A 55629-nucleotide genomic window follows, 5' to 3' on the forward strand; every position below is an offset into this window, starting at 1 on the left:
GGTGCTCGGCGTCGAATTCGAGCGCCACGGTGAACGGGCCTCCCACGAGCGGTTCCTGACGTACCGCCAGGGCGGCCGCCTCCTTGGCCGCGGCCCGGATGTCGGCGGCGGTCCTGGCGGGCGTACGGCAGACCGCCGCGTACCGCGACACATGGTCCTTGACGGCGACCTTGAGTGCCTCGGGTGCGTAGCCGAGCGCGTCCTCGCAGGTCAGGTCGTCACCGGTGACGAGCACGACGGGTACCCCGAACTCGGCGACGACATGCGAGTTGAGCAGTCCCTCACTGGCGCGTACGTCGTTCACCCACACGCCGGTGATGGAGTTGGCGAGGTAGGTGTGCGCGAGGACGCCCTCCGTGCCGGCGCCCGTGTGGTAGCCGACGAAGGCGATCCCGTCGATGTCGCCGTGCTGCACGCCCTCCACCATGGACAGCGTCTTGTGCCGTCCGGTGAGCAGCTCGGCCCGCTCGTCGAGCCGCTCCAGCAGCAGGTTCCGCATGGACCAGTGGGCCTCGTTGATCACCACCTGGTCGGCGCCGCCGTCGAAGAAGCCGAGGACGGCGGCGTTGACGTCCGAGGTGAACATCGACCGGCAGCGTTCCCACTGCGGTGTCCCCGGCAACACGTCGGCGGGCCAGGTCACCCCGGTCGCGCCCTCCATGTCGGCGCTGATGAGGATCTTCACGACGCACCCTTCCGGCACAGGTCAGCGGCTGTCTCCATGTCGTGTCACGTTACGTGGCGACGCACGGCCGGGCCAGGAGGCCGTCCACGGACGTCACCACCCTGACCCGCCCTGCCCCGCCCCGACCGGCCCCGTCAGGTTTCCAGGCCCTCGAAGAAGGTGGTGATCTCGGCGCGGCCGCGAACGGTGATCCGCGGGGTGGCGTTCTCGTTCCAGAACCTCATGCGGCTCAGAGAACCAAGGCCTGTCCGGATCAGTCCTCGAAAACGGTCAGTACGACACCGTCGAGTTCGATGCGGCGCGGGGTACCGCCCTCGCCCCGGACGAGGGCGTCGAGGCAGCGCCGGAAGAGTTTCAGCTCCTCCTCGTCGAGGACGGCCGCCGCGAGGTCGAGAAGTTCACCGAGTGCGCTCTCGGTCAGTATGTCGGGCAGCTCACCGGAGAGGAGGACGACGGACTCGCCCGTACTGCCCCGGACCACGGCGGTGGTGGGTCCTCCGTGCACGAACAGCACATGTCCCCCTGGGTGACACAGGGGTCGTGCGGCTCACGTGCCCCGAGCAGAACGAGAGACTAGCTGCGGATCCTGGGGGTTTCGGCCGTTCTGGATTCTTTTACCGGGAACCCCCGGAAGCGGAACCGGAGCACTCGGACGGGCGTCTTCGCCGTACGGCCGTTGACCGGGGCCAAAGCCCATGGGGCGCCTTCGGCGAAGCGACCGTACGGACCGAACCGAGGTCAACGTCCCCTTGACGAGGCCATCCGACATCCGACGCACACCCACGGAACACCACCGCCGCCCCGGTCCACCCGGCCCTACGGCACCACTCCGTCCCCCATCACCCGAATGCGAGCCACCGCCGTAGACGCGGAGGCACACCAACGGACATCGGCCCACCCTCGTGGGCATGGGCGTCGCCACCCTCCACCGACGGCTCCTGCCGGCCGGTGCCGGGCAGGGCCCGCTGGGGCCCGCCCCCGGTGCCGCACCCCGGCAGCGGCTAGCCGCGTCGCGCGTCGCGGCCCAGCAGGGATTCGACCAGGGCGGCGACATGGCGGCGGTCGTCGGCCGAGAGTTGCTGGACGCTGGCGATGAGCAGGTCGACCTCGGGGTCGGCGGGTGCGCCGGGCTTGCCTCCGGCGGGCGGGGCGTCGGCCGCGTAGACATGGATCCCGCACGCCTCCGCGGCAGCCCTCCGCACGGTGTCCAACGACAGTCCAAGCCCCTTGGACAGTCCTTCGAGCGTGCTGGGCTGGGGCATGCGCACCACCCGCTCGGCCGTGGCCAGGTGGTGGACCGTGGAGCGCGGAATGCCGCCCCGACGTGCCACCTCGCCGTAGGACCAGCCTTCGCGGTCGAGGCGATCTCTGATGATCTGCTGCAGTGCGTTGGCCACCGATGGTCACTTCCTGCTCGCCGCCGGGCGGAACTCTTCCAAGCGGGATCGATTCTACGGGGGGCTTCGCTCCGGCCCCAGAAGTGTTTCCCCGAACGGCTTGCGCGGCGAGCTTCGGGGCGACTACTGTCCAATCTCGTTGGACAGCACGTCCGACCAGATTGGACAGAGTTTGGGGGGAACCAGCCTCTGTCCGATCGGAAATGCCCATCCCTGAGGGGGAATTGATCATGATGGACAACCGTGAACTCGACACCGAGACCGCCGAGCTGCTGCCGGGTCGCGAGGCCCTCGGTCGGCTGAAGTTCAGCTTCGGCAAGACCGTCAACGTGACCAAGCACGTCGCCAACATCGACGCCTCCAACCAGTCGGCCGCCCTGAACGACCACTCCAGCTGGTCGGACGCGTCCTCGGGCGCCTCGCAGGCCATCAACGTCCACCAGTAACCGGCACCGGAGGCTCGCCCGCCTCCGTATCACCGGATGCTCGCCCGCATCCGCCTCTGTGCCATCACCACACCCGCATCAACGAACCACGTCCCGAAAGGACATCCCATGAGCATGGACATGAACGAGCTGCAGTCCGAGTCCGCCGAGCTGCTGCCGGGCCGCGAGGCCCTGGGCCGCCTGAAGTTCAGCTTCGGCCGTACGACCAACGTGACCAAGCACGTCGCCAACATCAGCGCCCACAACGAGTCGGCCGCCCTGAACGACCACTCCAGCTGGTCGGTGGCCGAGTCCAGCGCCAACCAGGCGATCAACGTCACGCAGTAACACCCGCCGCGCACAACGGCAGTTCGGCGGACCGCGCCCGGGGGCGGGCGCGGTCCGCCCTTGGGGGGGGAAGGACCAGAAATGACGGCGCTGGGGGACGGGCCCACGTTGCTGTACGACACCGGGTCGCCGGTGCCGGGACCGGGAGGAATCCCGGTCACCTACGAGCAGTTCGCCACGGGAAGCCTGCCGGTCGTCGGCGTCGGCGTCGAGGCGCTGCCGGTGCCTCGGCTGAGCTCCGGGCTCAAACTGCACGGGGAGTACCAGGGTTCGGGTTTCACCGAGCCGAAGTACATCGCGCGCCGCGGAGACGGCCAGGTCGTGCAGCTCTCACGGCTGCTGTACCTGGTCGCCTCCGCGATCGACGGCGTGAACGACATCGAGACCATCTCGCACCGGGTCAGCGCCCGCTACGGCCGTGAGCTCAGCGCCGACAACGTGCGTTTCCTGGTCGAGGAGAAACTCGACCCGCTCGGCGTCACCGTGCCGGAGGGCAAGGAGGAGGACGAGGTCTCCGCGCCGCGCTCCGACCTGCTCCTCGCCCTCAAGGGGCACCGGATCATCTTCAACGAGCGCAGGGCCGGCCGGATCGCCCGCTCGCTGGCCTGGCTGCACCGCCCCACGGTGGTCGTGCTGATGCTGGCGGCGGCCGTGGCCATGGACGTCTGGCTGTTCGGCTTCTTCGGCGCGGTGGAACCCGTGCTCCAGGTCCTCGACCAGCCGCTCCTGATGCTCGTCGTGTTCGCGCTCACCGTGGCCTCGCTGGTCTTCCACGAGTTCGGCCACGCCTCGGCGTGCAGATACGGGGGCGCACGGCCGGGCTGCATCGGCTGCGGGCTCTTCCTCATCTGGCCGTCCATGTACACCGACGTGACGGACATCTACCGGATCGGCCGGGCCGGACGGCTCCGTACCGACCTGGGCGGGGTGTACTTCAACGTCGTGTTCATGCTCGGGATGGCGGGCGCGTACTTCGCCACCGGGCAGCAGTTCTTCCTGGCCGCGGTCTATCTCGGGCACTTCGAGATCCTGGAGCAGCTGATGCCGGCCGTCCGGCTGGACGGCTACTACATCCTGGGCGACCTGGCCGGCGTCCCGGATCTCTACGGCAAGATCAAACCGATTCTGCTCAGCACGGTGCCGGGCCGGCGCGGCAAGGCGGCGCGCGCCGAGGTCGTCGGGCTGAAGAAGTCGTCCCGGACCATCATCACCACCTGGGTCCTGACCATGGTCCCGCTGCTGATCGGCGAGCTCGGGTACGCGCTGTGGAACCTGCCGCGGATCGTCGCGACGATGGTCCGCTCGCTCACCGACCAGGTCGTGGGAACCGGGGACGCCTTCGCGGGCGGTCAGGTCGCCGCGGCCCTGATGGGCGTCATCGGCTGCTTCATGCTGCTGTGCCCGATGGTCGGCGTGATCTATCTGTCGCTCAAGCTGGGCGGCCGGGTCTTCCGCGCCGCGAAGCGGTCGACGGCGGACAAGCCCACGCTACGGGTGGGGCTGTGCGCGCTGGCACTGCTGGGCCTCGGCACGCTGAGCTACGCGTGGGTGTCCGGTGTGACACCGGAGCCGCTGCCGAAGCGTCCGCCGATCGCGCCGATCCTCCAGCCCGGCGTATCCACGGCCGAGCCGCCCGCCCGGCACGCCGGCGTGCCCCGGCCGCACACGTCCCCGTCCGACACCTCGGCGGCCCAGCCGTCCGGTGCCGCGTCCCCCGGCTCCACGGCCACCACCACGCCGAGCGTGTCGGCCTCGCCGAGCCCGGACGCCTCGGCCTCCACGTCACCCGGCGCCTCCCCGTCCAAGAAGCCGACCACACCGGCCGGCGGTACGGGCACGACGGGTTCCGCCTCGGCCGGTCCGCCCGTCGGTCCGTCCGATCCCCCCGACACGTCGCCGTCCGCCCCGTCGTCCCCACCGGCGCCCACGACGGATCCGCCGACGCCGACCGAATCCGTCAGCGCGACCGGCGCACCGAGCCCGGCCACCCCGTGACCGCCCTCGGCGATCACCGCCCGGTGGCCGTCGTCCCGACGAACCACGACCGCAGGAGACCCATGTGAGTACCCATCCGAACACGCACCGCAAGCCTCGCCCAGTCGGCCGGAGCCTCTCCCAACGAGCCATGCGCATAGGCCTGTTCGCGGCCGGCGCGGCCGGTATCGCCACGGCCGTCCCGGCCCAGGCCGCGACCGCGGCGGCGGGCGCCGTCGCCCGGCATGCCGTCGCGGAGGACCACACCTTCAGTCACGCCGACCGGGCGCATCCGACCCAGGTCAAGGACTCCTTCACCGTGCGGCAGCTCGGCACGGCGAAAGCCGTGGGCGTGCGCAACCAGGCCAACGCGGTCTCCGTCGGCTGCTCGGTCGACGCGCACTGCCGGTCGGTCGCGCTGTCCTTCCAGATCGTCACGCTGGCGGGCCAGAACACCCACCTGAACGCGGTGAACCTCAGCGACGCGGCCAACGAGCACTGCGACGGCTGCCAAACCCTCGCCGGTGCCTACCAGTTCGTGGTGTCCACCGCCCGTCCGTTCACCCTGGACGCCACCGCGCAGCGCAAGCTCACCGACATCCACCGCAGGCTGGACGACCTGACCCGGTCCAAGATCCCGGCCACCGACCTCAAGACGAAGGTCGATTCACTGGCCGCGGAGGTCACCGACGTCCTGCACGACGCGGTGGCAGGCGCGCCGAAGGCCCCGGACGCGCCCGCCGTCGCGGTCCACCGTCACCTGGACGGCTGGCCCGGCCACTGACCCAACGGCCACCATGAAGGGGTACGGCGTCACCGACCGGCAGGTGACGCCGTACCCGCGCGCCCTGCTCAGCCGGCCGTGCGCCCTGCCACCAGCCACTTCGACGGCAGCTCGATCCGCCTGCCGTCGGGCGTGAACTCGGTGGTCACCAGCGGTAGTTCACCGCTCGCGAGGACGGTCAGGCCCGCCGCGCGAAGGTAGTCGGGGACCGCGTCGTCGGACACCTCACCGGGCGCAATGCCGTGCCGGAAGACGGGGGCCAGCTTGGGCGGCGGTCCGTCCGAGCTCTGGGCCAGGCCCATCAGGACCGGCCGGGCGGCTTCGGAGAGTTCCACGAGAAAGGCCCGGCCGCGCTCCCCCACCAGGGTGGCGAGAGCGTCCACCAGCGGCTGGCGGTCGTCCGGCTCGCACTGGTGGAGCACACCCCGCATATAGACGTTGGCGTCACCCAGCTCCGCGTGCAGGGTCTGTGCCTCGGTCTTCTCGGCCGCGTCGAGCAGCCGGTACGTCGCCTGGCCCGCGGGGTCGGCGAGGCGGGCGTGCTCGAGCGCGGCGGGCGCGAGGTCGGCGCCGAGCACATGCCGGAAGCGGTCGGCCAGAAAGCGGGTCTGGGTGCCGTTGCCGCAGCCCAGGTCCACGACCGGCAGATCGTGAGCCGACAGGTACGGCTCGAAGAGGGCGAGATGGACGCCGGCGGTCAGTGCGGGGTCCGCGTCCCAGAAGACGGCTCCCTGCTCCTCGGGGGCCTCGCGCCAGAAGCCCTCCCAGGCCTCCCTGTACCGACGTGTCACGCTCATGCCCGCTCCCCAGGTCGCCACCGTGGCCCGCCGAGGGTGGCGGGCGAGATCGGTCTATCGCGCCCGGCGTGCGGCGACAAGCATGAGGCACATTCCCGCGCGGTTCATTTCGATCCGTGTACGCCGATACGCGCCCCGGGTCGGCGCCTCGGCAGGGTCAGTTCGAACCACACGGTCTTGCCTGCGCTGGTGCGGCTCGCGCCCCACTCGCGGGCCAGCGTGCTGACGACACGCAGACCGCGGCCGGACTCGTCGTCGGGGCCCGCGCTGAGCAGCGTCGGCAGGGTGTGGTCGTCGTCGGCGACCTCGCACATCAGGGTGTCGCCGCGCACGAGCCGCAGTTCGATGTGGCGGCTGTGCGCGTGCCGTACGGCGTTGGTCACCAGCTCGCTGACCATCGACTCGGCGGGGTCGGCCAGCCGGGCCAGGCCCCAGTCGTGGAGCTGTTCGCGGACCACGGCGCGGGCCCGGCCGGCCTCGACCGGGTCGAGTGAGAGCCGCCACTCGGCGACGTCCTCGGGTTCGATGCCGTTCAGCCGGGCCATCAGCAGCGCCACGTCGTCCTTGCGGCCGCCGCGGGTGTTGAGGGCGCGGATGATCGTGTCGCAGGCGTCGTCCATGGACGCGGCCGGGTGGGCGGCGGACTCGCAGAGCGTGGCGAGGCCGACGCCGATGTCCTCGCCGCGCACCTCGACCAGTCCGTCGGTGCACATCACGAGCCGGTCGCCCGGCGCCACCGGCACACGCACCGCCTCGAAGGGCACGCCGCCGACCCCGATGGGCGCGCCGGTCGGCAGGTCCAGCAGCTCGCTGTGGCCGTCCGCGGCACGGACCAGGACGGGCGGGATGTGGCCCGCGTTGGCGATCCGCAGCTCGCCGGCGATGGGGTCGTAGACCGCGTACAGACAGGTCGCGAGGTAGTGCTCGCCGAGCCGCTGGGCCAGATCGTCGAGGTTGCGCAGGAGTTGGGCGGGCGGCAGGTCGAGCGCCGCCATCGTCTGTACCGCCGTACGCAACTGGCCCATCATCGCGGCGGAGTTGAGGCCGTGGCCCATCACGTCGCCGACGACGAGGGCGGTGCGGGAGCCGGGCAGCTTCACCGAGTCGAACCAGTCGCCGCCGACGCGTCCCAGCAGGGTGCCGGGCAGATAGCGGGTGGCGATGTCACAGCCGGCCATGCGGGGCGCGATGTGCGGCAGCATGCTGTCCTGGAGGGTCTCGGCGACGCTCTCCTGGTAGGTGTACATGCGCGCGTTGTCGAGGACGAGGCCCGCACGGGCCGCGAGTTCGGCGCCGGTGACCCGGTCCATGTCGTTGAACTCGACGCGCTCCGGGTGGCGCAGCAGGATCATGAACCCGAGGACCACGTTACGGGCCTTCAGGGGCACGACCAGCATGGAGCGGTTGGTGATCAGCGGCCTGATGTCGCGCTTCTCGAACTGCGCGGCGATCATGTGCCCCATCTGCTCGCTGATACGCGGCACGAGGACGGGATCGCCGGTGGTCATGCACTGGAAGAACGGTGTGTGCGCGGGGAACGGCATGGCCTCGCCGACCGGCACGACGTCGTCCCAGCGGCCCGGCTCGTCGGTGTGCTCGACGGCGACGCGGTGCCACATGGTGGTCGTGTCGGGAGCACCGTCGGGGAAGCCCTCACCGGCGATGACCTGTTCGCGCAGATAGGTGCCCGCCACGTCCGTGAAGCGCGGCACCACGGCCCGGCTGACTTCGAGGATCGTCTGCGCGAGGTCGAGCGAGGTGCCTATCCGCCCGCTGACCTCGTTGAGGAACTCCAGGCGTTCGCGGACGGCGACGTACTCGAGGTCCTCGCCCTCCTCGTCCTGGAGCTCCTGCGGCAGGGGCTCGCCCATGGCCGTCGCGCGCGCCGCGCGCTCACGGCGTGCCTTGCGTTCGGCGCGCCGGGGCACACCCCAGTCGGGAGTCACCGGGACCCGGTCGTTCTGGCTGAACTCCAGGACGGGGTAACCCAGTTCGAGGACCTGGGAGACGATACGGGCGCCCTCGCCCACGCTCATGCTGGGCAGGATCTCGGGCAGTCTGCGGGCCAGTTCCTCGGCGCCGGGGAAGTCGGTGTGCAGCGCGAAGCCGGGCGCGATCCGCTCGATCGCCAGCTCTTCGTCCTCGTGGCGCAGCGCGTCCGCGTCGGCGGCGAGCACGAGCAGCCGCTCCGGTCCGGGGCCGATCAGCGGGTACGCCCACCACAGGACGTCCACGCGACCCCGCTCGGGCACGGTCAGCCGGGCGCGTCCGGCGGCCGGGTAGGAGAACCGTCCGTCGATGGAGGACTCCAGGCCGGGGCCGAGTCCGTCGTACGCCGCGTACGCCCCGTAGGGCGCGGTCTCGTCCTCGTCGGGGAGCGCACCGGCGACGGGGAGCAGGTCGACGGCGGGGCGGCCCACCGCGTCCTCCTTGGGCACGCCGAACTGCCGCCGGGCGCCCGTGCTCCAGTGGGACACCAGTCCGTCGCGGTCGACGACGACCACGGCCAGCGGGATGCGCCCGGCGTCGGTGTGCTCCACCACGCCGTTCCCAGCTCCGCGGCTGAGAGGTGCGCCCACTTCGGTGCCACTTTCGGTGCCGCTTGCTGTGCCGCTCTCCATGGCCGAGGCCCCTTCTCCCCACGGCTCCGCAAGATCTGTGCCGCCTTCACTACCGTACGGCTGCGGCCCGTCGCGATGTGTGGCAATACGGGAATTGACCTTTCCAGGGGGCGGCTCCGGCGCACGGCCGCCTCCGGGAGGGTTCCCGCGGTGGCCGTTCAGTCTTCGTGGCCGAGCTGCAGATCCCGCTCCGTGCGCCCCCCACCGGCCACTTGGAGCACGGTGGCCACCGGCGGGTAGCCCGCCGCGATGACGGTGTACTCGCCGGAGGAGAGGTCGACGAACCGGAACGTCCCGTCCGCACGGGTGGTGAGTGTGTCCACCACGTTGCCCGCGGCGTCCAGGAGCGTCACACGCGCGTCCTCGACGGGCCGGCCGCCGCCTGCCCGCACGGTGCCGCGCAGGACGGCGCCGCCCGCGAGTTCGACGTCCTGGCGGGTCTCGCGGGAGGCCTGCACGCTGACGGGCAGGGCGGCCGGGCGGAACGCGGGCGCACTGGCGGCGAGGGTGTACTCGCCCGCCACCAGCTCCGTGATGACATAGCCGCCTTCGCGTCCGCTGCGGGTGGTGGCCACGACTTCCCCGTGGACGTTGGTGAGCGTGACGGTGGCGTCGCGCACGGGGGTGCCGTCCGCGGTCAGCACGCTGCCGGCGAGGCGCCCGGCGCCGCCGAGGACGACGTCCAGTTCCACGGGGCGCTCGCCGATCGTCACCGAGACGGCCTGCGGCTGGTGGCCGCCGGCCGCGGCGATCAGGACGTACGACCCCGATCCGGGCGTGGACAGCGCGTACCGCCCGTCCTCGCCGCTGGCGCCCCGTCCGATCTGCTGTCCGGCGATGTCGATGAGGGTGAGCGCGGCGCGCGGCACGACGGTCCCGTCGGGGTGCTGCACGGTGCCGCAGACGGGGATCCCGGCGGCGTAGGACGAACGGGCCTGCGGGATCGGGGCGTTCACCGGTGCGGTGGCCGGGTCGGCGGTGGGGGCGTTGTGGGACACCAGCGGTTTCTCCTTGAGGAAGCAGGCGATCAGTAGGCCCAGGACGAGCACGGGGACGAGATAGAGGAAGATCCGCGGCATGGCGTCCGCGTAGGCACGGATGTAGTCGTCGCGCAGGGCCCCGGGCAGGGAGTGGACGAGTTGCGGGGTGATGGAATCGGGGTCCGGCAGTCCGGTGCCCGTGTGCGCGGGCAGGCGGTCGGCGAGCGCGTCCGAGAGCCGGTGGGCGAACAGCGTGCCGAAGATGGCGGCGCCGACGCTGCCGCCGATCTGCCGGAAGTAGTTGTTGGCACTGGTCGCGGTGCCGAGGTCGGCGGGGCGCACGGAGTTCTGCACGGCGAGGACCAGGACCGGCATCACCATGCCGATGCCCGCGCCGAGGATGGCCATCCAGATGCTGTACTGCAGGCGGGGCGTGTCGACTTCGAGCCGGGACAGCAGCCACATGCCGAGCGCCGACAGGGCGCTGCCGAGGACCGGATAGATCTTGTAGCGACCGGTGCGGCTGATGAGCTGTCCGCAGACGACGGAGGCGCCGACGATGCCGCCCATCATGGGGAGCATCAGGAGTCCGGACTCGGTGGCGCTGGCCCCGTCGACCATCTGCAGGAAGGTCGGCAGATAACTGGCCGCTCCGAAGAGGGCGACGCCGATGACGAGCCCCACCAGTGCGGTGATGTTGAAGACGCCGTCCTTGAACAGCCGTGGCGGGATGAGGGGTTCGGTGGCGAAGCGCTCGGCGACGAAGAAGAGGACGGTCGCGACGAGCGCGCCCGCGCCGAGCCCCATGATGACCCGTGAGCCCCAGGCGTACTCGGTGCCGCCCCAACTGGTCAGCAGGACGAGGCAGGTCGACGCGGCGGCCAGCAGCAGCACACCGAGTACGTCCACGCGTCCGCGCGCGGTAGGCCTGGGCAGCTTCAGCACGACGGTGACGACGGCCAGGGTGAGCAGGCCGAAGGGCACGTTGATGTAGAAGCACCAACGCCAGGAGATGTGGTCGGTGAAGTAGCCGCCCAGGAGGGGCCCGGCGACCGAGGCGAGGCCGAAGGCGGCACCGATCAGGCCCATGAAGCGGCCGCGCTCGCGGGGCGGCACGATGTCCGCGATGATCGCCTGTACGCCGATCATGAGGCCGCCCGCGCCGACGCCCTGGATCGCCCGGAAGGCGATCAGCTGGTCCATGCTCTGGGCGCGCCCCGAGCATGCCGAACCGGCCACGAAGACGACGATCGCGAACTGGAAGACGCCCTTGCGTCCGAAGAGGTCGCCGAGCTTGCCGTAGACGGGGAGTCCGACGGTGGAGGTGAGCAGATAGGCGGTGATCGCCCAGGACATTCTGTCCAGGCCGTGCAGCTCACCGACGATCTTCGGGAGCGCGGTGGCCACGATCATCTGGTCGAGGGCGGCGAGCAACAGCGCGGACATGAGTCCGACGAAGACCAGCCGCACCCGGCGCGGGCTCAGCCGTGCGGTCCCGGGGGCGGGTGGAGGGGAGTGCCGCGGGGGCGCGGCAGCCGGCTCGTCCTGCACCAGAGTGATCCCGCCCACGTACCGCTCCCCTCGTCGCGCCCACCGCACAATTCCCGCTTATCGCGACAACTGTGAGCAAGCACGACGAGTTACGGCGTATCGCCGCGTCGCCAGGAGATCCACCCGAAACGGTGAGGGTGACAACGCGCCCCGGAGAGTTGGCTCTTGGGCCGAGCGGCCACCAAAGAGGCGTGCGCCCGGGCTACTTCTGCGTCTCGGTGGCGAGCTTGTCGAGCACCAGGTCGTAGATCCTGCCGAGGCCCTTGGGCGCGAAGGTCTTCTCGAAGAAGCCGCCGATGCCGCCCGCGCCGTCCCAGACGGTGGTGACGACCACGCGGGACTTGCCCTCGCCGGCCGGGGTGACCCGCCAGGTGGTGACCATGGAGGAGTTGCGGTCCTTCTCGACGAGCTCGCCGTCGGTGGGCTCGGTGACCTCGAGCAGGCAGTCGCGCACGCGCTTGCTGGTTGCCTGGAGCTTCCAGTGGACGAGGGTGCCCTCGCCGTCGCCGCCCTCGCGCACCTCGTACTCGCTGAAGTGCTCGGGCAGCAGCTTCGCGCGCGTGCCGCTGTAGTCGGCCAGGGCGTCGAACACCGCCTCCGCGTCCGCCGCGATGACCCGCTCCGTCGTGGCCTCGACCTGCGCCATTGCACTTCCTCCAGCACTTGGTGACTCGGGGTGTGCGGCAAGCCAACCACCAGGCGGCCCGACCCCCCAAATCGGGGCCTCCATGGGGCGTCGAAAGGGGTCCCGCCGGGGCGCAGGAGGGGTGCTCCGACGTGCGCGGAAAACCGGGTCGCACGATCAAGGGAACATGTGTTCTATTCTGTGGTCAGTGCTACCGAGGAGGCGTCATGCGCTGGGACAACCTCACAGCGGACCCCGCCGGGGACCGCGCCCGGGACGCCGCGCTGTTCGGCGCGGACGCGGTGACCACCCGTACGTTCGACAGCCCGGAGTTCCGTGGTGTCACGTTCCACGAGATCCGGGCCCGCTCGATCGTGAACCGGGTACCAGGGGCCTCACGCATGCCCTTCGAGTGGACGGTGAACCCCTATCGGGGCTGCACACACGCGTGTGTGTACTGCTTCGCGCGCAAGACCCACAGCTATCTGGACCTCGACACCGGACTCGACTTCGACTCCCAGATCGTGGTGAAGGTCAACGCGCCGGAGCTGCTGCGCCGCCAGCTCGGCTCGCGCCGCTGGCAGGGCGAGCACATCGCGATGGGCACCAACGTCGACTGCTACCAGCGGGCCGAGGGCCGCTACCGGCTGATGCCCGGCATCATCGCGGCCCTGCGCGACCACGCGAACCCCTTCTCGATCCTGACGAAGGGCACCCTGATCCTGCGCGACCTCGACCTCCTGAAGCAGGCCTCCGAGGTCACCGACGTCGGGATCTCGGTCTCCGTGGGCTTCACCGACTCCCGGCTGTGGCGCACCGTCGAGCCGGGCACCCCGGCCCCGGAGCGCCGCCTGGACGCCGTGCGCACCCTCACGGACCACGGCATCGACTGCGGGGTCCTGATGGCCCCCGTCATCCCCTTCCTCGGCGACAGCCCGGCCCAACTGCGGGCCACCGTACGGGCGATAGCGGCCTCCGGGGCCACCTCGGTGACCCCGCTCGTGCTGCATCTGCGGCCCGGCGCCCGCGAGTGGTTCATGGCCTGGCTGGAGCACCACCACCCGTATCTCGTACGGCGTTACGAGCGGCTGTACGCGGAGGGCGCGTACGCCCCGAAGTGGTACCAGCGCCGGATCACCCGTCAGGTCCACGAGCTGGCACAGGAGTACGGCATCGGTCCCACGCGCGCGGGGATGCCCCGCAGGATCACCGCGCCCGCCGAGCCCGACGGGCCCATGGCGCCCGCCGTGCCGGAGCCGACCCAGCTCACCCTGCTCTGACCACGGCGAACGGCCGTCGCCCGGCCCGTTCCTGACGGCATCCGAGCGGATCACACGGCTCAATTGGGTCAAGACTTTCCAGAACGAGTTCTTCCGGGGCCCCTTTCCGGGACGATGCGGCGAAGGCCGTGGCGTGCACGGCTCAAAATCCTCCGTCCTCGGGAGGCTCTGTGAAGAAACGCGCAGCTGCTCTGTGCGGGGCGGCCGCCGTACTGGCCGGGATGATCACCTCGATCCCCGCCGACGCGAGCGCCGGTTCCGCGACCGCACCGCGCACCACCCTCACCACCGCGAAACCCACCTGGAAGAAGTGCGGGACCAGCAGCTATCCGACGCTCCAATGCGCGTCCCTGAAGGTGCCGCTGGACCACTCCAAGCCCCACGGCCGGCAGATCACCCTCGCCCTCTCACGCGTCCCGCACACCGCGAAGACGTACCAGGGGCCGCTGCTGGTGAACCCGGGCGGTCCCGGCGGCAGCGGGCTCTCACTGGCCGGTTTCGTCGCGTCCTCACTGCCGAAGGCGGTGGCGGCGCAGTACGACGTCATCGGCTTCGACCCGCGCGGTGTCGGCGCCAGCAAGCCCGCGCTGGACTGCAGGCCCGGGTACTTCAACCCGGTGCGTCCGGACTCCGTGCCCAGCACCCCCGCGATCGAGAAGGCCAACCTCGACCGCGCCAAGGCCTTCGCGAAGGCATGCGGCAAGAAGTACGCCGACCTGCTGCCGTACATCGACACGGTGAGCGCGGTCCGGGACATGGACTCGATCCGTGCCGCGCTCGGCGCCAAGAAGATCAACTACTTCGGTTACTCGTACGGCACCTACCTGGGCGCCGTGTACGCGAAGCTCTTCCCGCAGCGCGTACGCCGTCTGGTCCTCGACTCCATCGTCGACCCGAGCGGTGTCTGGTACGAGGACAACATCGGCCAGGACTACGCCTTCAACGACCGCCACCAGGCGTTCATGGCGTGGGTCGCCAAGCACGACGCGACCTACAAGCTCGGCACGGACCCGGCCAAGGTCGAGGCCAAGTGGTACGCCATGCGGGGGGCGCTCGCCAAGAACCCCGCGGGCAAGAAGGTGGGCGCCTCCGAACTCGAGGACACCTTCATCCCGGGCGGCTACTACAACGGCTACTGGCCCTCCCTCGCCGAGGCGTTCGCGGCCTACGTGAACGACAAGAAGACGGCCCCGCTCGTCGCGGCCTACGAGAACCTCGGTGCCATCGACGCCTCCGGCGACAACGGCTACAGCATCTACACCGCGGTGCAGTGCCGTGACGCGTCCTGGCCGCGCGACTGGAACCAGTGGCGCAAGGACAACTGGGCGGTGTACGACAAGGCGCCGTTCATGGCCTGGAGCAACGCCTGGTACAACGCGCCGTGCGCGTTCTGGCCGACGAAGACGCTGCGGCCGGTGAACATCGCCAACAAGGCGCTGCCTCCGACGCTGCTCTTCCAGGCCACGAACGACGCGGCCACTCCCTATCAGGGGGGCGTGACGGTCCATCACGCACTGCGCGGCTCCAGCCTGGTGGTCGAGCAGGGCGGCGGGAACCACGGCATCACGCTGAGCGGGAACGCCTGCCTGGACAAGTACCTGGCGGCGTATCTCACCAACGGCAAGGTGCCGCACGGCAGCGGTGTGGCCGACGCGGTGTGCAAGAAGCTGCCGGACCCGGAACCGCCGAGCACGAAGGCGGCGTTGTCCACCGCCTCGGACGGTGCGGCCACGGGAGGCGTGACGCTGCACAAGCTGCTCGGCTCCCGCGGCTGAGCACGCCTTGACGGCCCGTCGGGGGCGTTGTCGGACCCATGGTCCACCATGGACGCATGAGTGAGCTGACCCGCATTCCCGCCCCCGACGGGGTCGCCCCCGCCGCCGCATACTCGCATGTCGTCCTCGGCACGGGCCGCTTCGTCGCGGTCTCGGGGCAGCTCGCCCTGGACGAGGACGGCACGCTCGTCGGCGCGGGCGACCCGGCGGCGCAGGCCCGCCAGGTGTTCGAGAACCTGCGCCGCTGTCTGGCCGCCGCCGGGGCGACCTTCGACGACGTCGTCAAACTCACCTTCTTCGTCACGGACATGGCCCACATGCCGGCCGTCCGCGCGGCCCGCGACGCCCACATACGCGCGGACCGCCTCCCGGCCGCGTCGGCGGTCCAGGTCGCCGCGCTGGTCCGCCCCGAGTTCCTGATGGAGATCGAGGCGTACGCGGTGGTGGGCGAGTGAGCGCGGTCCCGGTCCGGATCCGCGAGATGGTCCTCTCGGACTGCGACTGGGATGCTGCTGTGGGTGCTCAGGGGGAACACCAGGGCGCGTCGACAGCGCGGGAACATCTTTGCGGTTCGGACCGTTCCCGCGGGGGCGCCGCGGACTAGGCTCGTAGGGCTCGGTCTGGAGCGCGACGACACGGTGAGCACGGTCGACGAGGCGCTGCGGGAGGCGGCCCGTCGGCCGCCCGCCGTGTCACCCGGGCAGTCGGGCGAGCGCGTGCACCGCCGCCTCGGCGAGTGCCGGATGGGCGAGCGCCTCGTTCAGGACGGGTCTCGCGCGTACGTCGCCCAGGGTCCCGAGCCCCTCCACACAGGCGAGGGCGACTCCGCGGTAGGGGTCATGGGGGCGCAGCCTGCGCCCCAGGGTGGTGATCAGCGCCGGTACGGCCTCGGGGGCGCGCAGCTCGACCAGGAGCCGGACGGGATGGAGCGCGTAGGCGACGCGCAGTTCGTTGGTGGCGAGCGCGGCCGCCGCGCGGGCCGTGCGCGGATCGCCGAGCCGGGCGAGCGCGTGCGCCGCGGAGGCGCAGCGCTGCGGGTCGCGGTGGTTCAGCAACAGGACGAGTGCCTCGAAGGCCCGCCGGTCCCCGGCGAGTCCGAGCCGGAAGGCGACCAACTCCCGCGCCCACAAGGGCTGTCCGGGCGCGGTCAGCGCGGCCGCCAGCACATCCGGGTCCTCGGCCGTCACGAGCCGCTCGTACGTCGACGACGCCCCGGCCTCGCTCCGTAAACGCTCCGTGAGTGATCGCAACTCTTCGTTCATAATGCCGAGCCTAGGCGCGGCATTATGGGTCCGGGACGTACATCACAAAGTCGGGGGCTGGCGCGCTCGTTACCCGCGGGTTAAGCTCAGACGAGCGAGTTACCCACTCGCGTCTTGCTTGCGGTGGCCTGGTGACGCAGCCGCCGTGAGAGCAGTCGGTTCGGTACCTCAGGTACCTCAGTACGACACGGCTCCGGGACAGGGCCGGTCGGCTTCACCGTTCCCCGGGTGCGCCCTCGCGGGCACCCCCCTTCGGACGGCACCGGGCCTGTGCGCTCGTCAGCCCGGCAACACCCGCACTCTCCGCACTCCGTGCGCCTCTCGGGCGTACCTGCGTGCGCTCCTCAGTCGTCACCCTCTTCCTGGAGTCCCGCGATGGCAACTCCCCTGTCCGACACCCCTCTGTCCCCGCTCAAGACCGTTGCCGTCGTCGGCCTCGGCACGATGGGCACCGGCATCGCCGAGGTCCTCGTCCGGGCCGGCCGCGAGGTCATCGGCATCGACATCAGTGAGGCAGCGGCCGCCCAGGCCGTCTCCGCCCTCGAAGCCTCCACCGCCCGCGGCGTGCGACGCGAGCGCTTCAGCGAGCAGGAGCGCGCCGACGCCCTGGCCCGCTTCCGCACCTTCACCGACCTCGCGGCCGCCGCCGACGCCGATCTGGTCATCGAGGTGACCCCGGAGTCGTACGACATCAAGCAGCAGGTCTTCCGCGCGCTGGACGGCATCGTGCGCCCGGACACCATCCTGGCCACCGGCACCAACGCCCTCTCGGTGACGCGCCTAGCCGCCGACTCGGCCCGCCCCGAGCGCGTCCTCGGCCTGCACTTCTTCAACCCGGCGCCCGCGATGAAGCTGGTCGAGGTCGTCTCCTCGGTGCTCACCGCGCCCACGGCCGTCTCGGCGGTCACCAACCTCGCGCTCGACCTCGGCAAGGAGCCCGTCGCGGTCGGCGACCGGCCCGGTTTCGTCGCTGACGGGCTGCTGTTCGGCTACCTCAACCAGGCCGCCTCGATGTACGAGGCCAAGTACGCCTCCCGTGAGGACATCGACGCCGCGATGAAGCTCGGCTGCGGACTGCCCATGGGCCCGCTCGCGCTGCTCGACCTGATCGGCGTCGACACCGCGCGTACGGTCCTGGAGGCCATGTACGCCGAGTCCCGCGACCGGCTGCACGCCCCCGCGCCCATCCTCAAGCAGCTCAGCGAGGCGGGTCTGACCGGCCGCAAGTCGGGGCGCGGTTTCTACTCCTACGAAGCACCCGGCAGCGCGACGGTCGTGCGGGACGCGCTGACTCCCCTTGCCGGCGGCCCCGAGGTCCCCGGCCGGACGATCCGCTCCGTCGGCGTCGCGGGCTCCGGGACCATGGCCTCCGGCATCGCCGAGGTCTTCGCGAAGGCCGGGTACGAGGTCGTCCTCGCCGCCCGCACCGAGGAGAAGGCACAGGCCGCCAAGGCCCGCATCGGCAAATCCCTGGCCCGCTCGGTCGACAAGGGCCGGATGACCGCCGAGGCCGCCGCGAGCACCCTGGACCTGGTCGTCCCGGCAGGCTCCTACGACGCCTTCGCCGACGTCGATCTCGCGCTGGAGGCGGTGGCCGAGGACCTGGAGGTCAAGCAGCAGCTGTTCGGGGTGTTCGACAAGGTCTGCAAGCCCGGCGCGATCCTCGCCACGACCACCTCCTCGCTGCCCGTCGTCGCCTGCGCCCGTGCCACCTCACGCCCCCAGGACGTGATCGGCATGCACTTCTTCAACCCGGCCCCGGCGATGAAGCTGGTCGAGGTGGTCCGGACCGTCCTGACCGCGGACGACGTGCACGCCACGGTCCGCGAGCTGTGCGGGAAGATCCGCAAGCACCCGGTGGACTGTGGGGACCGGGCCGGTTTCATCGTGAACGCGCTGCTCTTCCCGTACCTGAACAACGCGATCAAGATGGTCCAGGAGCACTACGCCTCCCTGGACGACATCGACGCCGCGATGAAGCTGGGCGGCGGCTACCCGATGGGGCCGTTCGAGCTCCTCGACGTCGTCGGTCTGGACGTCTCGCTCGCCATCGAGAAGGTGCTGCACCGCGAGTTCCGCGACCCGGGTCTCGCCCCGGCGCCGCTCCTGGAGCACCTGGTGGCCGCGGGCTGCCTCGGCCGCAAGACGGGCCGCGGCTTCCGCGAATATGCCCGCCGCTGAGCGTCCCGGCGACCGGCTGCGCGACACCGCCGACTGGGGCGGACTGCTCGGCCCGGCCGCAGGCCCCCCGCCCGTCGAGGGCGGGGGGTTCCCCGGACATGCGCGTTCTCCTGCGCACATGCAGTACGTTCGGGTCATGTCCCAGCCCGCCAAGTCCTCACGTACACCAGCCACGCCCGACGCGCCGGAGAGCGCCGCGGGCAGTCGTGCCGCCGCCCAACGGCTCAAGATGCGCCGAGAACTGGCGGCCGCGGCCATGGAGCTGTTCGCGACCAAGGGGTACGAGGCGACCACCGTCGACGAGATCGCGGCCCGGGCCGGGGTGGCCCGCCGCACGTTCTTCCGCCACTTCCGCTCCAAGGAAGAGGCGATCTTCCCCGATCACGACGACACCCTGATCCGCGCGGAGGCGGTCCTCAACGCGGCTCCGGCGCACGAGCACCCGCTCGACACGGTGTGCCGCGGCATCAAGGAAGTCATGACGATGTACGCGGCCCAGCCCGAGATCTCCGTCTCGCGCTACAAGCTGACCCGCGAGGTACCCACGCTCCGGGAGGCCGAGATCGCCTCCGTGGCCCGCTATGAGCGGCTCTTCACCCGCTATCTCCTCGGCCACTTCGACGAGCACGCGCACGACGACGACGCGAACGACGATCCGCTGCTCGCGGAGGTCGCCGCGTCGGCCGTGGTCACGGCGCACAACCATGTCCTACGGCGCTGGCTGCGGGCAGGCGGTCAGGGTGACGTCGAGGCGCAGCTGGACCACGCCTTCTCCATCGTGCGCAAGACCTTCGGGACGGGGATCGGCGCCGGCCGGGAGACCACGCCCCGGTCGACGCCCGCGTCCGCCTTCACGGAGGGTGACGTCCTGGTGACCGTGGCCCGGGTCGACGCGCCCCTGGATCAGGTGATGCGGACCATCGAGCAGGCGCTGCGGGAACGGTCATAGAACGCGGGCCGCACGGGGCACCCCGGGATCCCGCCGAACTCCTCCCCCGGCGCTTGGAGTTGACCGGCCTTCCCGGCGCGCGGCACGGTCCGGACAGATGGGTCGACGTCGGCGAGCCCGGCCGGGGTGTTCCCGGGACGCACGACCCGCACCGGGACACGGCGCAGGCCCGCCACACACCGGAACACTCGCCACCCCGGCCCACCACGCCACCGACGGGGCGGTCCGAACGACAAGCGCCGCGAGTCGCGGGCTGAAAAGCGCCGCCCTCAGGCCGGTACGCCCTCCTGGTCCCGGCGCCCGCATCCCGGCTCCGCCGCCGCGCACCCCCGTCATCGGCAGCCCGTCGCCCCGCCGGGCGTTCTCCGAAACCGGCCCGCGGCCCGCCGTCCCGGCCCCCAAAACGGCCCGCGATACCGCCTCTGACCAGTGCTTTTTGATCGATCATCGGTCGTTCTGATCGATCATCGCTCACGTGTTACGTAAAGATTTCACCTGAGCGAAACTCATGGCACTCCGTGCCTTGCGAGGTGACACGGCGTGCCATACGTTGATGTTGTCCGGGCGGCCGGCGTGCAGAGACCATTCGTACGCCGGCTGTCCCCGCAAGCCACGGCGAGCGCGCCCGGACGCCTGCGTCACAGGCAACCTTTTGCGCCAACCCGGCGCTGCCACCGCACCACCACCTCCGCCGAACCGACGGCACACCCCTCACTCCCAGCAGCAGTACCGACGTAACCCTCAGCGTCTTCCCTCGAGACGCTCATCGCCGGAGGCAATACCGTGAAGGACATCCTGGACGCGATTCAGTCGCAGACCGCCACGTCCGCCGACTTCGCCGCTCTTCCGCTCCCCGAGTCGTACCGCGCGATCACCGTGCACAAGGACGAGACGGAGATGTTCGCGGGGCTCACCACCCGCGACAAGGACCCCCGCAAGTCGATCCACCTGGACGACGTGCCGGTGCCGGAGCTCGGCCCGGGCGAGGCCCTGGTGGCCGTCATGGCCTCCTCCGTCAACTACAACTCGGTCTGGACCTCGATCTTCGAGCCGCTGTCGACCTTCGGTTTCCTGGAGCGCTACGGCAAGCTCAGCGAGCTCACCAAGCGCCACGACCTGCCGTACCACATCATCGGTTCCGACCTCGCGGGCGTCGTCCTGCGCACCGGCCCCGGCGTCAACGCCTGGAAGCCCGGTGACGAGGTCGTCGCGCACTGCCTGTCCGTCGAGCTGGAGTCCAGCGACGGACACAACGACACGATGCTCGACCCCGAGCAGCGCATCTGGGGCTTCGAGACCAACTTCGGCGGTCTCGCCGAGATAGCCCTCGTCAAGTCCAACCAGCTGATGCCCAAGCCCGACCACCTGTCGTGGGAGGAGGCCGCCGCCCCGGGGCTCGTGAACTCCACCGCGTACCGGCAGCTGGTGTCGAGGAACGGCGCCGGCATGAAGCAGGGCGACAACGTCCTCATCTGGGGCGCGAGCGGCGGACTCGGCTCGTACGCCACGCAGTTCGCGCTCGCCGGTGGCGCCAACCCCATCTGTGTCGTCAGCAGCGAGCAGAAGGCCGACATCTGCCGGGCGATGGGCGCCGAGGCGATCATCGACCGCAACGCCGAGGACTTCAAGTTCTGGAAGGACGAGCACAACCAGGACCCGAAGGAGTGGAAGCGGTTCGGGAAGCGGATCCGTGAGTTGACCGGTGGCGAGGACGTCGACATCGTCTTCGAGCACCCGGGCCGCGAGACCTTCGGCGCCTCCGTCTACGTCACCCGCAAGGGCGGCACCATCGTCACCTGCGCCTCGACCTCGGGCTACAACCACGAGTACGACAACCGCTACCTGTGGATGTCCCTGAAGCGCATCATCGGCTCGCACTTCGCCAACTACCGCGAGGCCTGGGAGGCCAACCGGCTGGTCGCCAAGGGCAAGATCCACCCGACGCTCTCCAAGGTGTACTCCCTGGAGGAGACCGGGCAGGCCGCGTACGACGTCCACCGCAACCTCCACCAGGGCAAGGTCGGCGTGCTCGCGCTGGCGCCCCGCGAGGGCCTGGGCGTGCGCGACGAGGAGAAGCGCGCCCAGCACATCGACGCCATCAACCGCTTCCGGAACGTCTGAGGTCCCCAGATGACAGAGCGTCAGCGTCAGAAGGACCGGCCGTGGCTCATGCGCACGTACGCCGGTCACTCCACGGCCGAGGCGTCCAACGAGCTGTACCGGCGCAACCTCGCCAAGGGGCAGACGGGCCTCTCCGTGGCCTTCGACCTGCCCACGCAGACCGGGTACGACCCCGACCACATCCTCGCCCGCGGCGAGGTCGGCCGGGTCGGCGTGCCGGTCTCGCACCTCGGTGACATGCGCCGGCTGTTCCAGGACATCCCCCTGGAGCAGATGAACACCTCGATGACCATCAACGCCACCGCCATGTGGCTGCTGGCGCTCTACCAGGTCGTCGCCGAGGAGCAGGGCGCCGACATCACCAAGCTCCAGGGGACGACGCAGAACGACATCGTCAAGGAGTACCTGTCACGCGGGACGCACGTCTTCCCGCCGGTGCCCTCGCTCCGGCTGACGACGGACATGATCGCGTACACGGTCTCCCACATGCCCAAGTGGAACCCGATCAACATCTGCTCGTACCACCTCCAGGAGGCGGGGGCGACCCCGGTCCAGGAGATCGCGTACGCGATGTCGACGGCCATCGCCGTGCTGGACGCCGTCCGCGACTCGGGGCAGGTGCCCGCCGAGAAGTTCGGTGACGTCGTCGCCCGTATCTCCTTCTTCGTGAACGCGGGTGTCCGGTTCATCGAGGAGATGTGCAAGATGCGGGCGTTCGGGCGGATCTGGGACCAGGTCACGCGCGAGCGGTACGGCATCCAGGATGCCAAGCAGCGGCGCTTCCGGTACGGCGTCCAGGTCAACTCCCTCGGTCTGACCGAGGCGCAGCCGGAGAACAACGTCCAGCGGATCGTCCTCGAAATGCTGGCCGTGACGCTGTCGAAGGACGCACGCGCGCGTGCTGTGCAGCTGCCCGCCTGGAACGAGGCCCTGGGGCTGCCCCGGCCCTGGGACCAGCAGTGGTCGCTGCGTATCCAGCAGGTGCTGGCGCACGAGAGCGACCTGCTCGAGTACGAGGACATCTTCGAGGGCTCGCACGTCATCGAGGCGAAGGTCGCGGCGCTCGTCGAGGAGTCGCTCGCCGAGATGGACCGGATCGACGAGATGGGCGGGGCGATGGCCGCCGTCGAGTCGGGCTACCTGAAGTCGCAGCTCGTCTCCTCGCACGCCGAGCGCCGGGCCCGGATCGAGGGCGGCACCGAGAAGATCGTCGGTGTCAACATCTTCGAGTCCACCGAGCCGAACCCGCTCACCGCCGACCTGGACGCGGCGATCCAGACCGTCGACCCGGCGGTCGAGGCCCGCGTGGTCGCCGCGCTGCGGAACTGGCGCGACACGCGCTACCAGCCGCCGTTCAACCACCCGCGCCCGTGCAAGGCGCTGGAGCGGCTGAAGGAAGCGGCCAAGGGCACCGACAACCTCATGGAGGCCACCCTGGAGTGCGCCCGCGCCGGGGTCACGACCGGCGAGTGGTCCGAGGCCCTGCGTGAGGTGTTCGGCGAGTTCCGCGCCCCGACCGGCGTCTCGTCCGCGCCCGTCGCGGTCACCGCCGAGGAGGGCACCGCGCTGGCGCTGGTGCGCCGCAAGGTCGAGGAGACCGCCCGCGAACTCGGCGTCGGCAAGCTCCGCTTCCTGGTGGGCAAGCCGGGCCTGGACGGGCACTCCAACGGAGCCGAGCAGATAGCGGTGCGAGCCCGCGACGCCGGGTTCGAGGTGGTGTACCAGGGCATCCGGCTCACGCCCGAGCAGATCGTGGACGCGGCCGTCGCCGAGGACGTGCACGGCGTCGGCCTGTCCATCCTGTCCGGCTCGCACGCCCAGTTGGTGCCGGACGTGCTGGAACGGCTGCGCGAGGCCGGTGCGGCCGACATCCCGGTGATCGCGGGCGGGATCATCCCGAACGCCGACGCCGAACAGCTGCGGGCCGCGGGAGTGGCCGCGGTCTTCACACCGAAGGACTTCGACATCACCGGAATCATCGGTCGTATCGTCGACGAGATCCGGAAAGCGAACAAGCTCGACCCCCTGGAGGTCCCCGCATGACCACGCCCGTCAACCGCCTTCGCCCGCGGCGTTCCTGCCTGGCCGTGCCCGGCTCGAACCCCCGCTTCCTGGAGAAGGCCCAGGGCCTCCCCGCGGACCAGGTCTTCCTGGACCTGGAGGACGCCTGCGCCCCGCTCGCCAAGCCCGATGCGCGGCACACCATCGTGAAGTTCCTGAACGAGGGCGACTGGACCGGCAAGACGCGGGTCGTACGGGTGAACGACTGGACGACGCACTGGACGTACCGCGATGTCGTCACGGTCGTCGAGGGCGCCGGCCAGAACCTCGACTGCATCATGCTGCCGAAGGTGCAGGACGCCCAGCAGGTCGTCGCGCTCGACCTGCTGCTGACGCAGATCGAGAAGACGATGGGCTTCGAGGTCGGCAAGATCGGCATCGAGGCGCAGATCGAGAACGCGAAGGGGCTCGTCAACGTCGACGAGATCGCGGCCGCCTCACCGCGTGTAGAGACCATCATCTTCGGCCCGGCCGACTTCATGGCCTCCATCAACATGAAGTCCCTGGTCGTGGGCGAGCAGCCGCCGGGCTACCCGGCGGACGCCTACCACTACATCCTGATGCGCATCCTGATGGCCGCCCGTACGCACGACCTCCAGGCGATCGACGGCCCCTACCTGCAGATCCGCAACCAGGAGGGCTACCGCGAGGTCGCCCGGCGCGCCGCCGCCCTCGGTTTCGACGGCAAGTGGGTGCTGCACCCGGACCAGGTCGCCGCGGCCAACGAGATCTTCTCGCCCGCGCAGGAGGACTTCGACCACGCCGAGCTCATCCTCGACGCGTACGACTACTACACGTCCGAGGCGGGCGGCAAGAAGGGCTCCGCGATGCTCGGCGACGAGATGATCGACGAGGCCAGCCGCAAGATGGCCCTGGTCATCTCGGGCAAGGGCCGGGCGGCCGGCATGCAGCGCACCAGCAAGTTCGAAGCCCCGGAGGCCTGAGCGGCATGCAGTTCGGACGCACGTACGAGGAGTTCGAGGTCGGCGCGGTCTACAAGCACTGGCCCGGAAAGACGGTCACGGAGTACGACGACCACCTCTTCTGTCTCCTGACCATGAACCACCACCCCCTCCACATGGACTCGAACTATGCGGAGAAGACGACGGACTTCGGCAAGAACGTCGTCGTGGGCAACTACATCTACTCGCTGCTGCTCGGCATGTCCGTCCCGGACGTCTCGGGGAAGGCCATCGCCAACCTGGAGGTCGAGTCGCTGAAGCACGTGGCGCCGACCTTCCACGGCGACACGATCTACGGCGAGACCACGGTCCTCGACAAGACGCCCTCGAAGTCGAAGAGCGACCGCGGGATCGTCTACGTCGAGACCAAGGGCTACAAGCAGGACGGCACGCTGGTGTGCGTGTTCCGCCGCAAGGTGATGGTCCCCACCGAGACGTACATCAAGGAGCGCGGCGGCGAGCAGCCCGGCCGCCCGGAGCTGACCGCACCTGCGGAAAAGAAGACGGAGAAGTAGCCATGGCGCGACTCGCCCAGACCGCCGGTCTCACCGACGTCCAGCAGGAGATCCTCTCCACCGTCCGCGACTTCGTGGACAAGGAGATCATCCCGGTCGCGACCGAGCTGGAGCACCGCGACGAGTACCCCCAGCAGATCGTCGACGGCCTCAAGGAGTTGGGCCTGTTCGGCCTGATGATCCCCGAGGAGTACGGGGGCCTGGGCGAGTCCCTCCTCACCTACGCGCTCTGCGTCGAGGAGATCGCCCGCGGCTGGATGTCGGTCTCCGGCATCATCAACACGCACTTCATCGTGGCGTACATGCTCAAGCAGCACGGCACACAGGAGCAGAAGGACCACTTCCTGCCCCGGATGGCCCTGGGCGAGGTGCGCGGCGCGTTCTCGATGTCGGAGCCGGGTCTCGGCTCGGACGTCTCCGCGATCACCTCGAAGGCGGTCAAGGACGGCGACGAGTACGTCCTGAACGGTCAGAAGATGTGGCTGACGAACGGCGGCTCGTCGAACCTGGTGGCCGTGCTCGTACGAAGTGACGAAGGACACCCCGAGGGCACCGCGCCGCACAAGTCGATGACGACCTTCCTCGTCGAGAAGGAGCCCGGCTTCGGAGAGGTCCGCCCCGGCCTCACCATTCCCGGGAAGATCGACAAGATGGGCTACAAGGGCGTCGACACGACCGAGCTCATCATGGACGGACTGCGCGTTCCGGCCAATCGTGTACTCGGCGGCACCACGGGCCGAGGGTTTTACCAAATGATGGACGGAGTCGAGGTCGGCCGCGTCAATGTGGCGGCACGTGGCTGCGGTGTCGCACAGCGTGCCTTCGAGCTGGGTGTCTCCTATGCCCAGCAGCGTCACACTTTCGGCAAGGCGATCGCACAGCACCAGGCCATCCAGTTCAAGCTGGCCGAAATGGCCACCAAGGTCGAAGCGGCCCATGCAATGATGGTGAACGCGGCTCGCAAAAAGGACTCCGGTGAACGAAACGACCTCGAAGCAGGGATGGCGAAGTACCTCGCCTCCGAATACTGCAAGGAAGTCGTCGAGGACGCTTTCCGGATCCACGGCGGCTACGGCTTCTCCAAGGAGTACGAGATCGAGCGTCTCTACCGTGAGGCACCGATGCTGCTGATCGGCGAAGGTACCGCCGAAATCCAGAAAATGATCATCGGGCGCCGACTGCTCGAAGAGTATCGACTTCAGGGTTGAGCGGGGTTTGATGTCCGGGTTCGGGGTGTTTTCTTCGAGAACAAGATCACACCCCGTCAACACTCTTGGGCCGCCGACTCGACTTCTTGGCTTGCCCAGTTGTGGCCCATGACCGGTACGATCCCGGGAAAGCCGCCGTCCCCCGTTCCAGCGCGGCATCATCCGCTACGAAGGTCATCCATGCCCCACAGCCAAACCTCTGCACCTCGCGGCCGGGTCCGCCTCGCGCGCGGAGCATCGCCGTGGCTTCTCCCGACCGTTGCCACCGCAGCACTCAGCCTGACCAAGGCACGCCGCTCCGGCGCCGCCAAGGCCGTGGCCGTACCTGCCACCGCGCTCGCGGCGGGCATGCTGTGGTTCTTCCGCGACCCCGAGCGCGAGATCGCCCCGGGCCGGGTCATCTCGCCCGCCGACGGTGTGGTGCAGAGCATCATGCCGTGGAAGGACGGACGCACCCGCGTCGCGATCTTCATGAGCCCTCTGAACGTCCACGTGAACCGCGCGCCGCTCTCCGGCACGGTGACCTCGGTCGAGCACATCCCCGGTGGGTTCGTTCCGGCGTTCAACAAGGAGAGCGAGAACAACGAACGCGTCGTCTGGCATTTCGACACCGAACTCGGCGACATCGAGATGATCCAGATCGCCGGCGCGGTCGCCCGCCGTATCGTTCCTTATATCCCGCAGGGTACGAAGGTCGAGCAGGGCGACCGGATCGGTCTCATCCGCTTCGGCTCGCGCGTCGACATCTACCTCCCCGAGGGTGTCGAGGTCGATGTGGAAGTCGGTCAGAAGACCGTGGCTGGGGTGACTCGAATTGACCGTGATTGATCCTGAGACACAGGCCGGCTGGGTGCCGGAGGCCGACGAGGTGGGCGACGAGGAGGAGATGCCCCTCTCTCTCCGCCTCTCAATAGCGGACACCCTCACCCTCGGCAACGCCACGTGCGGCTTCATGGCGGTGTACTTCACCACCACGGGCATTCTGATCCCGCACCTCACCGGCAGCCAGGAGTCGGGCATGGGGCGCCACAGCGCCGCCACGGCCGTCATCCTGATGCTCTGCGCCGCGGTCTTCGACCTGTTCGACGGCCTCGTCGCCCGCAAGCTGCGCTCCTCCCCCATGGGCGCGGAACTGGACAACCTGTCCGACCTGATCAGCTTCGGCCTGGCCCCGGCGTACTTCGTCCTCGTCTACGGCATGGTCGCGGACGACGCCCACCAGAGAGTGGCGGCGCTCGGCGCGATCGTGGTGTTGCTCGCGGTCGTCCTCCGCCTCGCCCGGTTCTCCTGCGTCACGGTGAAGGACGGCACGTTCCAGGGCATGCCGTCGCCGTTCGGAGCGCTGACGGTGGTCTCGATCGTGCTCCTGGAGCTTCCCTTCGCGGCGACGCTGATGGCGATCCTCGGCACGGCCTGGCTGATGGTGAGCCGGGTGGAGTACCCGAAGCCGCGGGGGCGCCTCGCGGTGGCGATGCTCTCCTGGATCGTCCTGTCGATGGGCCTCCTCGCGGCGTGGGCCTTCGACGCCCCCAGCGGCCAGCTCCTCCTCCAGACCGGCTGTGCGCTGCAGCTCGTCATGGGTGCGGTGATTCCGCTGTTCGCGACGGCTCGGCGAGTGAACAACTTCCGGGACAACCGGCGTGAGGCGCGGGCGGCGCAGCTGCCGTAGCGTTTCCTCGTACACGCTCGAAGGGGCCCGAACCGGAAATCCGGTTCGGGCCCCTTCGCCGTATCCGCCGAAACGCGTTCCCTCGAAACGGGTTCTCTCGAAACGGGTTCTCCGGCGGAAGAACGCGGTCAGGTCAGGAAGTCATGGGCGATGTTCTGGGCCACCGTCTCCAGGATCGGGCCCGCGTCGGAGATGCACCGCGCGATATCGGGCTCGGCCTCCGTGAGGGGGTACGCACGCCGGATGCCTGCCCTGCCGAGCGCCTCCGGGCGCAGCGCCAGGCGCCCGCACACCGCGACGACCTCCTTGCCCGCGGCACGGGCGGCCGCGGCCACCCCCGCCGGAGCCTTGCCGTGCAGGGTCTGTTCGTCGAGGGATCCCTCACCGGTGATCACCAGGGTTGCCCTGGCCAGCGCGGGCGCGAAGCCGAGGACATCGAGCATCACCTCGATACCGGGACGGAACCGGGCGCCCAGGACCAGCGCACCGTAGCCGATACCACCCGCGGCCCCCGCCCCCGGCGCCGCGGCGTACTCCGTGGCCCTGGACCCGATCGACTGCTCCAGAACCGCGGCGAAGTGCCCGAGAGCCGCGTCCAGGATCTCCACGTCGTCGGGGCTCGCCCCCTTCTGGGGGCCGTACACGGCGGGCGCGCCCTTCGGCCCGGTGAGCGGGTTGTCCACATCGCTGGCGAGGACGAAGTCCACGGAGGCCAGACGGGGGTCCAGTCCGGACAGGTCCGCGGTCGCCACGTCGCTCAGCGCCGCACCGCCGGGAGCCACCGGCTCCCCCTCCGCGTCCGCGAACCGCGCCCCGAGCGCGGACAGCATCCCCGCGCCACCGTCCGTCGTCGCGCTTCCGCCCACGCCGAACACGATCGTCCGGGCCCCGGCGTCAAGCGCGGCCCGCAAGAGCTCCCCGGACCCGTACGTGGACGACGTCAGCGGCGCGAACACCCCGGCGGGCAGCCGCTGCAACCCGCTCGCCTCCGCCATCTCCACCACCGCGGTGTCGCCGCGCAGCGCGAAGGCAGCGGTGAGCTCGTGGCCCAGCGGGCCGGCGACCCGTACCTCCCGCCGTTCGAACCCGGCCGCGACCGCCGCGTCCACGGTGCCGTCGCCGCCGTCGGCCACCGGCAGCGCCTCGACCTCGACATCCGGCGCGACGCGGCGCAGCCCGGCCGTGACGCGCTCCGCGACCTGTACGGCGGTCAGCGACCCCTTGAACTTGTCCGCGGCGATCAGCACCCGCGGAACACGCCCGGTGCCCGCACGTGTCGTCTTCACAGCAGAGTCCGCCACCTTGCATTCCCCTTGCTTTCCGGCCTCGCACACGTCAAGGCAGTCGCGCCGCTGCGACCTTAACCGGCGGACGCCCCCGTCGTCATGCCCCGACCGGACGGTGGAACACCGCACGCTCATGCCTGGAATTGGGTAAACCGGAACTATGACCTCTGTGGGCACTGAGCTCGCGGACCGCGTCCTCGGGGGCTGGCTGGGCCGGATCGCGGGCAACATGCTCGGCAAACCGGTCGAGCAGGGCGACCACTGGACGCGGGACCGCATCGACCGCTATCTGCGACAGGCCGCCGCCCTGCCGCTCACCGACTATCTTCCCGAGCCCGTCACTGACGGCGACGGCGACGAGTTCGAGCTGCGGCCCGAGTGGCGAAGTTGCGTGCGCGGCCGCATCCACGGCAGCTGCCGTGACGACGACGTCGACTACGCGATCCTGGGCCTGCATCTGCTGGAGACGCACGGTTTCGGTTTCAGCACCGAGCAGGTCGGCGACCTGTGGCTGCTGCGGCTGCCGTATCTGCAGACGTTCACCGCGGAGCGGGCCGCGTACCGCAACCTCGCCAACGGCATCAAACCGCCGCTGACAGCGACGTACGACAATCCCTATCAGGAGTGGATCGGCGCCCTGATCCGAGCCGATGTCTACGGGTGGACCTGTCCGGGGGCGCCGAGCCGGGCGGCCTCGCTCGCACGCCGGGACGCCGTGCTGTCCCACACCGGCAACGGCGTGTACGGGGCGATGTGGGCGGCGGCGCTCGTCTCGGCCGCGTTCACCGCGCCCACGGTCCGGCAGGCACTGGACACGGCGCTGACCGTCATCCCCGCGAGCAGCCGCCTCGCCCGCACCGTACGCCGGGTGCTCACGCTCCACGAGACCCGGATGACCTGGGAGGACACGCTGACCACGGTGTCCGAGGAGACCGCCGGGCTCGGCTGGATCCACACGATCCCCAACGCCGCCGTCCTCACGGCCGGGCTGCTGTACGGCGACGGCGACTTCACCCGGACCATCACGCTGACCGTCCGCGGCGGCCTGGACACCGACTCGAACGGCGCGACGGCGGGCTCGGTGGCCGGGGTCCTGTGCGGGGCCGCGGCCATTCCCGCGCAGTGGAAGGACCCGCTGGAGGACACCGTACGCAGCGCGGTGTTCGGCTTCGACGGCGTACGGATCAGTGAGCTGGCCGCGCGGACGCTCGCGCTGACGGAGTCGAAGGCCGAGGCCCAGCACCCGTCCGATGCCGATCGCGATGTCCGGGACCGGTCCTAGGCCCTGTCGTCGGCGCCCTCGAAGTCCCGTACGTGCGGCTGGCGTTGGAGGTGGCACGCCGACTCAGCCTGATCTGCCGCTGCGCGGAGCCGGGCCGCACGTCCGAGGAACGGCTGCGCGGGCTCGTTACGCTTCGGGGATGACCACTCCAGACTTCGCCACGTACATCGCGGGCCTCCCCCGTGTCCTCGCCGGAGCCGCCGCGCTCTTCCGCGACGGTGACGGCCGGGTGCTGCTCGTCGAGCCGAACTACCGCGAGGGCTGGGCCCTTCCCGGCGGCACCATCGAGTCGGACGACGGGGAGACCCCGCGCCAGGGCGCGCGCCGCGAGACCGCCGAGGAGATCGGTCTCGACATCGTGCTCGGCCCGCTGCTCGCGGTCGACTGGGTACACGGGACGGCGCGGCCCCCGCTGGTCGCCTACCTGTACGACGGCGGAGTCCTCGGCGAACAGGAACTCAAGGCGATCCGGTTGCAGGAGGAGGAACTCCTGTCGTGGCGGCTGGTGCCACGGGAGGAGCTGGCCGAGTATCTGCCGGGCGCACTCGGCCGCCGGGTCCTCGCCGCGCTGGACGTGCTGGCCGAGGGCGGGGGAACCGCGGAGCTGGAGAACGGCCACCGGATGGCCTAGGTCGACCTACCCATTAGGTCGACCTAGCCATATGGTCCTGCGGCGAGTGCTCCGAACGCTCTGTCCGACCGCCACGCCTCCGGACTTGCGGTTTCAGGAGTCAGTGACCGTGATCTGCGACGGTCCGCCGCCGGGCGCCGGGCCTTGGGACAGGACTGCCACTCTCTGCACGGTCCCGTCGGTCACCGCGAAGAGGCCGCCGTAGCCCCACCGGCGGGATCGCCGGTGGGATCGCCGGTGGGATCGTAGATGGTGAGGCTGTACCCGTTGATCCAGTGCTCAAGGCAGGATCGGAGACCCGGCACGACGCCGGGTCCGCTTCGGCTCTGTGGTTCAGTCGGTGTCGTCGCCGCACTTGAGCTCGGCGAGCCTGTCCTGCCGAGCCGTTCGTGTCGGCGCGGACGGCCGGGCGCCGTCCTTGGAGACCGGCTGGAAGTAGTGGTCCAGCGCCCAGGCGGCCACGCGGGTGCCGGCCCGGCAGCCGACCACGTCCGCCGTGCGGGAGTGGACGCCGCCCCACACACGGGCATCGACGACGTCCCGGTTGAGGCCGTCGGCGGACCCGTAGAACCGCGTGGTGCCGGTGACCTCGGAGGGGACGTGGAGGTCGATGCGCGAGGTGCCGAGGACGCCGGTCAGGGCGCGTGCCACGGCAGCGGCGACGGTCGTGTGGCCGGCGACGTAGTCCGGGTGTGGTGGGGTGAGGAGCAGCGGCTCCCAGGCCGGGTCCGCCGTCGTCGCGGGGTTGCCGTCGGTGTCGGCGAGGCGGATGGCGGTGATCGGCCGCCAGGTGCCGTAGTGGAGCTTGGCGTCCCATGCCGTGACGACGGCATCGGTCGCCGACGCGTTCACCGCGGCGAACAGCCGGGCCGTCTCGGCGATGCCTAGCCGGTGCCGGGCGGCGTGGTCGCGTACGGCTGTCTGGACCTGTTCGACCAGGTTGCCGCTGAAGAAGAGGGCGGTCTCGGTCTGCTGCGCGCTCCTGCCTGAGCCGGTCTTCCCGCCCATGGCCTTCAACTCCTGGACATCCTCGGCGTAAGCGGCCGAGGAGATGGCGGGTGGTCCGCCGGGGCGGAACTGCTGCGGGGAGGCGAGCAGGAGGGGGCGGAGCCTGGCGAGCCAGGTGTCGATGAAGGGCTGGAACGCGGGCGGGGTGGGCCGCCAGACCCCCGGTGCCGGGGAAGCGGTGAAGGGAACGTCCGCGAACCTTCCGTCGCCTTCCCGTAGTTCGATGATGCGGGCGGCGGCGCGCTTTCCGTAGTCAACGCCCCGGTCTCTGGCCTGACCGGCCGGAAGAGCGGCGAGCGAGTCCGCGTAGGCGGTGTCGAGCCGCTCCTTGAAGGCAGGGAAGTAGGTGAGCAGCACGTCGTGGGCCGCAGTGGCGGCGGCCGCTGCGGAGGATGCCTTGGCCGGACCGCGCTCGTGCCATTCGTACAGGGTGTAGCCGCCTTCGATCCCCACCACGGCGTTGTACACGGCGACGGAGACGAACCCCTCCCAGATCGCCGCCTGTCCGGAGGGGCGTGGGCCGAGGCTGGTCTTGATCGTGTCGGTGGCGATGGCGTTCCACTCGCGGACCACGGCTGCCGAGGCCGTCGCGGTCCGGGTGTCCGCGTCGTGGGGACTTGTCGCGGCGGTGAGCGTCACGAGGGCGGTGACCGCGACGGCGCAGGTGAATCCCCGGACACGTGAACGCGGAGGAACGGGAAGAGGGGGCTCTTGATACACAGCGTCCTCCGTAGAGTCGAGTGCCCAAGGCTTAGCAACGGCCCACTGCATGAGCAAGACAACTCGCCGCAAACCGGGCAGGCCAGGGCACCCTCGAACGCCTCACCGAACGCGACCACGCACTCCCGCTCGCCTTCGACCGGCGAGTGCCCTTCGTCGTGAAACCCCGCCGCGTTGAGGACTCAACAGCGCCAGGTTCACGAACTGACACACCATCACACCCCACAGAGCCCCCTCCCGGACGGGAAGAGGCTCAGAGGCCACATGGTCACGCACAAGCCTGCACCGCCAGCGCCTCAATCACCCGATCAAGCGCCTCGCCCACCTCAGATTCGTATGGCCGTATCCATCTGCGGACGTACGGCGCGGTTGAAGGCCATCCGCCGCAGGCATCATGGGAGTCCGACGTTGGAGGAGTGACACCCTTGAGACTGGTCTCAGACCCCGGGTACGGCGAAGTGGATCTCTCCGCCTCGGCCGAAGAGCTGACGGGGTTGGCGAGCGCGGTGGCCCGGGGCGAGGGGCTGTTCAGCTCCATCCTTTCGCCGGGCGGCAACACCTTGGCCGGGGTCGAGGTCAGAGGCACTTCCGGCCCCGGCGTCCTCATCCACCGGGACGCCGAGCGGCAGATCCTTGTGATCAGCGGTGACTCCGCCGGCAGAGCAGTACTCGCGGAGAATCTGCGGGACATGGCCACGGCCGAGGACGGCGGCCACCTCCACATCGACTATTTCCCCGGGCACTGCTACCTCGCCGAAGGGTCACTTCCCTTGGTGGTCAACAGCCCGCACGGAGGCATGCCAACCCGGTGAGTGGGCGTATGGTCGCTGCGTTCGGTCGCCGCGTTCGGTGATCGGAGGCGACCAGCGACCGGAAAAGCCTGAAGCGCTCTGATCTCTCTGCGGACTCCCGACTGGTTGTCCTGGCTGACAGGATGGTCACCATGGAGATCATCCCAGGGCAAGGCGTGGCCCTCGTCAGGATCGGCGATCCGCGCTCGCAGGTCGAGGAGCGCGTCGGGTCGCCGTATCACGGCCCGGGCGGACAGCGGGCCGTCTACACCACCTCACCCACGCTGGTGATCACCTACGCGGCTGACGAGACGGTCGAACTCGTGGAGATCGGCTACAGCGGCGAAGGCGGCGATGCCGAAGCGCACTACGACGGGGTTCAGCTGACCCATCGCTTTCTGGATGACGTCGTCGCGGACCTCCACGCCCTGGGGCACTCGAGTACACCCTCGGACATCGGCCACGACTTCCACGCCGGCTTCTCCGTGTGGTCCATGCATTCGTTGTGGGCGCGCGACCTCGACCCGGAAGCCGGCGAGGACGACGAACGCGCGGTCTCCGAAGGAGTCTCGGTGGCGCCGTATACCTACTTCGCCGAAGGGTAGGGAGAGGCCGGGAAGTGGCGGCCCTGCCCGGCGAGCGAACGCACTCCGGTGTCATCCCTCCGCGCCTCAGCCGGTGTGCCGGTCCGTGGAGAGTAGCCACTGCCAGCGTTGACGTTCCGTGACGAGGGTGGCGGCCACGAGGAGAGACACGAGGACGGCCGCGTAGATGGGCCATGCCAGCCATGCGGCGATCGCGGCAGCAGCGAGCTGGAGCAGCACGAGCAGGATCGTGACCGTACCCGAGACAGGGACGATCACCTGCGCCTTGTCTCCCGGAGTGGAGAAGACGGTCGGGAGGCCGATCAGTACCACCACCGCCAAGACGGCAAGCAACCATGAGTACGTGGACAAGGCCCAGGGAGTGGCCACCCAGGCGACGAGTTCAGCAGCGAAGCGCAGGACCGATGCGATGCGGTCGTCCGGTCTCTCCGCTCTCTCCATGTTCGCCCCCCACAAGCCGTGTCGACCACCAGCGGGAGATCTTACGACCACGGATCGGGCTGTGAACGCGCCTTGGTGATCCACGTCAAGCCGTGTTCGTAGACCTTTGCACGTGTCCTGCGCACCTGACCGGCCACACGCAGCTGATTACCCTGGTTGGAACGAACTGGGGCCGTCTTGCCCGACGGGGATTGCCTCGGCACCGTGGACCGCCCATAGCCACCCTCAGTGAATCAGGCGTCTGAAGAAGGCGGCCGTGAGACCGGCAACTCGCACGGTGCTGCGGCCGGCGTCCTCCGTCGCAGCGAGCAGCAGTCGAAAATCGGTGGCCATCCGAGTCGGCCGATCCCACGCTGTACGCCATGGAAGAACCGCACCGCGGGATCCGCGCGCTCCACACGGCATCCACGATCACCGTCTACCAGGCGTACGCCCCTGAAATCGGAGTGACCGCCGTCCGCGACGGCCGCTTTCCCTCGACATGGCTGCGGGATCGCATGACGTGGATCAAGCCCAGCTTCCTGTGGATGATGTACCGCTCCAACTGGGGCACCAGTGCTGGGCAGGAGACCGTTCTTGCCGTCGAGATCGCTCGCGTCGGCTTCGACTGGGCGCTGCGCCACGCCTGCCTGTCGAGCTACGTTCGCGGCCTGCATCCCGATCGCGGCACCTGGCAGCGTGAACTCAAGCGCGCACCGGCCCGTGTCCAGTGGGACCCCGAACGCGACCTGAACTTGCGTCCCCTGCCGCACCGCTCGCTGCAACTCGGACTCTCGGGCGAGGCATCGTCGCGCTACGCGGACGAGTGGACCGTGTCCATCAGCGACGTGACTCCACTCGCCCGAGAAATCCGCATGCTCGTCAATCGCGGGGATCTGGACTCCGCGACACGACTGCTTCCTCAGGAACAGCGATACCCCGCCGGTGACGAACTGCTCGCCCACCTGCTGCCCTGACCAGCAATCCGAACAGGGCCGGAAGCGCCCGGGGGTCACTTGGCAGCACGGGCTCGCCGGGACGGAGGTCAAGCCGGATGACCTCCTACCGCAGGGCCGCTGTCCGCCCGACCCGCGGGGCGAGCAACACGCCGGCAGCCGTTCACGGTCATGCCGGCAGCATGGATGAGGTCTGCGAACGCGTCTTGGTGATCCACGTCATCCTGTCCCGCTTCCCCACGGCGGGGAAACGGCCCTCCCGGGCGGCGGGCAGGCCGATGTCCGATGGGTACGCCTGACAGACGGTGATCGTGGACTCTGCGTGAGCCGCTCGGCTCCCGCGCTGCGGTTCTCGCATGGCGTACAGCGTGGTGTCGGCAGGTTCGGGCGGTCACTGATTTTCGACTGCCGTTCACCGCGCCGGAGAGCGTCCGCGTCGGCGGCCCAGCGACACGGTGTCTGGCCGCCCCGATATCCACTCGCTCCGACCAGGCAGGCGGCCTACCCTCGGCCCATGAACAAGCCCCTCGTCACCATCCTCAGTGGCGCCGGTATCTCCACCGATTCCGGGATCCCCGACTATCGCGGCCCGAACGGGCTGTGGCGGCGGAATCCGGAGGCCGAGAAGCTCGTGACGTACGACTTCTACATGGATGATCCGGACATCCGGCGGCGGTCGTGGCAGATGCGGCGCAAGAACCGGACACTGCGGGCGGAGCCGAACGCGGCCCACCGGGCGGTGGCCGAGCTGGAGCGGTCCGGGGTGCCGCTGCGGGTGATCACGCAGAACGTGGACGGGTTGCACCAGCTCGCCGGGATGCCGGCCCGCAAGGTGATCGAGCTGCACGGCACCGCGCGTACCGTCGTGTGCACCAAGTGTCATGCCAAGGGGCCGATGGAGGACGCGCTCGCGCGGGTCGAGGCCGGCGAGGAGGACCCGCCGTGCCTGGAGTGCGGCGGGATCCTGAAGTCGGCGACGGTGATGTTCGGCCAGCGCCTCGATCCGGTGGTGCTCGGTGAGGCGATGGCGATCACCAAGGCGTGCCAGGTGTTCATCGCGGTCGGCAGCAGCCTTCAGGTGCAGCCCGCCGCCGGGCTCGCGGGCCTCGCCGCCGACCACGGAGCGCGGCTGATCATCGTCAACGCCGAGCCGACGCCGTACGACGAGCGGGCCGACGAGGTCGTACGGGAACCGATCGGCACCGCCCTGCCGAAGCTGCTGCGAACGCTGGGCGAGGAGAGTTAGGGCCTGAGAAGTGGGCTAGTGCCGCGGCAGGCAACGTTTGCCCGGGGCGAACGTTGCCTGCCGCGGCACTAGAAGAGAGCCGTACCGCTCTCGAAGTCCAGCAGGCGCTGCTTGCGGTCCAGGCCGCCGCCGTATCCGGTGAGACTTCCGTTCGCGCCGACCACGCGGTGACAGGGCACGATGATGCCGATGGGGTTCTTGCCGTTGGCCAGGCCGACCGCGCGGGAGGCGCCCGCGTTGCCCAGGGCTTCGGCCAGTTCGCCGTATGAGCGGGTCTCGCCGTAGGGGATCCGGCGCAGCTGCTCCCAGACGCCGCGCTGGAAGGGGGTGCCGGACATCCGCAGTTCGAGGGTGAACTCCTTCAACTCGCCCCCGAAATAGGCCTTCAGCTGGTCGGCGACCTCACCGAAGGGCGTGTCGTCGCGTTCGCCGAAGGTCTCCTCCGGCGGGCGGTGGCGTTGGCCGACCATGTAGAGGCCGCACAGGACGCCTTCCTCGGCGACGAGGGTGAGGGGGCCGTACGGGCTGTCGATGACGGTGTGCTGTTTCACAGTTCGTACCTTCGAGTCGCTCGAATCCATGCGCGTTTGCTTGAAGTCGCTTATACGGGGAGGAAGTTGATCGGGTGACTGTCCGTCGCCCACAGGTACTGGACCGCGTAAGCCCGCCATGGGCGCCACGCCGCCGCGCGCGCCGTGAGGGCGGCCGGGGTCGACGGCAGGCCCAGCTCCTGGGCCGCGCGCCGGATTCCGAGGTCGGTGGGGAGGAAGGCGTCGGGGTCGCCTAGGGCGCGCATGCCGATGACGTCGACCGTCCAGGGGCCGAAGCCGGGGAGGGCGAGAAGTCGGGCGCGGGCCTCGGCCCAGTCGCTCTCCACCCCCAAGTGGAGTGTGCCGTCCGCGAGTTGGCCTACGAGGGTGGTGAAGGTGGTCCGGCGGGTGCTCGGCATCGCGAGTGACGACGGGTCCAGCGCCGCGAGCTCCTGAGGGGAGGGGAAGAGGTGGGTGAGGCCGCCCTCGGGGTCCTCGACGGGTTCGCCGTGCGCGGTGACCAGGCGGGCCGCGTGCGTACGGGCGGCGGCCGTGGAGACCTGCTGGCCCAGGACGGCCCGTACGGCGAACTCGGCCTCGTCGACCGTGCGCGGCACCCGGCGGCCGGGGGCCTTCTCCACCAGGGGCGCCAGCACGGGATCCGTCCGCAGCTGGTCGTCGACCGCGACCGGGTCGGCGTCCAGGTCGAGCATGCGGCGGCAACGGCTGATCGCCACGGGCAGGTCGCGCAGGTCGCTGAGGGTGAGGCGGCAGGCGATGTGGTCGACGTGCGGGGTGAGCCCGACGATCCCGTGGCCGTAGGGCAGGCGCAGGGTGCGCCGGTAGGCGCCGTCGCGCCACTCCTCGACCCCGGGTACGGAGGTCGCCGCGAGGTGGCCGAAGAGGTTGTCGGGGTTGAGCGGGGCACGGAAGGGGAGCCGAAGGCTCAGGACGCCCGGTGTGGCCGGGGCGCGCTTCTTCGGCACCCGGTCGCGCAGCTCGCTCGGGGCGAGGGCGAAGACCTCGCGCACGGTGTCGTTGAAGGTGCGGATGGAGGAGAACCCGGCCGCGAAGGCGATCTCCGCCATCGGGAGCGGGGTGGTCTCGATGAGCAGCCGGGCGGTCTGGGCGCGCTGGGCCCGGGCGAGCGCGAGTGGTCCCGCGCCCAGCTCGGCCAGCAGCTGCCGCTCGACCTGACGGATGCTGTAGCCGAGCCGGCCCGCCAGGCCCGGAACGCCCTCGCGGTCCACGACCCCGTCGCCGATCAGGCGCATCGCGCGGGCGACGAGGTCGGCTCGCTGGTTCCACTCGGGCGAACCGGGGCTGGTGTCCGGACGGCAGCGCTTGCAGGCCCGGAACCCGGCCTGCTGGCAGGCCGCCGCGCTCGGGTAGAACGTCATGTTCTCGGGTTTCGGCGGCACCACCGGGCAGCTCGGCCGGCAGTAGATCCGTGTGGTCAGGACCGCCGTGAAGAACCATCCGTCGAAGCGTGCGTCCTTCGACTGGACGGCGCGCACACAGCGCGCCATGTCGGTGTGCATCCCGTTCCGCATGCCTCAAGCATCGGGCACGCGCGGGGTCGGGGCTGGCGAGAATCCGACATCAACCTCACGGCTGCGGACAGGCGGCGGGCCGCGCGGTCAGCGGGTCTCCTCGCCCTGGGCGATCTCCACCTCGTGATGGAAGGTGAGGACGCCGGTCGCCGCCGCGGAGGCCGAGACGGTCGCGCAGGCGACGAGGAGGAGGGCGATCCAGGAGGCGGCGCGGGGGCGGTGCCCGGGAGCCGCGAGGAGGGCCGCGACCCGCTGGGGTACGGGTCCGGTGGTCGCGGCGGCGGCGAAGTCGGGGCGGGTGGAGCGGGCGGACGTGATGGCGAGGGCGGCGCGGGCGATGGCGCGCGCGGTCAGCCGCCGGTCCCCCACCGCAGTGGCGGCGGCCTCGTCCGCGGCACGCTCGGCGGCCAGCGCGATGCTGGCGCGGACCGGGCGCAGCCCCGGATGGCAGTGCGCGGCGATCTCCGCCGCGACGAGGAAGCGGTGGTGGCCGCCCGCGTTGTGGGCCCGCTCGTGGGCGAAGAGCGCCTCGCGCTCGTCGGGGCCGAGACTGCGGAGCATCGCGGTGGTGACGACGATGCGGTGCGGACGGCCCGGCAGCGCGTACGCGTCCGGGTGCGGCGACTCGATCACACACAGGTCGCCCGCGGCGGGGCGGCGGTCGGCCTGGGTGCGGGCGACGCGAAAGGCGCGCAGCTGGCGCAGGGCGGAGCGTACGAGGGTCGCGGCACCGACGGTCAGGAGGCCGGTGGCCGCTGTCGCCAGGGGCACGACGACCAGGTTGGACGGGGTACGCAGGGGGTGGACGAGTTCACCCAGGCCCGCCAGGACCGGCAGCTTGAGCAGGCCGGTGAGCAGCAGCGCACCGAGTGCGGCCACGGAGGCGCCGGCCAGCACGAGGACCGTGAGGGTCAGTGCCCACAGTGCGGTGACCGGTGCGAGGCGGTCGAGGCAGCGGCGGGCCAGCGTCGGTACCGCGAAGGGCAGCAGAATCGGGATGAGCAGCAAGATGATCAGCGGAGTGGTCATTGCTCACCCGATTCCAGTTGCTCACCCGATTCCAGCAGATCACGCAGGAGGCGCTCGTCGTCGGGGCTGAGCTGGGCGACGAACCGGGCCAGCGCGGTCTCCCGGTCCTCGTCCCGGTCGAGTTCGGTGTGCATACGGCGGGCGGTGAGGCCGTGCGGGTCCTGGACGGGGAAGTAGGCGAAGCCGCGGCCCTGCCGCTCCCGGCCGACGATCCCCTTCTCGTGCAGCCTCGACAGGATCGTCGTCACCGTCGTACGGGCGAGGCCCGAGCCGAGTTCCGTCTGGACGCGGCCCGGCGTGAGGGGTGCGTCGGCGGCCCAGAGGGCAGCCATGACGGAGGCCTCGAGCTCACCCGCCGGTCGACGTTCGTCCTTCGCGCTGGTCATGGGAACGATCCTCACCCCGGTATCGTCTACAGTTCAGTAGACCGTCTACAGGATTGTAGTCACTCGGGTGCCGTCACGGCTGCGCCCGCCCGTCCAGTATGAGAGGGCTCCCGGCGATGGCCGCACCTTTGTTCGCAGCGTCACAGCTCGGATCACAGCTCGGGTCACAGCTCGGGTCGGAGCTGGCGGTGAACGTCCTCAGCGCCCAGTCCCTGCTCGCCGCCTTCGGCGTGCTGGGCGTCGGCGTGGTGATGTTCGCGGAGACGGGGCTGCTGATCGGCTTCTTCCTGCCCGGTGACTCGCTGCTGTTCACGGCGGGCCTGCTGTGCACGGGGTCGGGTCACGGCGGTCTGAAGCTCTCCCTGGGACCGCTCCTGGTCTGCGCGGCGGTGGGCGCGCTGGCCGGCTCACAGTGCGGCTATCTCATCGGGCGCAAGGCGGGCGGCGCCCTGCTCGCCCGCAGCGGCTCGCCCCGGCTGCACGAGGGAGCCAAGCGCGCCGAGGAGCTGCTGGAGCGCTACGGCCACGCGAAGGCGATCGTGCTGGCCCGCTTCGTCCCGGTGGTGCGCACGGTGCTCAACCCGATGGCGGGCGCCCTCCAGGTCCCCGCCCGCACGTTCACCGTGTGGCAGGTCGTCGGCGGTCTCGTCTGGAGTGTCGGCCTCACCCTCGCGGGCTACGCACTGGGCTCCTCGATCCCGAACGTCGACCGCTATCTGCTCCCGATCATCGCCGTGATCGTCATCGTGTCGCTGACGCCGCTGGCCGCCGAGCTCCGCCGCTCCCGCAAGGCCGCGACCGCGACCACGGAGAAGGGCGCCCAGGGATGATCCTCGCGTTCGACGGGTCGTCGATCGACGGCTCCGCCTACACCTACGTGGTGGATCTCGCCCAACACGCCCCGTCCTGGCTGGACAGCCTGGTGTCCGCCTGGTCGACGTACGGGCTGGCGCTGTTCGCCCTTCTCATGCTCGTGGGCTGGTGGCAGGCCCGTCGCAGCAGCGCCCAGGCGGCGATGGTCTCGCTCGCGGTGCCGGTGATCGTCGTCGTGGCCTTCGGGGTGAACTCCGTGTTCAAGATGCTCGTCCGTGAGGACCGCCCCTGTCAGAGCCTGCATGTGAAGACGCTGGAGGCGTGTCCCGCGCCGGGCGACTGGTCGTTCCCCAGCAATCACACGGTCATCGCCGCCGCGGCCGCCGTGGCCCTGCTCTACGTCTCACGTCGCCTCGGCACCCTCGCCCTGCTGGCCGCCTGTCTGATGGCCGTCTCCCGGGTCTGGGTCGGCGCGCACTATCCGCACGACGTGGTCGCCGGTGTCCTGGTCGGCACGCTGATCGCGATGCTGCTGACGACCGTCCTGCGCAGACTCTCCGACCCGCTGGCGAGTCGGCTGACGGACTCGCGGCTGCGGCCGTTGCTGGTCTCGGCGTAGACCGGCGGCGACCGCCACGGGGAACAGGCAAGCACCCTTCCGGAGCGGCTGAAGGAGGACCATGCGGCACACGATCCTGGTCGTCGAGGACGATCACGCCCTGCGTGACGTCCTGCTGCGGGGGCTGCGTGACGAGGGCTTCGACACCGTGCCCGCCCGGGACGGGGCGACCGCACTGCGGCTGGCCGGGGACGACGTCGACGCGGCCGTGCTGGATGTCGGGCTGCCCGACGCGGACGGACGGGACGTGTGCCAGGCGATCAGAGCCAATGGATTCCTCTCGCCCGTCATCTTCCTGACCGCTCATCACCACCTCACGGACCGGCTGGCGGGCTTCTCGGCCGGCGGCGACGACTATCTGCCCAAGCCGTTCCACCTGACGGAGCTGGCCGCCCGGCTGCGGGCGGCACTCAAACGCAGCGGACCGCTCCCGGCCACCACGTCCGGGGACCTGGTCCTGGACCCGGTCGGGCACGGCCTCACCGTCCAGGGCACCCGGGTCGGCCTCACCCCGACGGAGTTCCGGCTGCTGGCGGTGCTCATGGCGGGGTCCGGGGACATCGTCCGCAGACGCGAGCTGATCAGGGCCGGATGGCCGGAAGGCGCCCGGGTCAGCGACAACACGCTGGACCAGTATCTGACCCGGCTGCGCCGCAAGCTCCGGGACAACGGCAGCGCGCTGACCATCACCACGGCACGCGGCATAGGCCACCGCCTGTCATGAGGGCCCTGTCAGCCAGCCGGCGCGTCAGCCGGTGCCATGACGGCCGTGTCAGCCGGCGCGAGGGCACGGAGGGCAGGGTCATGAGGGCGTTCGCCTCCCGCTGGTGGCCGCGCACCCTGCGGGGCAGGCTCTCCCTGGTCGCGCTCACCACGGCGACGATCCTCATGGTGATCCTCACGGTCGCGTTCAACACGGTCGTACGCCGGCATCTCCAGCACCAGGCGGACGACGAGCTGCGCACCCGGGCCGCCGCCGTCGCCGCGACCGTCGTCACCGACGGCTCCCGCGTGCGGGTCCTGGAGACGCCGGGTGAGGAGCTGCTCGACACGAACGCGTGGATCTACTCCGGCGACCGGCTGCTCGAGAAGCCCTCGTCCGCCACCGCCGACGGCCCGCTGACCCGCGCCGCCGCCCGGCTCGTCGCGCGCGGCGGCCGGCACTGCGTCACCGCGCACGTTCACGACGAGGTCCGGCTGTGCTCGCGCCCGGTGCCCGGCGGCAAGGGCGCCGCCGTCGTCACCGCGCTGGACCTCTCGCCCTACCGCGGCTCGGCCGACACGATGCTCTTCGCGTCCCTCGCCCTCGACGCCGCGATGCTCGCCTGCACCTACGCGCTGACGCGGCTGGCGGTGGGCCGCGCCCTGCGTCCCGTGCGCTCGATGACCGAACACGCCACCCGGTGGAGCGCGATAGCCTCCCCGGAGCGCTTCGGCTCGGTGACCCGCCCCACCGAACTCGCCCAGCTGGGCGGTTCGCTGGACGCCCTCCTCGACCGCATCCGCGCCCTGTTGCGACACGAGCGGCAGCTCACCCGGGAGCTGTCGCACGAGCTGCGCAACCCGCTCGCCCGGATCATCGCCGAGCTCGACTGGTGGGGGGCCCGCCCCCGCTCCGACGCCGACACCGAGGCCACCCACGCGGCGATCGCCGACGCGGCCCTGTCCATGCGCACGATCTGCGACACCCTGCTCGACGAAGCCCGCGACAGCGCGGCCGCCGCGCCCGGCACGGCCGACGTGCTGCCGGTGCTGGGCCGCCTGGTGGACCTTCTGGTGGACCGCCTCGACCCGGCGAGGAAAGGGGTGGAGGTCGTCGTCACCGCCCGGGACGCGCGGTTGTCGGCAGGGGTGCCCGACGCCCTCCTGGAGCGCATCGTCAGCCCGCTGCTCGACAACGCGGTGAGGCACGCGCGCACCCGGGTCGAGATCCTTGCCCGCGCTCAGCCCGGCGGCGTACGCGTCGAGGTCCGGGACGACGGCCCCGGCGTACCGGCGTCGTTCGTGGCGCAGCTCTTCCAGCCGGGCCGGCGCGCCGATCCCGGCGACGGACACGGCGGAGCGGGCCTCGGGCTGCCGCTGGCGCGACGCCTGGCCCGCTCCGCCGGCGGGGAGGTGGACCACGACGGTCGGTGCGCCTCCGGCGCGACGTTCGTGGTCACGCTTCCCGCGGGTTGAGCACGCCTCCCTTGTCGGTGACGTCCTTGCGGGTCAGTGTGAGGTACACCACCAGCGCGAGGATGACCGTCAGGAACAGCACGCTGGTGACCACGGTGCCGAAGCCCAGGCCGCCGTCGCCGGTCGGCTGCGAGAGGTAGTCGCCCATCGAGGCACCCAGGGGACGGGTCAGGATGTACGCGATCCAGAAGCTCAGCACGGCGTTCAGGCCGAGGGCGAAGTGCGCGACCGCGACCGCGGCGATGGCGAGGCCGAAGAGGACGGCGGACACCCAGTATCCGAGGGCCATCTTCTCCGCGACGAGGTCACCGGCCGCGGTGCCCAGCGCGAAGGTGAACAGCACGGCCAGCCAGTAGTAGGCCTCGCGGGACACCGTGTCGATGCTGTGGATGGACAGCGTTCCCTCGCGGCGGTACCAGATGGCGAAGACGACGGCGAGGGCGACGGCGAACACGGAGGTGCTGGTCGTCAGCGGCACGCCCAGGTTGTCGGTGAGGTTGTCGCTGATCAGGGTGCCGACGACGCTGATGAGGGCCACGGCGAGCCAGTACACGCCGGGCCGGTAGGCCTTCGTGCGGAACTGGGCGACGAGGACCACGATCAGCAGCGCGCTCATCAGCAGCGACACACCGGTCAGGCCCATGCCCAGGTTCGAGTTCAGAAGGTCCGCCGCGGTCTCGCCGACCGTGGTGCACAGCACCTTGATGATCCAGAAGTACGCGGTGACTTCGGGAACCTTGTTCCAGCGGAGGTGGTGGCCGGGGGCCGCCCCGCCGCGGACATGAGCCCCGGTCGTCTCAGAAGTCTCGGTCATGGGGCCCGACCCTGCCAGCGGGACTCTGAACACATCCTGACTGCCGATGGGCGGGGGCGACAGGGACGAACAGCGCGAGCGTCGTTCAGAGGACCTTGCGGCGGGCCAGTACGGCCAGCGCCAGCAGCCCGGGGACCAGGGGCAGCCACACGGTCAGCAGCCGGTAGCCGAGGACCGCCGACGCCGCGGCGCTGCCGGGCGCTCCGGCCAGTCTGAGGGCCATGGCGAGCGCCGCGTCCAGGGAACCGATGCCACCGGGCGTGGGCAGGAGTACGGCGGCGCTGCTCGCGGCCAGGTAGGCCAGCGCCACCTGGGCCGGGGGCAGCGGCAGTTCGAGGGCCTGGGCGACCGCGACGACCACCGTGGCGTGCAGCGCGGCGAAGGCCAGCGAGCCGCCCCACAGCGCGGCCGCGCGCGCCGGGACCTCGTGCACGGCGCGGACGTCGGCCAGCACGGCCCGCAGCGCGCGCCGCAGAGGTCCGCGCAGCAGTACGACGGCGGTGACCACCACGGCGAACGCGATCACGATCACCGTCGCCGAGATGTGCGGCAGGCGGAGCAGGCCGGGACAGGCCAGCGCGAGCACGGCGATCAAAAAGCCCCGCGAGAAGGCCCCGGCGGTCGCCTTCACACCGAGCGCGGTCGCCGACCGGACGACCGGCAGACCGCACCGGGTCAGGAAGCGGAGGTTGACCGCACCGGCGCCGAGGCCCGCGGGCAGTACGTGGTTGGCGGCGGAGGCCGCGAACTGGACGGCGACCAGCTGCCGGGCGGGCAACGGCCGGGTCACCGCCCCTTGCTGGGCGAGCGCCGAGCACACCCAGGTCGCCACGGTGGCGACGGCCGCCACGAGCAGCCAGCCGCGGTCGGCGGCGGCCAGCCGGTCGACGCCGACCACGATCACCGGCCAGTGGCGCTGGGCGAGATGGACCGCGCACACCATCACGGCGAGGGTCAGCGCGGCATGCAGGGGGACCCGCCTGCTCACGGCCGTCGTCGGTGCGCCGGGCGGAAGAACGGTCATGTCGCGTCGCCTCCCTGGACGGCCGGGGCGAGGTACACGATCAGACGGCCGACGCGGTGCGCTTCCCACGTGCGGGCGTACGCGGGTGGCTTGTCGCCCGGTGTGGTCAGCACGCCGACCGGGATCCGCTGTCCGGCCCGCACCAGGGCATCGGCGGTGATGTTGGCGTTGTGGCCGCCGGTGTCGACGGAGGAGCACCCGGTGTAGAAGGCGATCGGGACGTCTTCGTAACCGGTCAGCATGCAGGGCGCCTTCACCCCCAGCCGGTGCAGCCGCGTCGCGGTGTCGGCCCAGCCCTGGTGGGAGACGGTGGCGCCGTGCACGGTGTGCTCCAGCACCGCGAACTGCACCACGAGATGCCCGGCCAGGCCGAGCGCCACCAGGGTGGCGGCCACCGGTCGCCGGCCGCCGCCGGGCGCGGTCACCAGGTGGATCAGGGCGTCGGCGACCGGGATGGCCAGCAGGATGTACACGGGCAGCAGGAAGCGCGGCGCCGCGTATCCGATCATGAAGAGGTACGGGAAGCCCACCGTCGCGGCGCAGGCCAGAAGCAGCAGGGTGGCCACCCCGCGTCGGGCCCTGACGGCGATCACCGCTCCGAGGACGGCCAACACGGGCAGCGCGAACCACCACAGCAGCACCGGCGGGGCGGGCATGTCCCCGGTGCAGGGGCGGCACAGGGCGCGCCCGCCGAGGCTGCGCATCTGGTCGCCGAAGGCCAAGTTCCAGCCCAGGCCGCCCTGGATCCTGGACCCGTCGGAGAGCCGCTGGGCGAGGCCGCCGTAACTGACGTACGCCTCGACGACCCACTGGCCCGCGCCGGCGACCAGGCCCGTGACGAGCGCGACCAGCAGCCTCGGGCTCCGCCAGCGGCGTACGCACACGACGAGGAAGAGCAGCGGCAGGGTGGCGTAGACCGCGTCGGTGGGCCGCATCCACGCCATCAGCGCGGCACTCAGGCCCACGCCCCACAGCGCCGCCTGGTCGAAGCGGTCGGCCTGGCCGCGCAGGAAGCAGCCGACGCAGGCCAGGGCACCGATCGCGACCCAGTAGTTGGGCATGGCCTGCGGGCCGTAGAAGAGGGTCACCCAGAGCGTGGAGAACACGGCGCCCGCCGTCGCCAGTACCCGTATGGGGAACAGTCCGCGCCAGACGCGCAGTGCCACGAACAGGCCGACTCCGGAGAGCACGGCCAGATAGACGCGCAGCAGGGCGGTGGACGACGACCAGGACGCGATCGGTGCCACCAGCAGGGAGATTCCGCGGGCACGCGGGGCACTGAAGAAGGCGGCCGGCGCGTGCGAGCCGACCTGGCTGACGTAGACGGTCTCGTCCCAGCCGAGCCCCATGTCCGGCCGCACCAGGATCAGTTGGGCCAAAGTAAAGGCTAACGCGACCAGCGCCAGCCACTGCGGGCCATGCGGCCGTCTGGAAGTGCGCCCCGTCGGGGGCGGGCTGTGGCGACCGGCGCCCACGAGCGGAAGGTTCACAGTCTTGGCCATCGCCTACCCTTCACCCTACATTCCGTAGGATTCGTCACCCTACAAGACGTAGGGTGTAGGAGAAAGTTGCGCAAAACACGGCCAAATTACAGTGGAACGAGCGGTGTTGCAGTCCGGCGGGCACACCCTCGCACCACCCCGGGCGCACTCGTACGCCCTCACCACCCCCCGTACCCCTACGCGCTGTAAGGTGACGGACATGGCTGGCACAGGCCCCCGTGGCAGAGCCGAACGACGCAGCGCCGGCGAGTTGGAGAGCGAGGTCCTCGCCGCCCTCTGGGCCACCGACCAGGCCCTCACCCCCGCTGACATCCAGGCCGAGATCGGCGGCAACCTCGCCTACAACACCGTTCACACCATCCTCAAACGCCTGTACGACAAGGGTCTGGTCCTGCGTGACGTCGACGGCCGGCGCGGCGCGTACCGGCCCGCCAAGAACGCCGCCGAACTGACCGCCGAGGCCATGCACGAGGCGCTGGACCGGGGGCCCGACCCGATCGCGGCCCTCCAGCAGTTCGTCACCGGCCTGAGCCCCCGAGAGGAAGAGGCCCTGCGGGATCTCCTCGGGGGGAGCGGGATGTGAGGATCGACGTCTACATCCCCCTCGTCCTGCCGCTGCTGCTGACGGCCGTCGCGCCGCAGGTGGGTCTCCGGGTCTCCCCCGCGGTGGCCGCCCGGGTCCTCACCATCGCCGCCGTACCGACCGCGGCCGCCTCCACCTGGGCGCTGCTGCTGCTCGCCGCCACCCTGGTCAACGAGGCGCCGCACGTGGCCACGGAGGCCGGCGAGAACGGTAGGCGCCTGCCGGAACCGGTCCCGGTGGCGATCGCCGTCGCCGCCATCACGCTCCTGTGGCTGATCGGCTTCCGGCTCGTCCGCGCCCTGCGCGCCCACTACGCGACCCGCCGCGTCCTGAAGCGGCTGTGCGAGGGACACCCGCCCGACAGCGAACTCATCGTCGCCGCCTCCTCGACGCCCCGGGCCTTCGCGATCCCCGGCCCGCCGGGCCGGATCCTGGTCACGGCCGCCATGCTCGGCGCGCTGGAACCGGCGGAGCGACGCGTACTGCTGGCCCACGAGCGCGCCCATCTCGCCCACCGCCACTCCGCGCTGTCGACCGCGGTGACCCTGGCCGCCGCCGCCAACCCGGTGCTCGCGCCGGTGCGCACCACCGTCACCTTCCTGGTGGAGCGCTGGGCCGACGAGGAGGCCGCGCGGCGCGTCGGGGACCGTCGTACCACCGCCCGCGCCCTCGCCCGGGCCGCCCTCGTCGCCCAGCGCGCCCGGCCGGGCTGCGCCCTCAGCTTCTCGGAACACGCGGTCACCCGCCGGATCGCCGCCCTGCAGACGGCCCCGCCACCGGACCTGTGGCCCATCGGCGTGGCCGTCCTCGTCCTCGGCGCCCTGCCCGCGCTCGGCGCGCTGGACGCCACCGGCGATCTGCTCCGCCTGCTCGGCGAGAGTCTGCCGGGGTTGGGGCCTGTTTTCGGGTGAGGCCCCGGGTCGCGGACCTCAGGTGCCGAGCATCCCGCGCTCCCGCAGGTGGGCGTAGCCCATGAGCGCGACGAGCACCGCGAACAGCACGGCCGACGAACCCGCCGTACCGAGGTCGAGACCGCCCTTGGCGGTCGGCTTGGTGAGGAAGTCGCCCGCGGTCGCGCCCAGCGGGCGGGTGAGGACGAAGGCGATCCAGAACAGCACCACGTTCGGCACCGCGGGGACGGGCATCAACGCGACGAGGACCGCGAGCAGCCCGGTGACCAGCAGCGCGCCGCCCGCGTAACCGAGCCCGGAGCTGTCCGACAGGAAGTCGCCCATCGAGGTGCCGAGGGTGTTCGACACGAGGATCGCCGACCAGAACAGGGCCTCGGCCCGGAAGGTCACGATGTCGCGGATGACGAACGTCATCCCGGTGAACCTCCAGACGGTGAAGATCACGACCAGCAGCGAGACCAGGATCGCGGCGCCCGCGGGATACCCGAGTCCCAGGCCCTGCGGACCCCAGCCCAGCGAGGTGGCCCCGCCGGAGAGGTACTCGGGGCCGGCGTCACGGTTCATGAAGTCGGACAGCGTGGTGCCCGCCATGCTGGTGGACAGGATCACGGTCCAGTAGAAGAAGGGGTTGTACCGGCGCGACCTGAGCTGCACGACCAGCGTGACCACGAAGACCACGAACAGCAGGATCGTGGTGAGGAAGTAGCCCAGCTCGAGGGTCTGCGCGAAGAGGTCTCCCGCGGTCTCGCCGAGTGTCGTCGCGGCGATCTTCATGATCCAGAAGGCCAGGGTCACCTCTGGCAGCTTCTTCATCACGAAGGTGCCGCGGTCGGCGATTTTATGGCCGGCGACGGCTTCCGTCTTGTCCAACGTTGGCTCCTGGGGGGGTGCGTCGACATCCCCCCAGGGCCACGGCCGAAGGAGGGCGCGTGTCCGACGGCTCAGTGTCGCGCAGGCCCGCGCGCCACGCCGGTCAACGTGGCAGTCCCAACCTGAACGCATCCTGAACGCGTGATCACGCCTCCAGGCCCTGCGGGCGCGTCAGGGGCGCGGCCATGGCCCGAGATAGTCGACTGGTCGTACAATGACGGCATGGGACGTACCAGCGATGCCAGGGAGAAGATTCTCAGCGCCGCGCAGTCACTCATCGAGCTGCGCGGCTACTCGGCGCTGGGGGTGGCGGAGATCTGCAAGACGGCCGGTGTGCCCAAGGGCAGTTTCTACTACTTCTTCGAGTCCAAGGAGGCCCTGGCCCTGGCCGTGCTCGACGAGCACTGGGCCGCCCAGAAGAGCGCCTGGTCACGCGTCCTGAACAGCGACGAGGAGCCCCTGCGACGGCTGTACCGGCTGTTCGAGGAGACGGAGAACGAGCTGCACGCCGGCCAGCAGAGCTGCGGCACCGTGTCGGGCTGCCTGTTCGGGAACCTCACCCTGGAGATGAGCAACCACACCGAGCTCGTCCGCACCCGTCTGCAGGAGATCTTCGACGCACAGGTCGAGATGGTCGAGTCGGTCATCGCCGAGGCCCGTGAGCGCGAGGAGGTCACCGCGCTGGACACCCGGGAAGCCGCCCGGGCGGTGGTCGCCCAGCTGGAGGGGCAGGTGTTGTTCGCCAAGCTCTACAACAACACTCGTCGGCTCAGCCCCCTGTGGGCGAACTGCCTGGCCCTGCTCGGTGCCCGCGCGCCACAGGAGGCCGCGGCGGGCGTCTGAGCCCCGCCGCGACACCGCTCAGAAGGCGTTGACGTCGATGACCGCCTGGGCGAATGCCTTGGGGGCTTCCTGCGGCAGGTTGTGGCCGATGCCCTTCAGCGTCCGGTGGTGGTACGCGCCCGTGAAGTGACCGCGATACGAGGCACCGTCTCCGGGCGGCGTGAAGGGATCCAACTCCCCGTCAAGGGTGATCGTCGGCAGCGAGATGGCGGGACTCTGGGCAAGTCGCTTTTCCAGGTGGTCGTATCGCGGGTCCCCCTTGGCCAGACTCAGTCGCCACCGGTAGTTGTGGATCACGATGGCGACCCAGTCCGGATTGTCGAAGGCCGCCGCGGTGCGGTCGAACGTGGCCTCGTCGAAGTGCCATGTCGGGGAGACGTTCTTCCAGATGAGTCTCGCGAAATCGTGCCTGTACTGTTCGAGGCCCAGTTGCCCCCTTTCGGTGGCGAAGTAGTACTGATACCACCACGCCCATTCGGCCTGGGGCGGCAGGGGCGCCTTATTGCGTTCGAGGTTGGTGATGAGATAGCCGGTCACGGAGACCAGGGCCTTACAGCGCTCCGGCCAGAGGACCGCGATGATGTCGGCCGTCCGCGCTCCCCAGTCGAAACCGGCGAGGATCGCCTTCTCGATCTTCAGCGCGTCCATGAGCGCGATGATGTCGAGCGCGATCACCGACTGCTGGGCGTTGCGGAACGTCTTGTCCGAACGGAACCGTGTGGTGCCATGGCCGCGCAGGTACGGCACGATCACCCGATAGCCCGCCGCGGCGAGCCCGGGAGCCACATCGACATAGCTGTGAATGTCGTAGGGCCAGCCATGCAGAAGGACGACCACGGGGCCGTGCGCGGGGCCTGCCTCGGCATATCCCACATTCAGCTCTCCGGCACGAATCTGCTTCAGCCGGCCGAAAGAGGTGTGTGTTCCGAGCTCGGCCGCGAGCGGAATCGCGGACTTTTTCCCCTCGGCCGTGGAGGCCGATGTCGGGGCCGAGGCCGATGCCGATGACACCGGGAGTGCCGGCAGTGAGGCTCCGGCTGTTCCTAGGGTGAGAATCCGGGAAAACGTGCGCCTGTCGATGACATTCCCCTTTCTCGACCGGTGCGTGGATGGTGGGGAAATCAACTCGGCCCGGACGTCAGGGGCCGTCAGCGCCTCGCCAGATGTTGTCGAAGGCCGCGTCCTCGATGCTTCGCCGTTGCCGTACCGCTTCCAGTTCCGTCACCGCGTCGTTGACCGCGGCCAGTACGGTCAGGACCGCGTCTTCGACGAGATCCGCGGCCTCCTCGGTCGACTCGTCGTGGATGCCCACGGCGGCCGCGAGGACGGTCAGGACGGGCTCGCCCGAGGTCCAGCGTTCGGCCGCGTGGTTGCGGTCCGGCGAGTCGGCCGCTTCCGTGCGGCCGCTACGGAAGGGGATCCAGCTGTGGCGTGGCCGGGTGAGCCCTCCTTCCGCCTCCAGGTCCGCGCGATAGGCCGCGGACAGCCCACGGCCCCGGCGCCACAGCCAGTCGTCGACGGACTCGTACGGCGTCTGCCGGACCAGCGACGACACGGCCCCGTCCAACAGGCGGTCGCCCATGGTCCACTGCGCGCCGGGCACGATGCGGTCGTCCTCCAGCGTGATGACCTGGGCCTCGATGAGGTCGACCAGTTCGGCTCCCGCGAGGGCCAGCGACAGCTCGCCCTGCTCGACGGGCCGGCTGGACGGGACGTCCATGGTGATCATCAACAGGTCCCGCGGTGTGGTCATGACGGGCTCCACGTGTGAGTCATCGGTGGCTGCCCGCGTCCGGCGCGGATTCCGCCGGTGCGGGCTGTCGTACCGGGACGGTAGGTCGCACTACCACCATGTGGTGCGGAAAGCCGACGCGCAGCACGGCGGCGGCCGCGGCGGCCACGAGAACCACGGCGGCGGCCAGGATCAGGGCCTGCTGGTAGCCGTGGTGGAGCAGGGGCGCGACCACCAGCGGGCCGAGGATCTGCCCGACGGAGTATCCGGCGGTCAGCAGCGCGACGGAGCGGGGGAACTCCAGGTGAGCGCCGGTGGCGAGGGCGAGGGTGCTGACACCGATGAACGTCGCGCCGAACAGCGCCGCGGAGAGCAGGGCGGCCGGGGCTCCGCCGATCAGGGCGGGCAGGGCGATGCCCACCGCCTGGACGACGAGCGCGGCGAGCAGCAGGTCGGGACGGGACCAACGGCGCCCGAGCCGTGCCCACAGCGCGGAGGAGGGTACGGCCGCCAGCCCGACCAGCACCCAGGCGCTGCCGCCGAGCGGTCCCGGGGAGCTCTGTTCGATCGCGGCGACCAGGAAGGTGCCCGCGATGATGTAGCCGATGCCTTCCAGGGTGTAGGAGGCGAACAGGGCGGTGAACCAGCGGTGCGTGCGGATGCGCGTGTCCGCGCCCGTGTGCGGCCCGTGGCCGGAATCCGCGGTGGCCTCGGTGACTGTGGTGTCCGTGGTGACTGTGGTCGCCGTGGTGGCCGGTGTTGTCGCGCGAGGCGCTTCGGGGCGGAGGTTCCACGCGGCGACGGCGAGGACCGCGGCGAGTGCGGCCGAGGCCCACCAGGCGGCCCGCCAGTCGGCGACGGGGCGCAGCGCCAGGACGAGCAGACCGGACAGGGCGATGCCCGCGCCGACTCCGCCGAACGCCCATCCGGGAAGGTGAGCCGGGTGCTTCCGCAGGTGGCTGAGGAGCGAGCTGACCGCGATGACGAAGATCAGAGCGCTGGTGACCCCGGCCAGCAGCCGCAGCGCGAACCACACCGCGGTGTCGTGCGTGGCGGGCATCGCGGCCAGGGTGCCGGTCAGCACGACGAGGGAGGCGCGCAGGAGGGCGCGCGAGCGAACCAGCGCGGGCGCCAGGATGCCGGCGAGCGCGCCGACGAGGTAGCCGATGTAGTTGGCTGTGGCCAGGTTCGCACCGGCGCCCGCCGACAGCCCCGCCCCGGCATGCATCAGCGGGAGGATCGGGGTGTAGACGAACCGGCCGACCCCCATGCCCGCGGCGAGTGCCGCGGCGGCCTGGGCCACGTGCGCCCAGGGCGAGTGCGGCCTGCCGCCGTCTCGGGCCGGGGAGGCCCGCAGGGGTCGTACGGGTATGACGAAGTCCATGTCCGTTCGTGATCCTTCCCAGGTCCTGGTCCATGTGAGGCCCTGGCACGTGTCAGGTCGTGCGGGTGTCGGGTCGTACGGGTGTCGGGGGCGGGCACGACCCACCGCCCCCTCGGCGGCTGTCAGCGCGAGCGAGGCCCGCCGTCACGTCGTGGCGTCGGTGCGGCCGGGGTCGTTGGGGTGGGACTCGAGGGCGGTGACGGTGAGGCTCATCCACGGGCGCAGCGGCAGCGTGCCGAGCACCTTCTCGTGGAGCTCGTCCTCGTCACCGGCCCGCCAGATGCCGATGCTGCGCAGTTCGCCGACCGGACGCCACAGCCGCGCCAGGTTGCCGGTGGATGCCAGTTCCCGGGCGCGGACGGCTTCGGCGGCGCGTCGCCGGTCGACCTCGTCCTGGGTGGTGCCCTCGGGGATCGTGGTGGTGATCTCGACGAGGAACTCTCGCATGGTCCTGCTCCGCTCGCTGGGACGTCCGGCGGGGACCGGAACGCCCGGTGGGGTGATGGTGGCCCGTCGGTCGGGCGTTCGACCGCGGCCGGAACGTCTGCCGGGCGTCGAACCCGACCGTCCGCCGGCTGTCGGAGAGAACCACTGCGGTCATCTGCCGTCGGGGGCTTGCATGGCCTCCATCGTCCGCCTGCCGACGGGTCGGCGCCACGACGGGCTTGCTCCCTACTGAGAGGCGCGGACTCGCACCGACGTAGCATGACCAGCGTGGAGCTGCGCCAACTACGGTATTTCGTCGCGGTCGCCGAGGAGCTGAACTTCGGCCGGGCCGCCGAGCGCCTCCTGATCGCGGGACCATCCCTGTCCCAGCAGATCAAGGCACTCGAACGGGACCTTGGCGTACGCCTGTTCGATCGCGACCGCCGCTCGGTGGCCCTCACCCCGGCCGGTTCGGCCCTGCTCCCCCACACCCGCGCCCTGCTCGAGCGGGCCGACGACCTCCAGCGGCGGGCCGGTCGGCTGTCCGGATCGGAACCGGTACGGCTCGGCTACGTCAACTGGCTTCCGTCGGACCTGACCGCCCGCACCGCCACGGTGGCCCAACTCCACCTCGACGCCTGGGTCGCGCCCTCGCACACCCAGGCCGCCCGGGTCGCGGCAGGCGGTCTGGACCTCGCGGTGTGCTGGGTGCGGACCAAGGACCTGGAAGAGCTCGGCCTGCGCGCCCGGCTCATCGGCGCCGACCGGCTCTACGCCGTCACCACCGGCGGCGACACGAGCGATGTGGCCGCCCGGGAGACCGCCGTACTCCTCGACAACGACACCACCTCCTGGTCGTCCTGGAACGTCTACGCCGAGCAACTGGCCGAGGACACCGGGGCCCGCGCGCTACGCATCTCCGACGGCGGCATCACCGGACCGGCGTTCTTCGATCACGTCCGCCACTCCGGTCGCCCGGTCGTCAACTCCCCCAAGGGCCAGACCACCCCCCTGCCGCCCGACCTGGTCCAGCGCCCGGTCACGGCACCGGAGATCTACTGGACCTGGTCGCTGGTCTGGCGCGAGAGCGAGGACCGCCCGGCCGTCCTCGCCGTCGTCGACGCCCTCTGCGACGGCGTGGGCGACCTCGGCCTCCACGCCGCGGGCGCCTGGCTGCCCGACGGGGACCCGCACCGATAGCGATGCCGGCCCACTGACCTGCACTGGGAGGCTGCGCCTTCCAGCAGGGAGGAATTCGGTCCTGACCAGGACCCTGCCGATCTTTGACTTCTCCACTCCGTCCCGCCTACCTTCAAA

53 protein-coding genes and 1 pseudogene (1 of these 54 running past the window's edge) are annotated in these 55629 nt (G+C 70.6%); 30 read left to right on the top strand and 24 right to left on the bottom strand.

Annotation, left to right across the window (positions count from 1 at the left end):
* The 3 genes from OG568_RS11785 to OG568_RS11795 all read right to left on the bottom strand — a co-directional run.
* Nucleotides 1-685 carry the 5' portion of a M55 family metallopeptidase gene (locus tag OG568_RS11785; RefSeq protein ID WP_266428459.1) on the bottom strand. Its footprint begins 149 nt before the window's first position, so the window shows 685 of its 834 coding nt (coding positions 1-685); its start codon is at nucleotides 683-685; its stop codon lies off the left edge, out of view.
* A 253-nt stretch (nucleotides 686-938) separates the two neighbouring features.
* On the bottom strand, nucleotides 939-1199 hold the full coding sequence (locus OG568_RS11790) for a hypothetical protein (protein ID WP_266428462.1): 261 nt from the start codon (nucleotides 1197-1199) through the stop codon (nucleotides 939-941).
* A gap of 487 nt (nucleotides 1200-1686) precedes the next feature.
* On the bottom strand, nucleotides 1687-2082 hold the full coding sequence (locus tag OG568_RS11795; protein ID WP_266428465.1) for a helix-turn-helix domain-containing protein: 396 nt from the start codon (nucleotides 2080-2082) through the stop codon (nucleotides 1687-1689).
* Between the two features lie 230 nt (nucleotides 2083-2312).
* Between OG568_RS11795 and OG568_RS11800 the strand changes: the two genes are divergently transcribed.
* The 4 genes from OG568_RS11800 to OG568_RS11815 all read left to right on the top strand — a co-directional run bounded on the left by OG568_RS11800 (nucleotide 2313) and on the right by OG568_RS11815 (nucleotide 5613).
* Nucleotides 2313-2528 (top strand): hypothetical protein, encoded by a 216-nt coding sequence (locus tag OG568_RS11800; protein WP_254649600.1) that lies wholly within the window; start codon nucleotides 2313-2315, stop codon nucleotides 2526-2528.
* Nucleotides 2529-2636: 108 nt separating this feature from the next.
* The gene (locus tag OG568_RS11805; RefSeq protein WP_054230284.1) at nucleotides 2637-2855 is read left to right on the top strand and encodes a hypothetical protein; all 219 of its coding nucleotides are present in this window, start codon (nucleotides 2637-2639) and stop codon (nucleotides 2853-2855) included.
* 81 nt (nucleotides 2856-2936) lie between these two features.
* Nucleotides 2937-4850, top strand: coding sequence for a hypothetical protein (locus OG568_RS11810; protein ID WP_329531444.1), 1914 nt, complete (start codon nucleotides 2937-2939; stop codon nucleotides 4848-4850).
* 64 nt (nucleotides 4851-4914) lie between these two features.
* On the top strand, nucleotides 4915-5613 hold the full coding sequence (locus tag OG568_RS11815; protein ID WP_266428490.1) for a hypothetical protein: 699 nt from the start codon (nucleotides 4915-4917) through the stop codon (nucleotides 5611-5613).
* A 68-nt stretch (nucleotides 5614-5681) separates the two neighbouring features.
* On the opposite strand, the gene OG568_RS11820 is transcribed toward OG568_RS11815, so the two are convergent.
* From OG568_RS11820 to OG568_RS11835, 4 genes are all read right to left on the bottom strand, one after another.
* The gene (locus tag OG568_RS11820) at nucleotides 5682-6410 is read right to left on the bottom strand and encodes a class I SAM-dependent methyltransferase (RefSeq protein WP_329531445.1); all 729 of its coding nucleotides are present in this window, start codon (nucleotides 6408-6410) and stop codon (nucleotides 5682-5684) included.
* A 104-nt stretch (nucleotides 6411-6514) separates the two neighbouring features.
* Nucleotides 6515-9031 carry a SpoIIE family protein phosphatase gene (locus OG568_RS11825; RefSeq protein ID WP_329531446.1) on the bottom strand — a complete coding sequence of 839 codons (2517 nt, stop codon included), beginning with the start codon at nucleotides 9029-9031 and terminating at the stop codon, nucleotides 6515-6517.
* A gap of 158 nt (nucleotides 9032-9189) precedes the next feature.
* Nucleotides 9190-11580 carry an MFS transporter gene (locus tag OG568_RS11830; protein ID WP_329531447.1) on the bottom strand — a complete coding sequence of 797 codons (2391 nt, stop codon included), beginning with the start codon at nucleotides 11578-11580 and terminating at the stop codon, nucleotides 9190-9192.
* 184 nt (nucleotides 11581-11764) lie between these two features.
* Nucleotides 11765-12208, bottom strand: coding sequence for an SRPBCC family protein (locus tag OG568_RS11835; RefSeq protein WP_054230290.1), 444 nt, complete (start codon nucleotides 12206-12208; stop codon nucleotides 11765-11767).
* Between the two features lie 206 nt (nucleotides 12209-12414).
* On the opposite strand from OG568_RS11835, the gene OG568_RS11840 reads away from it, so the two are divergent.
* The 3 genes from OG568_RS11840 (at nucleotide 12415) to OG568_RS11850 (ending at nucleotide 15697) form a co-directional block, all read left to right on the top strand.
* Nucleotides 12415-13467: an Rv2578c family radical SAM protein gene (locus tag OG568_RS11840; RefSeq protein ID WP_329531448.1), complete on the top strand. Its 1053-nt coding sequence runs from the start codon at nucleotides 12415-12417 to the stop codon at nucleotides 13465-13467.
* Between the two features lie 170 nt (nucleotides 13468-13637).
* On the top strand, nucleotides 13638-15242 hold the full coding sequence (locus OG568_RS11845) for an alpha/beta hydrolase (protein ID WP_329531449.1): 1605 nt from the start codon (nucleotides 13638-13640) through the stop codon (nucleotides 15240-15242).
* Between the two features lie 56 nt (nucleotides 15243-15298).
* Nucleotides 15299-15697, top strand: a complete 399-nt coding sequence (locus OG568_RS11850; protein WP_329531450.1) for a RidA family protein — start codon at nucleotides 15299-15301, stop codon at nucleotides 15695-15697.
* 237 nt (nucleotides 15698-15934) lie between these two features.
* Here the strand turns inward: OG568_RS11850 and OG568_RS11855 are convergent, their stop codons facing one another.
* Nucleotides 15935-16504: an adenylosuccinate lyase gene (locus OG568_RS11855; RefSeq protein WP_266428550.1), complete on the bottom strand. Its 570-nt coding sequence runs from the start codon at nucleotides 16502-16504 to the stop codon at nucleotides 15935-15937.
* Between the two features lie 375 nt (nucleotides 16505-16879).
* On the opposite strand from OG568_RS11855, the gene OG568_RS11860 reads away from it, so the two are divergent.
* The 9 genes from OG568_RS11860 to pssA all read left to right on the top strand — a co-directional run bounded on the left by OG568_RS11860 (nucleotide 16880) and on the right by pssA (nucleotide 28170).
* Nucleotides 16880-18685 carry a 3-hydroxyacyl-CoA dehydrogenase family protein gene (locus OG568_RS11860; RefSeq protein WP_329531451.1) on the top strand — a complete coding sequence of 602 codons (1806 nt, stop codon included), beginning with the start codon at nucleotides 16880-16882 and terminating at the stop codon, nucleotides 18683-18685.
* A gap of 136 nt (nucleotides 18686-18821) precedes the next feature.
* Nucleotides 18822-19634 carry a TetR family transcriptional regulator gene (locus OG568_RS11865; RefSeq protein ID WP_266428555.1) on the top strand — a complete coding sequence of 271 codons (813 nt, stop codon included), beginning with the start codon at nucleotides 18822-18824 and terminating at the stop codon, nucleotides 19632-19634.
* 783 nt (nucleotides 19635-20417) lie between these two features.
* The gene (ccrA, locus tag OG568_RS11870) at nucleotides 20418-21755 is read left to right on the top strand and encodes a crotonyl-CoA carboxylase/reductase (RefSeq protein ID WP_266428557.1); all 1338 of its coding nucleotides are present in this window, start codon (nucleotides 20418-20420) and stop codon (nucleotides 21753-21755) included.
* 9 nt (nucleotides 21756-21764) lie between these two features.
* Entirely contained in the window at nucleotides 21765-23798 is a 2034-nt protein-coding gene (locus tag OG568_RS11875; RefSeq protein WP_266428560.1) for a protein meaA, read from the top strand.
* Nucleotides 23795-24760 (top strand): HpcH/HpaI aldolase/citrate lyase family protein, encoded by a 966-nt coding sequence (locus OG568_RS11880; protein ID WP_266587841.1) that lies wholly within the window; start codon nucleotides 23795-23797, stop codon nucleotides 24758-24760. Before OG568_RS11875 ends, OG568_RS11880 begins: the two co-directional genes overlap by 4 nt.
* A gap of 5 nt (nucleotides 24761-24765) precedes the next feature.
* Entirely contained in the window at nucleotides 24766-25293 is a 528-nt protein-coding gene (locus tag OG568_RS11885) for a MaoC family dehydratase (RefSeq protein ID WP_266428565.1), read from the top strand.
* A 2-nt stretch (nucleotides 25294-25295) separates the two neighbouring features.
* Nucleotides 25296-26501 (top strand): acyl-CoA dehydrogenase family protein, encoded by a 1206-nt coding sequence (locus OG568_RS11890; RefSeq protein ID WP_266428568.1) that lies wholly within the window; start codon nucleotides 25296-25298, stop codon nucleotides 26499-26501.
* A gap of 180 nt (nucleotides 26502-26681) precedes the next feature.
* Nucleotides 26682-27329, top strand: a complete 648-nt coding sequence (locus OG568_RS11895) for a phosphatidylserine decarboxylase (RefSeq protein ID WP_329536333.1) — start codon at nucleotides 26682-26684, stop codon at nucleotides 27327-27329.
* A gap of 22 nt (nucleotides 27330-27351) precedes the next feature.
* Nucleotides 27352-28170: a CDP-diacylglycerol--serine O-phosphatidyltransferase gene (gene pssA / locus OG568_RS11900; protein ID WP_266431840.1), complete on the top strand. Its 819-nt coding sequence runs from the start codon at nucleotides 27352-27354 to the stop codon at nucleotides 28168-28170.
* Between the two features lie 128 nt (nucleotides 28171-28298).
* On the opposite strand, the gene OG568_RS11905 is transcribed toward pssA, so the two are convergent.
* Nucleotides 28299-29417, bottom strand: coding sequence for a glycerate kinase (locus tag OG568_RS11905; RefSeq protein ID WP_266591554.1), 1119 nt, complete (start codon nucleotides 29415-29417; stop codon nucleotides 28299-28301).
* Between the two features lie 199 nt (nucleotides 29418-29616).
* On the opposite strand from OG568_RS11905, the gene OG568_RS11910 reads away from it, so the two are divergent.
* Together OG568_RS11910 and OG568_RS11915 are read left to right on the top strand one after the other, a co-directional pair.
* Nucleotides 29617-30738 carry an ADP-ribosylglycohydrolase family protein gene (locus OG568_RS11910; protein ID WP_266587838.1) on the top strand — a complete coding sequence of 374 codons (1122 nt, stop codon included), beginning with the start codon at nucleotides 29617-29619 and terminating at the stop codon, nucleotides 30736-30738.
* 139 nt (nucleotides 30739-30877) lie between these two features.
* Complete coding sequence (locus tag OG568_RS11915; protein WP_329531452.1) at nucleotides 30878-31369, top strand: NUDIX hydrolase; 492 nt, start codon at nucleotides 30878-30880, stop codon at nucleotides 31367-31369.
* Between the two features lie 333 nt (nucleotides 31370-31702).
* On the opposite strand, the gene OG568_RS11920 is transcribed toward OG568_RS11915, so the two are convergent.
* Entirely contained in the window at nucleotides 31703-33016 is a 1314-nt protein-coding gene (locus OG568_RS11920) for a vanadium-dependent haloperoxidase (protein ID WP_329531453.1), read from the bottom strand.
* Between the two features lie 506 nt (nucleotides 33017-33522).
* On the opposite strand from OG568_RS11920, the gene OG568_RS11925 reads away from it, so the two are divergent.
* The gene (locus tag OG568_RS11925; protein WP_329531454.1) at nucleotides 33523-33909 is read left to right on the top strand and encodes an Imm32 family immunity protein; all 387 of its coding nucleotides are present in this window, start codon (nucleotides 33523-33525) and stop codon (nucleotides 33907-33909) included.
* A 131-nt stretch (nucleotides 33910-34040) separates the two neighbouring features.
* Entirely contained in the window at nucleotides 34041-34493 is a 453-nt protein-coding gene (locus OG568_RS11930; protein WP_266428582.1) for a hypothetical protein, read from the top strand.
* A 66-nt stretch (nucleotides 34494-34559) separates the two neighbouring features.
* Here the strand turns inward: OG568_RS11930 and OG568_RS11935 are convergent, their stop codons facing one another.
* On the bottom strand, nucleotides 34560-34934 hold the full coding sequence (locus OG568_RS11935; protein ID WP_329531455.1) for a hypothetical protein: 375 nt from the start codon (nucleotides 34932-34934) through the stop codon (nucleotides 34560-34562).
* 362 nt (nucleotides 34935-35296) lie between these two features.
* Between OG568_RS11935 and OG568_RS11940 the strand changes: the two genes are divergently transcribed.
* Complete coding sequence (locus tag OG568_RS11940) at nucleotides 35297-35890, top strand: DUF4291 domain-containing protein (RefSeq protein WP_329531456.1); 594 nt, start codon at nucleotides 35297-35299, stop codon at nucleotides 35888-35890.
* Between the two features lie 190 nt (nucleotides 35891-36080).
* Here the strand turns inward: OG568_RS11940 and OG568_RS11945 are convergent.
* Nucleotides 36081-36227 (bottom strand): annotated as a pseudogene (locus OG568_RS11945) (DUF4291 family protein); the annotation flags it as partial.
* 156 nt (nucleotides 36228-36383) lie between these two features.
* Here OG568_RS11945 and OG568_RS11950 point away from each other — a divergent pair.
* Complete coding sequence (locus OG568_RS11950; protein WP_329531458.1) at nucleotides 36384-37115, top strand: SIR2 family NAD-dependent protein deacylase; 732 nt, start codon at nucleotides 36384-36386, stop codon at nucleotides 37113-37115.
* A 68-nt stretch (nucleotides 37116-37183) separates the two neighbouring features.
* Here the strand turns inward: OG568_RS11950 and OG568_RS11955 are convergent, their stop codons facing one another.
* The 4 genes from OG568_RS11955 to OG568_RS11970 form a co-directional block, all read right to left on the bottom strand.
* Nucleotides 37184-37666 (bottom strand): methylated-DNA--[protein]-cysteine S-methyltransferase, encoded by a 483-nt coding sequence (locus OG568_RS11955; protein WP_266587812.1) that lies wholly within the window; start codon nucleotides 37664-37666, stop codon nucleotides 37184-37186.
* A 50-nt stretch (nucleotides 37667-37716) separates the two neighbouring features.
* Nucleotides 37717-39198 carry an AlkA N-terminal domain-containing protein gene (locus OG568_RS11960; RefSeq protein ID WP_329531459.1) on the bottom strand — a complete coding sequence of 494 codons (1482 nt, stop codon included), beginning with the start codon at nucleotides 39196-39198 and terminating at the stop codon, nucleotides 37717-37719.
* An 87-nt stretch (nucleotides 39199-39285) separates the two neighbouring features.
* Nucleotides 39286-40227, bottom strand: coding sequence for a M48 family metalloprotease (locus tag OG568_RS11965; RefSeq protein WP_266428598.1), 942 nt, complete (start codon nucleotides 40225-40227; stop codon nucleotides 39286-39288).
* The gene (locus tag OG568_RS11970) at nucleotides 40224-40613 is read right to left on the bottom strand and encodes a BlaI/MecI/CopY family transcriptional regulator (protein WP_266428600.1); all 390 of its coding nucleotides are present in this window, start codon (nucleotides 40611-40613) and stop codon (nucleotides 40224-40226) included. Before OG568_RS11970 ends, OG568_RS11965 begins: the two co-directional genes overlap by 4 nt.
* Before the next feature lie 116 nt (nucleotides 40614-40729).
* On the opposite strand from OG568_RS11970, the gene OG568_RS11975 reads away from it, so the two are divergent.
* The 4 genes from OG568_RS11975 to OG568_RS11990 all read left to right on the top strand — a co-directional run bounded on the left by OG568_RS11975 (nucleotide 40730) and on the right by OG568_RS11990 (nucleotide 44223).
* On the top strand, nucleotides 40730-41443 hold the full coding sequence (locus tag OG568_RS11975) for a DedA family protein (protein ID WP_443077616.1): 714 nt from the start codon (nucleotides 40730-40732) through the stop codon (nucleotides 41441-41443).
* Entirely contained in the window at nucleotides 41440-42045 is a 606-nt protein-coding gene (locus OG568_RS11980) for a phosphatase PAP2 family protein (protein WP_329531461.1), read from the top strand. Before OG568_RS11975 ends, OG568_RS11980 begins: the two co-directional genes overlap by 4 nt.
* A gap of 61 nt (nucleotides 42046-42106) precedes the next feature.
* Nucleotides 42107-42769 (top strand): response regulator transcription factor, encoded by a 663-nt coding sequence (locus OG568_RS11985; RefSeq protein ID WP_266428609.1) that lies wholly within the window; start codon nucleotides 42107-42109, stop codon nucleotides 42767-42769.
* Between the two features lie 80 nt (nucleotides 42770-42849).
* Nucleotides 42850-44223, top strand: a complete 1374-nt coding sequence (locus OG568_RS11990; RefSeq protein ID WP_329531462.1) for a sensor histidine kinase — start codon at nucleotides 42850-42852, stop codon at nucleotides 44221-44223.
* On the opposite strand, the gene OG568_RS11995 is transcribed toward OG568_RS11990, so the two are convergent.
* From OG568_RS11995 to OG568_RS12005, 3 genes are all read right to left on the bottom strand, one after another.
* Complete coding sequence (locus OG568_RS11995) at nucleotides 44204-45037, bottom strand: COG4705 family protein (protein WP_266587803.1); 834 nt, start codon at nucleotides 45035-45037, stop codon at nucleotides 44204-44206. The two genes, OG568_RS11990 and OG568_RS11995, sit on opposite strands and share 20 nt — an antisense overlap.
* 85 nt (nucleotides 45038-45122) lie before the next feature.
* On the bottom strand, nucleotides 45123-46061 hold the full coding sequence (locus OG568_RS12000; RefSeq protein WP_329531463.1) for a lysylphosphatidylglycerol synthase transmembrane domain-containing protein: 939 nt from the start codon (nucleotides 46059-46061) through the stop codon (nucleotides 45123-45125).
* Entirely contained in the window at nucleotides 46058-47563 is a 1506-nt protein-coding gene (locus OG568_RS12005) for a hypothetical protein (protein ID WP_329531464.1), read from the bottom strand. The genes OG568_RS12000 and OG568_RS12005 overlap by 4 nt, the downstream gene beginning before the upstream one ends.
* A 199-nt stretch (nucleotides 47564-47762) precedes the next feature.
* Here OG568_RS12005 and OG568_RS12010 point away from each other — a divergent pair, with 199 nt between their 5' ends.
* Together OG568_RS12010 and OG568_RS12015 are read left to right on the top strand one after the other, a co-directional pair.
* A complete protein-coding gene (locus OG568_RS12010) occupies nucleotides 47763-48146 on the top strand; it encodes a BlaI/MecI/CopY family transcriptional regulator (RefSeq protein ID WP_266587800.1) in 384 nt (127 codons plus the stop codon).
* Nucleotides 48143-49057 (top strand): M56 family metallopeptidase, encoded by a 915-nt coding sequence (locus tag OG568_RS12015; protein WP_329531465.1) that lies wholly within the window; start codon nucleotides 48143-48145, stop codon nucleotides 49055-49057. Before OG568_RS12010 ends, OG568_RS12015 begins: the two co-directional genes overlap by 4 nt.
* A gap of 18 nt (nucleotides 49058-49075) precedes the next feature.
* Here the strand turns inward: OG568_RS12015 and OG568_RS12020 are convergent, their stop codons facing one another.
* Nucleotides 49076-49927, bottom strand: coding sequence for a COG4705 family protein (locus OG568_RS12020; protein ID WP_329531466.1), 852 nt, complete (start codon nucleotides 49925-49927; stop codon nucleotides 49076-49078).
* A gap of 222 nt (nucleotides 49928-50149) precedes the next feature.
* Here OG568_RS12020 and OG568_RS12025 point away from each other — a divergent pair, with 222 nt between their 5' ends.
* Nucleotides 50150-50770, top strand: coding sequence for a TetR/AcrR family transcriptional regulator (locus tag OG568_RS12025; RefSeq protein ID WP_266428632.1), 621 nt, complete (start codon nucleotides 50150-50152; stop codon nucleotides 50768-50770).
* Between the two features lie 18 nt (nucleotides 50771-50788).
* Here the strand turns inward: OG568_RS12025 and OG568_RS12030 are convergent, their stop codons facing one another.
* The 4 genes from OG568_RS12030 to OG568_RS12045 all read right to left on the bottom strand — a co-directional run bounded on the left by OG568_RS12030 (nucleotide 50789) and on the right by OG568_RS12045 (nucleotide 54333).
* Nucleotides 50789-51895: an alpha/beta fold hydrolase gene (locus OG568_RS12030; RefSeq protein ID WP_329531467.1), complete on the bottom strand. Its 1107-nt coding sequence runs from the start codon at nucleotides 51893-51895 to the stop codon at nucleotides 50789-50791.
* Between the two features lie 13 nt (nucleotides 51896-51908).
* The gene (locus tag OG568_RS12035) at nucleotides 51909-52523 is read right to left on the bottom strand and encodes a GOLPH3/VPS74 family protein (RefSeq protein WP_266587794.1); all 615 of its coding nucleotides are present in this window, start codon (nucleotides 52521-52523) and stop codon (nucleotides 51909-51911) included.
* A 19-nt stretch (nucleotides 52524-52542) separates the two neighbouring features.
* Nucleotides 52543-53772, bottom strand: a complete 1230-nt coding sequence (locus OG568_RS12040) for a YbfB/YjiJ family MFS transporter (RefSeq protein WP_329536334.1) — start codon at nucleotides 53770-53772, stop codon at nucleotides 52543-52545.
* A gap of 258 nt (nucleotides 53773-54030) precedes the next feature.
* Complete coding sequence (locus OG568_RS12045) at nucleotides 54031-54333, bottom strand: muconolactone Delta-isomerase family protein (protein WP_266428637.1); 303 nt, start codon at nucleotides 54331-54333, stop codon at nucleotides 54031-54033.
* 258 nt (nucleotides 54334-54591) lie between these two features.
* Here OG568_RS12045 and OG568_RS12050 point away from each other — a divergent pair, with 258 nt between their 5' ends.
* Nucleotides 54592-55512: a LysR family transcriptional regulator gene (locus OG568_RS12050; protein ID WP_329531468.1), complete on the top strand. Its 921-nt coding sequence runs from the start codon at nucleotides 54592-54594 to the stop codon at nucleotides 55510-55512.
* The last annotated feature ends 117 nt before the right edge of the window (nucleotides 55513-55629 follow it).

Source organism: Streptomyces sp. NBC_01450, from assembly GCF_036227505.1.
Taxonomy (GTDB): domain Bacteria; phylum Actinomycetota; class Actinomycetes; order Streptomycetales; family Streptomycetaceae; genus Streptomyces.

What these genes read in the sequence shown, in the direction of transcription:
- OG568_RS11800 (WP_254649600.1), top strand. Translation starts at nt 2,313, where the DNA reads ATGATGGACAACCGTGAACTCGACACCGAGACCGCCGAGCTGCTGCCG.
- OG568_RS11805 (WP_054230284.1), top strand. Translation starts at nt 2,637, where the DNA reads ATGAGCATGGACATGAACGAGCTGCAGTCCGAGTCCGCCGAGCTGCTG.
- OG568_RS11810 (WP_329531444.1), top strand. Translation starts at nt 2,937, where the DNA reads ATGACGGCGCTGGGGGACGGGCCCACGTTGCTGTACGACACCGGGTCG.
- OG568_RS11820 (WP_329531445.1), bottom strand. Translation starts at nt 6,410, where the DNA reads ATGAGCGTGACACGTCGGTACAGGGAGGCCTGGGAGGGCTTCTGGCGC.
- OG568_RS11825 (WP_329531446.1), bottom strand. Translation starts at nt 9,031, where the DNA reads ATGGAGAGCGGCACAGCAAGCGGCACCGAAAGTGGCACCGAAGTGGGC.
- OG568_RS11835 (WP_054230290.1), bottom strand. Translation starts at nt 12,208, where the DNA reads ATGGCGCAGGTCGAGGCCACGACGGAGCGGGTCATCGCGGCGGACGCG.
- OG568_RS11840 (WP_329531448.1), top strand. Translation starts at nt 12,415, where the DNA reads ATGCGCTGGGACAACCTCACAGCGGACCCCGCCGGGGACCGCGCCCGG.
- OG568_RS11850 (WP_329531450.1), top strand. Translation starts at nt 15,299, where the DNA reads ATGAGTGAGCTGACCCGCATTCCCGCCCCCGACGGGGTCGCCCCCGCC.
- OG568_RS11855 (WP_266428550.1), bottom strand. Translation starts at nt 16,504, where the DNA reads ATGAACGAAGAGTTGCGATCACTCACGGAGCGTTTACGGAGCGAGGCC.
- OG568_RS11860 (WP_329531451.1), top strand. Translation starts at nt 16,880, where the DNA reads ATGGCAACTCCCCTGTCCGACACCCCTCTGTCCCCGCTCAAGACCGTT.
- OG568_RS11865 (WP_266428555.1), top strand. Translation starts at nt 18,822, where the DNA reads ATGTCCCAGCCCGCCAAGTCCTCACGTACACCAGCCACGCCCGACGCG.
- OG568_RS11875 (WP_266428560.1), top strand. Translation starts at nt 21,765, where the DNA reads ATGACAGAGCGTCAGCGTCAGAAGGACCGGCCGTGGCTCATGCGCACG.
- OG568_RS11880 (WP_266587841.1), top strand. Translation starts at nt 23,795, where the DNA reads ATGACCACGCCCGTCAACCGCCTTCGCCCGCGGCGTTCCTGCCTGGCC.
- OG568_RS11885 (WP_266428565.1), top strand. Translation starts at nt 24,766, where the DNA reads ATGCAGTTCGGACGCACGTACGAGGAGTTCGAGGTCGGCGCGGTCTAC.
- OG568_RS11890 (WP_266428568.1), top strand. Translation starts at nt 25,296, where the DNA reads ATGGCGCGACTCGCCCAGACCGCCGGTCTCACCGACGTCCAGCAGGAG.
- OG568_RS11895 (WP_329536333.1), top strand. Translation starts at nt 26,682, where the DNA reads ATGCCCCACAGCCAAACCTCTGCACCTCGCGGCCGGGTCCGCCTCGCG.
- OG568_RS11910 (WP_266587838.1), top strand. Translation starts at nt 29,617, where the DNA reads ATGACCTCTGTGGGCACTGAGCTCGCGGACCGCGTCCTCGGGGGCTGG.
- OG568_RS11915 (WP_329531452.1), top strand. Translation starts at nt 30,878, where the DNA reads ATGACCACTCCAGACTTCGCCACGTACATCGCGGGCCTCCCCCGTGTC.
- OG568_RS11930 (WP_266428582.1), top strand. Translation starts at nt 34,041, where the DNA reads ATGGAGATCATCCCAGGGCAAGGCGTGGCCCTCGTCAGGATCGGCGAT.
- OG568_RS11935 (WP_329531455.1), bottom strand. Translation starts at nt 34,934, where the DNA reads ATGGAGAGAGCGGAGAGACCGGACGACCGCATCGCATCGGTCCTGCGC.
- OG568_RS11940 (WP_329531456.1), top strand. Translation starts at nt 35,297, where the DNA reads ATGGAAGAACCGCACCGCGGGATCCGCGCGCTCCACACGGCATCCACG.
- OG568_RS11950 (WP_329531458.1), top strand. Translation starts at nt 36,384, where the DNA reads ATGAACAAGCCCCTCGTCACCATCCTCAGTGGCGCCGGTATCTCCACC.
- OG568_RS11960 (WP_329531459.1), bottom strand. Translation starts at nt 39,198, where the DNA reads ATGCGGAACGGGATGCACACCGACATGGCGCGCTGTGTGCGCGCCGTC.
- OG568_RS11965 (WP_266428598.1), bottom strand. Translation starts at nt 40,227, where the DNA reads ATGACCACTCCGCTGATCATCTTGCTGCTCATCCCGATTCTGCTGCCC.
- OG568_RS11970 (WP_266428600.1), bottom strand. Translation starts at nt 40,613, where the DNA reads ATGACCAGCGCGAAGGACGAACGTCGACCGGCGGGTGAGCTCGAGGCC.
- OG568_RS11975 (WP_443077616.1), top strand. Translation starts at nt 40,730, where the DNA reads ATGGCCGCACCTTTGTTCGCAGCGTCACAGCTCGGATCACAGCTCGGG.
- OG568_RS11980 (WP_329531461.1), top strand. Translation starts at nt 41,440, where the DNA reads ATGATCCTCGCGTTCGACGGGTCGTCGATCGACGGCTCCGCCTACACC.
- OG568_RS11985 (WP_266428609.1), top strand. Translation starts at nt 42,107, where the DNA reads ATGCGGCACACGATCCTGGTCGTCGAGGACGATCACGCCCTGCGTGAC.
- OG568_RS11990 (WP_329531462.1), top strand. Translation starts at nt 42,850, where the DNA reads ATGAGGGCGTTCGCCTCCCGCTGGTGGCCGCGCACCCTGCGGGGCAGG.
- OG568_RS11995 (WP_266587803.1), bottom strand. Translation starts at nt 45,037, where the DNA reads ATGACCGAGACTTCTGAGACGACCGGGGCTCATGTCCGCGGCGGGGCG.
- OG568_RS12000 (WP_329531463.1), bottom strand. Translation starts at nt 46,061, where the DNA reads ATGACCGTTCTTCCGCCCGGCGCACCGACGACGGCCGTGAGCAGGCGG.
- OG568_RS12005 (WP_329531464.1), bottom strand. Translation starts at nt 47,563, where the DNA reads ATGGCCAAGACTGTGAACCTTCCGCTCGTGGGCGCCGGTCGCCACAGC.
- OG568_RS12010 (WP_266587800.1), top strand. Translation starts at nt 47,763, where the DNA reads ATGGCTGGCACAGGCCCCCGTGGCAGAGCCGAACGACGCAGCGCCGGC.
- OG568_RS12025 (WP_266428632.1), top strand. Translation starts at nt 50,150, where the DNA reads ATGGGACGTACCAGCGATGCCAGGGAGAAGATTCTCAGCGCCGCGCAG.
- OG568_RS12035 (WP_266587794.1), bottom strand. Translation starts at nt 52,523, where the DNA reads ATGACCACACCGCGGGACCTGTTGATGATCACCATGGACGTCCCGTCC.
- OG568_RS12040 (WP_329536334.1), bottom strand. Translation starts at nt 53,772, where the DNA reads ATGGGGGTCGGCCGGTTCGTCTACACCCCGATCCTCCCGCTGATGCAT.
- OG568_RS12045 (WP_266428637.1), bottom strand. Translation starts at nt 54,333, where the DNA reads ATGCGAGAGTTCCTCGTCGAGATCACCACCACGATCCCCGAGGGCACC.
- OG568_RS12050 (WP_329531468.1), top strand. Translation starts at nt 54,592, where the DNA reads ATGACCAGCGTGGAGCTGCGCCAACTACGGTATTTCGTCGCGGTCGCC.